Annotated in this window: 59 protein-coding genes and 1 riboswitch; of the genes, 24 read left to right on the top strand and 35 right to left on the bottom strand. The window is 42.8% G+C overall.

The genetic code is table 11. From position 1 onward, the window contains the following. The first annotated feature begins 247 nt into the window (after positions 1–247). Complete coding sequence (locus VIM89_RS08465) at positions 248–1,231, top strand: aldo/keto reductase (RefSeq protein WP_488155717.1); 984 nt, start codon at positions 248–250, stop codon at positions 1,229–1,231. Positions 1,232–1,332: 101 nt separating this feature from the next. Here the strand turns inward: VIM89_RS08465 and VIM89_RS08460 are convergent, their stop codons facing one another. The 6 genes from VIM89_RS08460 to VIM89_RS08435 form a co-directional block, all read right to left on the bottom strand. Next, entirely contained in the window at positions 1,333–4,086 is a 2,754-nt protein-coding gene (locus VIM89_RS08460; RefSeq protein WP_488155716.1) for a 3-keto-alpha-glucoside-1,2-lyase-like domain-containing protein, read from the bottom strand. A 21-nt stretch (positions 4,087–4,107) separates the two neighbouring features. Beyond that, positions 4,108–5,376, bottom strand: a complete 1,269-nt coding sequence (locus tag VIM89_RS08455) for a Gfo/Idh/MocA family oxidoreductase (RefSeq protein ID WP_488155715.1) — start codon at positions 5,374–5,376, stop codon at positions 4,108–4,110. 163 nt (positions 5,377–5,539) lie between these two features. Next, on the bottom strand, positions 5,540–6,256 hold the full coding sequence (locus VIM89_RS08450; RefSeq protein ID WP_488155714.1) for a 3-keto-disaccharide hydrolase: 717 nt from the start codon (positions 6,254–6,256) through the stop codon (positions 5,540–5,542). A gap of 92 nt (positions 6,257–6,348) precedes the next feature. Continuing rightward, the gene (locus VIM89_RS08445) at positions 6,349–8,538 is read right to left on the bottom strand and encodes a carbohydrate binding family 9 domain-containing protein (protein ID WP_488155713.1); all 2,190 of its coding nucleotides are present in this window, start codon (positions 8,536–8,538) and stop codon (positions 6,349–6,351) included. A gap of 293 nt (positions 8,539–8,831) precedes the next feature. Beyond that, positions 8,832–9,059: a PspC domain-containing protein gene (locus VIM89_RS08440; protein WP_488155712.1), complete on the bottom strand. Its 228-nt coding sequence runs from the start codon at positions 9,057–9,059 to the stop codon at positions 8,832–8,834. Position 9,060: 1 nt separating this feature from the next. Continuing rightward, complete coding sequence (locus VIM89_RS08435; protein WP_488155711.1) at positions 9,061–10,347, bottom strand: DUF2851 family protein; 1,287 nt, start codon at positions 10,345–10,347, stop codon at positions 9,061–9,063. A gap of 187 nt (positions 10,348–10,534) precedes the next feature. On the opposite strand from VIM89_RS08435, the gene VIM89_RS08430 reads away from it, so the two are divergent. After that, positions 10,535–11,818, top strand: coding sequence for an MFS transporter (locus VIM89_RS08430; RefSeq protein WP_488155710.1), 1,284 nt, complete (start codon positions 10,535–10,537; stop codon positions 11,816–11,818). A gap of 257 nt (positions 11,819–12,075) precedes the next feature. On the opposite strand, the gene VIM89_RS08425 is transcribed toward VIM89_RS08430, so the two are convergent. The 7 genes from VIM89_RS08425 to VIM89_RS08395 form a co-directional block, all read right to left on the bottom strand. After that, complete coding sequence (locus VIM89_RS08425; protein WP_488155709.1) at positions 12,076–12,765, bottom strand: DUF1345 domain-containing protein; 690 nt, start codon at positions 12,763–12,765, stop codon at positions 12,076–12,078. Positions 12,766–12,803: 38 nt separating this feature from the next. After that, positions 12,804–13,001, bottom strand: a complete 198-nt coding sequence (locus VIM89_RS08420; protein ID WP_488155708.1) for a YwbE family protein — start codon at positions 12,999–13,001, stop codon at positions 12,804–12,806. A gap of 40 nt (positions 13,002–13,041) precedes the next feature. Then, positions 13,042–14,376: an argininosuccinate lyase gene (gene argH / locus VIM89_RS08415; protein ID WP_488155707.1), complete on the bottom strand. Its 1,335-nt coding sequence runs from the start codon at positions 14,374–14,376 to the stop codon at positions 13,042–13,044. A 67-nt stretch (positions 14,377–14,443) separates the two neighbouring features. Then, positions 14,444–14,797, bottom strand: coding sequence for a four helix bundle protein (locus VIM89_RS08410; RefSeq protein ID WP_488155706.1), 354 nt, complete (start codon positions 14,795–14,797; stop codon positions 14,444–14,446). 51 nt (positions 14,798–14,848) lie between these two features. Continuing rightward, positions 14,849–15,367, bottom strand: coding sequence for a GNAT family N-acetyltransferase (locus VIM89_RS08405; RefSeq protein WP_488155705.1), 519 nt, complete (start codon positions 15,365–15,367; stop codon positions 14,849–14,851). After that, a complete protein-coding gene (locus VIM89_RS08400; protein ID WP_488155704.1) occupies positions 15,364–16,122 on the bottom strand; it encodes a GNAT family N-acetyltransferase in 759 nt (252 codons plus the stop codon). Before VIM89_RS08400 ends, VIM89_RS08405 begins: the two co-directional genes overlap by 4 nt. Positions 16,123–16,157: 35 nt before the next feature. Next, positions 16,158–17,222 carry a M20 family metallo-hydrolase gene (locus VIM89_RS08395; protein ID WP_488155703.1) on the bottom strand — a complete coding sequence of 355 codons (1,065 nt, stop codon included), beginning with the start codon at positions 17,220–17,222 and terminating at the stop codon, positions 16,158–16,160. A gap of 131 nt (positions 17,223–17,353) precedes the next feature. Here VIM89_RS08395 and VIM89_RS08390 point away from each other — a divergent pair, with 131 nt between their 5' ends. Further along, entirely contained in the window at positions 17,354–18,019 is a 666-nt protein-coding gene (locus tag VIM89_RS08390) for a basic secretory protein-like protein (RefSeq protein ID WP_488155702.1), read from the top strand. Between the two features lie 98 nt (positions 18,020–18,117). Continuing rightward, positions 18,118–19,737, top strand: coding sequence for an amidase (locus VIM89_RS08385; RefSeq protein ID WP_488155701.1), 1,620 nt, complete (start codon positions 18,118–18,120; stop codon positions 19,735–19,737). Positions 19,738–19,860: 123 nt separating this feature from the next. Here VIM89_RS08385 and VIM89_RS08380 read toward each other — a convergent pair whose 3' ends face one another. Both VIM89_RS08380 and VIM89_RS08375 read right to left on the bottom strand, forming a co-directional pair. Next, positions 19,861–20,073 carry a hypothetical protein gene (locus VIM89_RS08380; RefSeq protein ID WP_488155700.1) on the bottom strand — a complete coding sequence of 71 codons (213 nt, stop codon included), beginning with the start codon at positions 20,071–20,073 and terminating at the stop codon, positions 19,861–19,863. 82 nt (positions 20,074–20,155) lie between these two features. Next, on the bottom strand, positions 20,156–21,100 hold the full coding sequence (locus VIM89_RS08375; protein WP_488155699.1) for a bifunctional helix-turn-helix transcriptional regulator/GNAT family N-acetyltransferase: 945 nt from the start codon (positions 21,098–21,100) through the stop codon (positions 20,156–20,158). 121 nt (positions 21,101–21,221) lie between these two features. Between VIM89_RS08375 and VIM89_RS08370 the strand changes: the two genes are divergently transcribed. The 3 genes from VIM89_RS08370 (at position 21,222) to VIM89_RS08360 (ending at position 24,135) form a co-directional block, all read left to right on the top strand. Further along, entirely contained in the window at positions 21,222–22,139 is a 918-nt protein-coding gene (locus VIM89_RS08370; protein WP_488155698.1) for a DUF72 domain-containing protein, read from the top strand. Positions 22,140–22,316: 177 nt separating this feature from the next. Continuing rightward, positions 22,317–23,204: a class A beta-lactamase, subclass A2 gene (gene bla / locus VIM89_RS08365; RefSeq protein ID WP_488155697.1), complete on the top strand. Its 888-nt coding sequence runs from the start codon at positions 22,317–22,319 to the stop codon at positions 23,202–23,204. A gap of 103 nt (positions 23,205–23,307) precedes the next feature. Next, positions 23,308–24,135, top strand: a complete 828-nt coding sequence (locus tag VIM89_RS08360; RefSeq protein WP_488155696.1) for an MBL fold metallo-hydrolase — start codon at positions 23,308–23,310, stop codon at positions 24,133–24,135. A 61-nt stretch (positions 24,136–24,196) separates the two neighbouring features. Here the strand turns inward: VIM89_RS08360 and VIM89_RS08355 are convergent, their stop codons facing one another. From VIM89_RS08355 to VIM89_RS08340, 4 genes are all read right to left on the bottom strand, one after another. Then, the gene (locus VIM89_RS08355; RefSeq protein ID WP_488155695.1) at positions 24,197–24,895 is read right to left on the bottom strand and encodes a class I SAM-dependent methyltransferase; all 699 of its coding nucleotides are present in this window, start codon (positions 24,893–24,895) and stop codon (positions 24,197–24,199) included. Positions 24,896–25,025: 130 nt separating this feature from the next. Continuing rightward, positions 25,026–25,454, bottom strand: a complete 429-nt coding sequence (locus VIM89_RS08350) for a DoxX family membrane protein (protein WP_488155694.1) — start codon at positions 25,452–25,454, stop codon at positions 25,026–25,028. A 7-nt stretch (positions 25,455–25,461) separates the two neighbouring features. Continuing rightward, the gene (locus VIM89_RS08345; RefSeq protein WP_488155693.1) at positions 25,462–26,721 is read right to left on the bottom strand and encodes an alkaline phosphatase family protein; all 1,260 of its coding nucleotides are present in this window, start codon (positions 26,719–26,721) and stop codon (positions 25,462–25,464) included. A gap of 63 nt (positions 26,722–26,784) precedes the next feature. Next, positions 26,785–27,540, bottom strand: a complete 756-nt coding sequence (locus VIM89_RS08340) for an SGNH/GDSL hydrolase family protein (protein ID WP_488155692.1) — start codon at positions 27,538–27,540, stop codon at positions 26,785–26,787. Between the two features lie 296 nt (positions 27,541–27,836). Here VIM89_RS08340 and VIM89_RS08335 point away from each other — a divergent pair, with 296 nt between their 5' ends. Together VIM89_RS08335 and VIM89_RS08330 are read left to right on the top strand one after the other, a co-directional pair. Further along, positions 27,837–28,325, top strand: coding sequence for a hypothetical protein (locus VIM89_RS08335; protein ID WP_488155691.1), 489 nt, complete (start codon positions 27,837–27,839; stop codon positions 28,323–28,325). Between the two features lie 38 nt (positions 28,326–28,363). Continuing rightward, entirely contained in the window at positions 28,364–29,032 is a 669-nt protein-coding gene (locus tag VIM89_RS08330) for a hypothetical protein (RefSeq protein WP_488155690.1), read from the top strand. 1 nt (position 29,033) lies between these two features. Here the strand turns inward: VIM89_RS08330 and VIM89_RS08325 are convergent, their stop codons facing one another. From VIM89_RS08325 to VIM89_RS08315, 3 genes are all read right to left on the bottom strand, one after another. Then, entirely contained in the window at positions 29,034–29,795 is a 762-nt protein-coding gene (locus VIM89_RS08325) for an MBL fold metallo-hydrolase (protein ID WP_488155689.1), read from the bottom strand. Then, positions 29,795–30,067: a hypothetical protein gene (locus VIM89_RS08320; protein ID WP_488155688.1), complete on the bottom strand. Its 273-nt coding sequence runs from the start codon at positions 30,065–30,067 to the stop codon at positions 29,795–29,797. The genes VIM89_RS08325 and VIM89_RS08320 overlap by 1 nt, the downstream gene beginning before the upstream one ends. A gap of 107 nt (positions 30,068–30,174) precedes the next feature. Then, complete coding sequence (locus VIM89_RS08315; protein WP_488155687.1) at positions 30,175–30,996, bottom strand: SDR family NAD(P)-dependent oxidoreductase; 822 nt, start codon at positions 30,994–30,996, stop codon at positions 30,175–30,177. A 150-nt stretch (positions 30,997–31,146) separates the two neighbouring features. Between VIM89_RS08315 and VIM89_RS08310 the strand changes: the two genes are divergently transcribed. The 3 genes from VIM89_RS08310 (at position 31,147) to VIM89_RS08300 (ending at position 33,236) form a co-directional block, all read left to right on the top strand. Next, positions 31,147–32,208, top strand: coding sequence for a polysaccharide deacetylase family protein (locus VIM89_RS08310; RefSeq protein WP_488155686.1), 1,062 nt, complete (start codon positions 31,147–31,149; stop codon positions 32,206–32,208). Further along, on the top strand, positions 32,205–32,627 hold the full coding sequence (locus tag VIM89_RS08305; RefSeq protein ID WP_488155685.1) for a pyridoxamine 5'-phosphate oxidase family protein: 423 nt from the start codon (positions 32,205–32,207) through the stop codon (positions 32,625–32,627). The genes VIM89_RS08310 and VIM89_RS08305 overlap by 4 nt, the downstream gene beginning before the upstream one ends. A 123-nt stretch (positions 32,628–32,750) precedes the next feature. Then, the gene (locus VIM89_RS08300; RefSeq protein ID WP_488155684.1) at positions 32,751–33,236 is read left to right on the top strand and encodes a hypothetical protein; all 486 of its coding nucleotides are present in this window, start codon (positions 32,751–32,753) and stop codon (positions 33,234–33,236) included. An 8-nt stretch (positions 33,237–33,244) separates the two neighbouring features. Here the strand turns inward: VIM89_RS08300 and VIM89_RS08295 are convergent, their stop codons facing one another. Genes VIM89_RS08295 through VIM89_RS08285 form a run of 3 tightly spaced genes read right to left on the bottom strand, consistent with a single transcriptional unit; the run spans position 33,245 to position 36,845 of the window. Beyond that, positions 33,245–33,529, bottom strand: a complete 285-nt coding sequence (locus VIM89_RS08295; protein ID WP_488155683.1) for a DUF5076 domain-containing protein — start codon at positions 33,527–33,529, stop codon at positions 33,245–33,247. 36 nt (positions 33,530–33,565) lie between these two features. Beyond that, the gene (lolA1, locus tag VIM89_RS08290; protein ID WP_488155682.1) at positions 33,566–34,240 is read right to left on the bottom strand and encodes an outer membrane lipoprotein periplasmic chaperone LolA1; all 675 of its coding nucleotides are present in this window, start codon (positions 34,238–34,240) and stop codon (positions 33,566–33,568) included. A gap of 58 nt (positions 34,241–34,298) precedes the next feature. Then, a complete protein-coding gene (locus VIM89_RS08285) occupies positions 34,299–36,845 on the bottom strand; it encodes an FtsK/SpoIIIE family DNA translocase (RefSeq protein WP_488155681.1) in 2,547 nt (848 codons plus the stop codon). A gap of 182 nt (positions 36,846–37,027) precedes the next feature. Here VIM89_RS08285 and VIM89_RS08280 point away from each other — a divergent pair, with 182 nt between their 5' ends. Beyond that, positions 37,028–37,675 (top strand): ankyrin repeat domain-containing protein, encoded by a 648-nt coding sequence (locus tag VIM89_RS08280; protein ID WP_488155680.1) that lies wholly within the window; start codon positions 37,028–37,030, stop codon positions 37,673–37,675. 81 nt (positions 37,676–37,756) lie between these two features. Next, on the top strand, positions 37,757–38,431 hold the full coding sequence (locus tag VIM89_RS08275; protein ID WP_488155679.1) for a C40 family peptidase: 675 nt from the start codon (positions 37,757–37,759) through the stop codon (positions 38,429–38,431). A gap of 127 nt (positions 38,432–38,558) precedes the next feature. Here VIM89_RS08275 and VIM89_RS08270 read toward each other — a convergent pair whose 3' ends face one another. Then, positions 38,559–40,127: a M20/M25/M40 family metallo-hydrolase gene (locus tag VIM89_RS08270; protein WP_488155678.1), complete on the bottom strand. Its 1,569-nt coding sequence runs from the start codon at positions 40,125–40,127 to the stop codon at positions 38,559–38,561. Between the two features lie 98 nt (positions 40,128–40,225). On the opposite strand from VIM89_RS08270, the gene VIM89_RS08265 reads away from it, so the two are divergent. Both VIM89_RS08265 and VIM89_RS08260 read left to right on the top strand, forming a co-directional pair. Then, a complete protein-coding gene (locus VIM89_RS08265) occupies positions 40,226–40,804 on the top strand; it encodes a Crp/Fnr family transcriptional regulator (RefSeq protein WP_488155677.1) in 579 nt (192 codons plus the stop codon). A 135-nt stretch (positions 40,805–40,939) separates the two neighbouring features. Next, positions 40,940–41,368: a carboxymuconolactone decarboxylase family protein gene (locus VIM89_RS08260; RefSeq protein ID WP_488155676.1), complete on the top strand. Its 429-nt coding sequence runs from the start codon at positions 40,940–40,942 to the stop codon at positions 41,366–41,368. A gap of 68 nt (positions 41,369–41,436) precedes the next feature. Here VIM89_RS08260 and VIM89_RS08255 read toward each other — a convergent pair whose 3' ends face one another. The 4 genes from VIM89_RS08255 to VIM89_RS08240 form a co-directional block, all read right to left on the bottom strand. Next, positions 41,437–41,703, bottom strand: a complete 267-nt coding sequence (locus tag VIM89_RS08255; protein ID WP_488155675.1) for a DUF4342 domain-containing protein — start codon at positions 41,701–41,703, stop codon at positions 41,437–41,439. A gap of 103 nt (positions 41,704–41,806) precedes the next feature. After that, positions 41,807–42,199 (bottom strand): hypothetical protein, encoded by a 393-nt coding sequence (locus tag VIM89_RS08250; RefSeq protein ID WP_488155674.1) that lies wholly within the window; start codon positions 42,197–42,199, stop codon positions 41,807–41,809. Between the two features lie 8 nt (positions 42,200–42,207). Then, positions 42,208–42,657, bottom strand: a complete 450-nt coding sequence (locus tag VIM89_RS08245; RefSeq protein ID WP_488155673.1) for a hypothetical protein — start codon at positions 42,655–42,657, stop codon at positions 42,208–42,210. A gap of 77 nt (positions 42,658–42,734) precedes the next feature. Next, positions 42,735–43,505 carry a DoxX family protein gene (locus VIM89_RS08240; RefSeq protein ID WP_488155672.1) on the bottom strand — a complete coding sequence of 257 codons (771 nt, stop codon included), beginning with the start codon at positions 43,503–43,505 and terminating at the stop codon, positions 42,735–42,737. An 85-nt stretch (positions 43,506–43,590) separates the two neighbouring features. Continuing rightward, positions 43,591–43,664, top strand: a riboswitch (Fluoride riboswitch). A 27-nt stretch (positions 43,665–43,691) separates the two neighbouring features. Here VIM89_RS08240 and VIM89_RS08235 point away from each other — a divergent pair. The 3 genes from VIM89_RS08235 to VIM89_RS08225 all read left to right on the top strand — a co-directional run bounded on the left by VIM89_RS08235 (position 43,692) and on the right by VIM89_RS08225 (position 46,942). Then, positions 43,692–45,086, top strand: coding sequence for a voltage-gated chloride channel family protein (locus VIM89_RS08235; RefSeq protein WP_488155671.1), 1,395 nt, complete (start codon positions 43,692–43,694; stop codon positions 45,084–45,086). Between the two features lie 25 nt (positions 45,087–45,111). Next, positions 45,112–45,486, top strand: coding sequence for a fluoride efflux transporter CrcB (gene crcB / locus VIM89_RS08230; RefSeq protein ID WP_488155670.1), 375 nt, complete (start codon positions 45,112–45,114; stop codon positions 45,484–45,486). Between the two features lie 127 nt (positions 45,487–45,613). After that, positions 45,614–46,942: an alpha-amylase family glycosyl hydrolase gene (locus VIM89_RS08225; protein WP_488155669.1), complete on the top strand. Its 1,329-nt coding sequence runs from the start codon at positions 45,614–45,616 to the stop codon at positions 46,940–46,942. A gap of 88 nt (positions 46,943–47,030) precedes the next feature. On the opposite strand, the gene VIM89_RS08220 is transcribed toward VIM89_RS08225, so the two are convergent. Together VIM89_RS08220 and VIM89_RS08215 are read right to left on the bottom strand one after the other, a co-directional pair. Continuing rightward, a complete protein-coding gene (locus VIM89_RS08220; RefSeq protein ID WP_488155668.1) occupies positions 47,031–48,554 on the bottom strand; it encodes a Gfo/Idh/MocA family protein in 1,524 nt (507 codons plus the stop codon). A gap of 5 nt (positions 48,555–48,559) precedes the next feature. Beyond that, positions 48,560–49,258 carry a 3-keto-disaccharide hydrolase gene (locus tag VIM89_RS08215; RefSeq protein ID WP_488155667.1) on the bottom strand — a complete coding sequence of 233 codons (699 nt, stop codon included), beginning with the start codon at positions 49,256–49,258 and terminating at the stop codon, positions 48,560–48,562. 451 nt (positions 49,259–49,709) lie between these two features. Between VIM89_RS08215 and VIM89_RS08210 the strand changes: the two genes are divergently transcribed. Further along, positions 49,710–49,982 (top strand): hypothetical protein, encoded by a 273-nt coding sequence (locus VIM89_RS08210; RefSeq protein ID WP_488155666.1) that lies wholly within the window; start codon positions 49,710–49,712, stop codon positions 49,980–49,982. Positions 49,983–50,101: 119 nt separating this feature from the next. Here the strand turns inward: VIM89_RS08210 and VIM89_RS08205 are convergent, their stop codons facing one another. Next, positions 50,102–50,644 (bottom strand): lipocalin family protein, encoded by a 543-nt coding sequence (locus tag VIM89_RS08205; RefSeq protein WP_488155665.1) that lies wholly within the window; start codon positions 50,642–50,644, stop codon positions 50,102–50,104. Between the two features lie 189 nt (positions 50,645–50,833). On the opposite strand from VIM89_RS08205, the gene VIM89_RS08200 reads away from it, so the two are divergent. After that, positions 50,834–51,295 carry a ferritin-like domain-containing protein gene (locus VIM89_RS08200; protein WP_488155664.1) on the top strand — a complete coding sequence of 154 codons (462 nt, stop codon included), beginning with the start codon at positions 50,834–50,836 and terminating at the stop codon, positions 51,293–51,295. A 221-nt stretch (positions 51,296–51,516) separates the two neighbouring features. Here VIM89_RS08200 and VIM89_RS08195 read toward each other — a convergent pair whose 3' ends face one another. Next, entirely contained in the window at positions 51,517–53,388 is a 1,872-nt protein-coding gene (locus VIM89_RS08195) for a M1 family metallopeptidase (RefSeq protein WP_488155663.1), read from the bottom strand. A 256-nt stretch (positions 53,389–53,644) separates the two neighbouring features. On the opposite strand from VIM89_RS08195, the gene VIM89_RS08190 reads away from it, so the two are divergent. Together VIM89_RS08190 and VIM89_RS08185 are read left to right on the top strand one after the other, a co-directional pair. Beyond that, the gene (locus VIM89_RS08190) at positions 53,645–54,022 is read left to right on the top strand and encodes a YciI family protein (RefSeq protein WP_488155662.1); all 378 of its coding nucleotides are present in this window, start codon (positions 53,645–53,647) and stop codon (positions 54,020–54,022) included. Between the two features lie 326 nt (positions 54,023–54,348). Continuing rightward, positions 54,349–54,834: a hypothetical protein gene (locus VIM89_RS08185; RefSeq protein WP_488155661.1), complete on the top strand. Its 486-nt coding sequence runs from the start codon at positions 54,349–54,351 to the stop codon at positions 54,832–54,834. Positions 54,835–54,905: 71 nt separating this feature from the next. Here VIM89_RS08185 and VIM89_RS08180 read toward each other — a convergent pair whose 3' ends face one another. Continuing rightward, positions 54,906–55,892 (bottom strand): GlxA family transcriptional regulator, encoded by a 987-nt coding sequence (locus VIM89_RS08180; protein ID WP_488155660.1) that lies wholly within the window; start codon positions 55,890–55,892, stop codon positions 54,906–54,908. Positions 55,893–56,164: 272 nt separating this feature from the next. On the opposite strand from VIM89_RS08180, the gene VIM89_RS08175 reads away from it, so the two are divergent. Continuing rightward, the coding region (locus VIM89_RS08175) for a VOC family protein (RefSeq protein WP_488155719.1) at positions 56,165–56,444 on the top strand (280 nt) is incomplete at its 3' end.

Below are 56,444 nucleotides of genomic sequence, written 5' to 3'. Positions count from 1 at the left end.
ACAATACGACAAAAAACCGATGTCATCGAACGAACTTGAGGTGGAATTGAGTTGAGGCGTGAGAAGAAAACTTTTGCGATATGCAAAGTCCACTATGCATGATGTAAAGATTTCTCACCCGCACCCAAGGCATGTCCCATCAGCGGGTTCGAAATGACATTATTAAATAATATCTATTTTTTTACAAACCAATTAAACGCATCGATTCTTTTATCAGGATATTGCACAAAAATCACCCATCAACATTATGAAATACAGAATCTTCGCTCAAAGCGAACAATTATCGGCCATTGGTTTGGGCTGCATGAGCATGAGCCACGCCTATGGCACTCCGGACGATCCGGAATCACTGGAAACATTACATCTCGCACTCGACCTCGGCATCAACTTTTGGGATACCGCCGATGTATACGGTAACGGCAGAAACGAAGAGTTGATCTCGAATGTTCTCCGTTCCAATCGCGACAAAGTATTTATCGCTACTAAGTTTGGTTTCCGTGCACATCCTGACGGGAGATTGAATACTTTTGACGGTAGTCCTGAGTATGTGAAACAAGCTGTTGAAGCCAGTTTAAAACGATTGAAGATCGATACTATAGATTTATATTATGCTCATCGTATCGACCCAAATGTACCGGTTGAAGAAATGGTCGGTGCTATGGCGGAATTAGTAAAAGAGGGTAAAGTACGCTACCTGGGATTATCCGAAGCTTCTGCCAATTCTATTCGCAGGGCACACGCTGTGCATCCCATCAGTGCTTTGCAAAGTGAATACTCTTTATTGACAAGAGACGTAGAAACAGAAATACTACCTCTGTGCAAAGAGTTGGCTATCACATTCGTGCCATTTAGCCCGTTAGCTCGTGGACTAATGACCAATACGCTAAACTTAAACGAACTGGGCGATAATGATTTCCGTAAATCATTGCCGCGCTATCAGAAAGATCACCAGGAAAATAATCAGAATCTGGCCTCTGGCTTTGCTGAAATTGCTGAGCAAAAAGGATGCAGTCCGGCGCAGCTGGCATTGGCATGGGTATTGGCACAAGGGGATAACATTATTCCGATTCCAGGAACCAAAAAGCGTAAAAATTTAAAAGACAATGCTGGAAGTGTGGATGTCGATTTAACAGCTGAAGATATTCAACAAATAGAAGCCTTGCTGCTTAAATATCCGAATGTGGGTGACCGCTATAGCGAAGCGAACTGGAAGTTTGTGGATAAGAATTGACCTCTTAATAGGAGGGTGTCACCCTGAGCCCAGTCGAAGGGTGTGCGGAAAGGCCATTCCCGCATATGCTTCGACTGGGCTCAGCATGACAGCGCTCTTTCTCAATCCGGCAGCTCCCTCAAATAAATATCCCTATAATAAATGTGGTTGCCGTGGGCCTGTAATTCTATCTGCTCTTTAGGGAAGATAGGTAGTTTACGATCCCAGTAGTTGTCCAGAACGGTATTGTCTACCACCAATACGCCATTCAGATAAACGGTTACTTTATCGCCTTTCATGATGATGTGGAAGTTATTCCAATCGTTAATGGCATTGTCAGCCAGTTTAAGAGGTTTGCTTTCGTGTGCCTGGTTGTTGTATAGTCCACCCGAGCCTACCTGTGCGCCAACATCCACGCGTGAGGTATCCCAGATCTGTACCTGTGGTGACCCACGCAGATAAACGCCTGCATCACCTTTTGGTTCGATTTTCCAATCTACATACAGCTCGAAATTGCGGTATTGCTTGGTGGTACAAAGGTTTTCACCCTCGCCGCTAAAGTTCAGGATACCGTCTTTTACATACCAGCCTTTGTTCATGATAGAGTCAGCCTTGTGCTGCTCTTTGGCTAAAGTAGCTGCATCCATTTTGCTGCGGGTAATTGGGTTGCCAACCAGGCCTTTCCAGCCGGTCAGGTCTTTATTATTGAATAAGGCTACTAAACCGGCATCAGCAGGCATTTCGTTAATGAACTTGCGGATAGCAACTTTCTCGTAATCACTGTCGCCGCCTTTTTTGATCTGTATCGATTTGTTCAGCCATTCTTTTACATCGCTGCCATAGAAGTTTTTGTCAGATAATGCAATGTTCGATACCTCATTAGCTGCGTCTTCCTGCAACTGAGGGTCATCCAGATATTTGCTGATAAATACCAGCGCAGGGAAAGTCTTATTATTTGCTGTTTCTTCCAATATCAATTTCTTCTGCGGAACAGTCTGTGCTACTTCCATCGCATCGCGCAGATAGATCACTTTCTCGTCAGCAGGGTAGTTCGACTTACTGATGGCAGCTACAAAGCCACGCAATGCCTGATCTTTCAGCTTGGCATCAGTTGTTTCTTTGCTGATCAGGTATAACTCAGGAGCAGCGCTTACATCAACCCATTGAGAAAGTGCTGTAACTGCAGCTTGTTTGGTTGCGTCATCTCCCTTAGTGTAAGCTGAAGAAATAGCAGCCAGCGACTTTTTATCGCCTATACTTGCCAGAATATTAAAATATAATGGCTTTTTATCGGCGGGTGCCTGATCCATCTGCTCCAATGCTTGCGTGCTTTGGCTCGATTTATCTTTCATCTGGCCGATAACAGCAATAATAGCAGCCTGAACATCAGTCTCTTCAGTAGTTGAGGTTGGTGATTTCAGCATTGAGTATAAATGGCTCAGATTATCCGGTCCGGCCAGTTGCTTTAAGGATGCATAAGCCGCAGCGCGAACGTTGGCGTCTTTGCTATTCAGCAATGGTGTTACAATGTCGATTTTGCTATGCGCCTGACGTGCAGCCAGTACGTTGATCAAAGCTACCTTACCATCATCCGACATATCCGGCAATGCATTGGCTACTTTAGTTACCACATTCGGGCCTTTCATAATCAGTAAAGCATTTTGCACAGCTTCGATTCTATTGGCGTCACCTGTTCGAAGCACATTCAATAGGTCAGGAATCGCTTTATCATGGCCGATCTTTCCGGCTGCGTCAATTGCAGCGATCACTACCTCTGACTCCTGGCTATATATTTGTTTTTCAACAGCTGGAAAAGCAGAAGCCGGCCTGGTAATACCCAACATTTTGATAATCGCAACTTTTTGAGTCCACCCTGTCTTTAATAACTCGTTTGTCCACAAAATCGTTGTAGTAGGGGTGATATATGGTTCAGCAAATTTCAAAGCAGCATCCCGATATTGAGAATTATTGTTTCTTGTAGCTGCTATCAGCATTTGGGTGCTTTTGTTGCCTTGCAGATCGACCAATATTTTTAAAGCGGCTGTTTGTGTTTGCACCTGGTTAGCTAAGCTGGCTTTGGTCTGCAATGCTTTTGCCAGTTTGGTTGCGGTTACTGCATTTTTTGCACCGAGGTTGCGGATAAACATCAGGTAGGCAGAAGTCGCATCAGTAACATCATATGTATACTTAGCCTGGTCAGCAGCATTGGCCATCAGGTTGATAGACACCGGGCTGGCGATGTTAGCCAATGCATATAAAGCCACTTTATCGGTCATTTTATCTTTACCCATTTTGGCCGAGATACCATGGACAGCCAATGCATTCTTACTATCGCCCAAGGCCTCGATCAGGGTTATTGTACATTTTCCTTGTGAGCCGCTTAAAGCTGATAACAAAGCTGCTTTTGATGCCAGAGTGTTGATCTTCACTAAAGCACGCGCAGCAGGATCGCAAAGGCGTTCGTCGTTCAAATAGCTTTTTAAAGATGATACGGCATCATCCTTGCCGATCATTTGCAACTGGCTGATAATAAAAGCCTGATTATACTTGTCGTTTACTTTTGGTAAAGCTGAAGTGTAAGCTTTTACTGCAGTGGCGCGCCATGGCTCCTTTGTTCTTTGTGTGATATAAAACGTGAAGCCACTAATGGCGTCATAAATTTTTGTATTGTCTGCCTGACCGGGTGCCTGCAGCATTTCGAGCATTTTTACGATGCCCGGCTCGCCTAAAGCCATTGTCTTTTCGGCATTGGCGTTCAGGTCAGCTTCCTTAATGGCGGGCTCCTTGTCCAGTATGGCGGTGATGTTGCTGTCCTGTGCCTTTGCCAGCGTGGCGAACAGGGACAGGCAAGCTATTGATAAATATATTTTTTTCATGATTGTGATCTCAAACTTGAATTAAATGGTCCATGGTCCGCGAAGCGGCGGGAATATCAAACGGTTTGCACCTTCGTCATCAATAAACTCCTGTTTAACTGGGTCGAATTTTAACGAGCGTCCTAAACGAAGCGCCGCCAAACCCATATTGATGATGGTGCATGAACGGTAACCATTCTGCTCGTTCAGCGCGAACTTCTTCCGGTTCTTTACCGCGTCGATAAAGTCGACCACCTGCGGTTCAGGATCAGGGAAGGCAGCCAGTTTTTTCTCCAGGTCCGGTATGTCTGATTTAAAACCAGGATATAATTTGCCTTTTGGTCCTTCAATATAAGGTACGCCCTCTACGCTGCCTTCGCCGTCAAGAATGATCTTGCAACCATCTGCATAAGTGTAAGTGATCTTGCGCCAGGTGCCTACGGCATCCATGTTTTGTTGAGGTGCGTCCAATTCAACACTGATAGGATTAGTGTCATCCTTGCCCAGGAAATATTGAACGGGGTCAAGGTAATGCTGCCCCATATCACTCAAACCGCCGCCGTCGTAATCCCAATAACCACGGAAGGTTTGGTGAACACGGTGCGGGTTGTATGGTTTGTAAGGAGCAGGGCCTAGCCAGGTTTCGTAATCCAATTCAGGCGGAACAGGCATTTCCGGTAAATTGGTCTTGCCAACCCAATAAAACTTCCAGTCAAAGCCAGTATGACGGCCTACAGTAACCGTTAAAGGCCAACCAAGCAGACCGCTTTCCACCAGTTTCTTGATCGGTTTAACGGTAGTTCCCATTCCGTAGAAATTATCCGAGAAACGGAACCAGGTATTCAGCCTGAAAATTCGGCCATGTTGTTGTACAGCTTCCATTACGCGCTTGCCTTCGCCAATGGTGTGGGTCATCGGTTTTTCGCACCAAATGTCTTTGCCGGCTCGTGCTGCATCGGCAGCCATAATGCCGTGCCAGTGCGGTGGAGTGGCGATGTGGACGATGTCTACCTCGGGCAACTGGATCAGCTCGCGGTAATCGGATAATGTTTTTGCGCCATTGTTCAGCATTGCTGATACTTCCTGCAGGTGGTTTTTATCCACGTCACAAATGGCTACTACTTTGGTGTTGCCATAAGGGATATGGTTCCTGCCCATACCACCTACGCCGATGATGCCCTTAGTGAGCTGATCGCTCGGCGCGATGTATCCTTTACCCAAAACAAAACGGGGAACAATAGTAAAAGCCGCTGCTGCAATAGCCGACTTTTTAAGGAACTCCCGCCGGGTGTTTAGTTTCTTTTCTTCCATGTATGATTGACGGATTTATTGTTATAGACTGTCATTTCGATGAGTCGCAAAGGTGTGGTTTGGGGCGAAGAGAAATCTTGTACATCATGCACGGCGTATAAGTTTTCTCCGCGCTCCACTGCTCAAACCCTACCTGGCTTGTCGAAATGACATGTTTTTTTATTTACAACTCTCTAATAAATATATTCTTATAGTAAGCTTTATCGCCATGATCCTGCAAGGCGATCTCACCGGTTTTGGCTTTGCCGTAGTCAGGATAATCTTTCCATTTGCCTTCGGTGCGTTTCTTGTTCCAGTCGTCGCTCCACGCTTCAAACTCTACGATCTTTTTGCCGTTCAGCCAGTGCTCTACATGGCCCTTTCTGAAAACGATTCTGCTTGAGTTCCATTCGCCTACAGGTTTCAAAACTTTTTGATCATTGGCGGGATGCATTGCGTAATCGGCACCGGCCTGTTGCCAGGTTTCCAAATGCTCCGGGAATGTTACATCATCAATGATCTGATACTCGGGCCCCGTTTCGTATGAGCCATGCCATTTCGGGCCTTCCTGCACATGATACAAAACGCCGCTGTTGCTGCCCTTATCTACTTTCCAGTCCCACTTCAATTCAAAATCGGTGTATTTCTTGTCGGTTACAATATCACCACCGGATGCGTCTTTTGCTGTGCCGAGGCATACCAGCGCACCGTCTTCCACCTCCCAGCTTTTAACCGGGCCACTTTTGTTGTAATTATGCCAGCCCTTAAGACTTTTGCCATCAAAAATGCTGATCCAGCCGGTGGCTTTGCTTACGATAGGTTTGTTGTGTTTGGGAAGGGTGAAAGCTAATGAGGCTGCACCGATCAGGAATAGTACAGGTAGTTTGAATTGGGTCTTCATTTTGCGTTTTTTTAGGTTATAGCAGAAAAGACAGTTTTTTTAAAACTATCAGGGTAAATTTAAAATATTCGGGATAAATAGTCTCCCTTTTATTAAATATTTAGCCAATACGTCCACTTAATTACCAGCTGCCTGTTTTTAGGGGTATAAGGCGTTGGTATCGAATTCTCTCCATACACAATAAACAGGTCGGATGCCGGCTTGTACCGCCACTGGAACCTGGTATTGATATTCATGTTCCGCTGCTGATCGTCATACTGCACATAAGTGGTAAAATAGATGGTATTGGTAAATGTAATATCCACCTTTGGACCGATCAATGCAAACCTTGTATCGCCATAAGGAGCAGGCAGACGCAAGTCGGTGTAATTCCCGTTGATAGCGATGTTCACATAAGGCTGAATGCGGTAACCGATAGTACCGTTAAAGCTCAGGCGGTGACCATTATCATAGTATCCACCAAAAATAGTTTCCAACTGGTAAGTAAACACACTTTGTGGCTTGGATACTATTAAAATATCCAGCGAATTATATCGATGCTGTGTACCGATAGCCAGGCTATCCTTCCCTGTATTGGTTGGATCGAAAGGCTGCTGCAATTTCACATAATCGTTGATGCCCGAAATAGTGATAGTACTTCGATCGCGTAAGGTAGTGATGAATGAAAGCACACTTTCGTTATCCGTCCGGTTAAAGCTTTCATTGAAGAAATAATTTGAATTAGCCTGGATGCCGTAGCTCAATACCGGTGTCTTCTTCGGGAAGAAGTTGTGCAAAATCAGCGGATTTAATTTGATATAACCGACACGGGGCACATAGCCAACAGCTGCATTGTAATTCTTTCCGACGTATTCTTCCTGCATATACAATGTCCAGTATTTGCTTAGGTACTGAAAGTGGTCGGCCAGCACCAGGTCATGGCCATTCTCACCGGGTGTGAATGATTTTAATGCAAGTAATTTACCCGTCCACATGTTACTTGTTGAGGCAAGATTGAACTCGGCACCGATGTTCCGGTTATAATTGTTTGGACCGATAACACTGCCGTTTGGTGCTTGTGTTACTTCCTTGTTCACAAACATAAACCCGATGTTGGAACGATCGAGCACACGGCGCTGCATGGTAATAATGCCATAGTTTCCGGCATCCAGATCATTTGATTCAGAAGTTCCCGTCTGAATGTCCATTACACCAATGCGCCAATCTTTATCCAGTTTGCCGGTTAGTCTTGCACCAAAATCGATGGGTTGGTTCAACCCGATTCGCCTGGAAAAAAATGGGCGAATATCGGTGTAGCCGAAGTTGGCAAACAGGTCGCCATTTTCAAGGAAGAACTGCCTTTTCTCTGGAAAGAAAAGCTCATAACGGCTCAGATTGATCACCTGCTGATCGACGTCTACCTGCGAGAAATCCGGGTTGACGGTCATGTCAAGATTCAGGGATGGAGTTAAGGCCACCTTGGCATCGCCGCCAAATTCTTTTTTGAAAGCCGCTGAGGTATTCGCCTGGTAATCTTTGGTAACACCCGCTAATGCATATGGAATGATGGATACGTTGCTGCTCGAGGTGGGCGGCTCTTCGTCCCAAACCAAAACGCCTGTGTAGGCAAGAGAGGCAGTGGGAAATTGGCGTGGTATTGGTGTCCAGGACGATTTTTCAGTACTTTTCAGGTCATTACGACTGAAGTTAATGCCCCATTCTTTAATGCCTTTTTTGTAACGGATACTCTTGAAAGGAATAGCAGCCTCGAATATCCATTTGTCAGGATAGTTTTTTACTACCGATGTCCATTTATTATCCCAGTTCAAATCGACGCTGCCACCTTGGTACATACTGCCGTCCCATTGCCCGCCTGCGGCGTTTGCCCCGAAGGTAAAGCCATCCGTACGGGCATCAAATGGGTCGATAAAGAAAATGAAGTTGTCATTCTTCACAAAGCTGAAGTCACGCTTCATCGACTCCACCATGTACGGCCCGTGAACAGGCGTATAGCAAATAGCCAGGATATACAGGTTTTTGTCATCATAAGCCATCTTCACCGTTGTAGGTATTTTAGCCAGGCTTGTGTCCATAGGCAATACCATGTGAAAATTAGTTGCTGAGTCAGCGCGTTGCCAGGCAGGATCATCGGCAACCCCGTCAATAACGATATCAGACGTAGCGCGGCGGATGTGATATTTATAAGAAGCGTTTTTTTTCTGTGCGAAAGCACCGATAGTCAGCAGGCAGCTGAATAATAGAAGGGGTATTTTAAAACGGGCAGAGTTGTAAAAGCCTTTCAAAAGTACGTGTTATAAAGGTTGAAAAAATGGAATAATTGGGGCCTTTAAGATAAGAGCAAAAATCGTTTTTTTAAAAAGAAAGTGTATTTGATACAATTTATTTACAAAGTGGACACGATTAAATGGATTTATGAGATTTCCAGGATTATCGAATCGCATATAAATCATAATAATCCTTGAATCAAGAAAATCATGGTTCAGACAAATGCGCCAGGGATAGAAGTGGATACAGGCCTGTGGCTAATGCTTGTGTAGTATGAACGGATAGCCCGCCCGGGCGCCCTGATCAGAATTTACGGCAGCAGATCCGTTACCTTAGAATGCTTCCTCTTAAAATACCTCCGGAAATCGAGTACGATACCGGCAAAGAAGTACATTATTAATGGGAAGCCTACGGCAAGGAATGACGAGTAAATAAAAAACAGGCGTATTTTATTGATAGAAATGTTGAAGCGCTCGCCTATGTAGGTACAAACGCCGAAAGAGTATCGTTCAAAAAAAGTGATTATCCTTTGCAACATATCAAACCATTCTAAGTATTTTATTTCCAACGCCGCATTGCAGGCATTTCTTATGATCGCAATAATTATTTTTCAATTCCAATAGCGCCTGCGAATCAAAAGCGGTGTTAACCTTTATACCAACAGAATCAAAATTAGTTACGATTTTGTTTTGCTCGGAAGGCAATTTTTCCAACAATTTCAGACTTCTGTTGATAAAGTACTCCTGCTGCGTGTGTTTGCCATAACTAAACAGGAACAACACAAAGGTATTCAATAATAAAATATCAATGGAAGATTGTCCCAGACTTTTTCCTATCGGCTTCGACTCAGTATCAAAACGGTAATGGGTCTCCCAGTAAGGATTAACTTCCAAACTGGTGAATAGTTTTCGCAATGAGTCAATATCCTTAATGTCCAGCACTTTCGAGAACAGGTGATTTGATTTGACGATCAATGCTGCAAATTGCGCCAAGCGTATGGTCGGGAAGTTTTGTGGCCGCAAACGCATAAACTTCCACAAGTGTTTCTCGATGGGCCTCAGGCTGTATTTCTTTTGCAGGAAGGTGTATTCTTCTTTTAGTTTTTGCGGATACTCATCCTTAAAATCATCCTCCAAAAACCCAGCCTGACCGAAGATCAAAGCTTCTATTTGCAGTGGGTTATTTTTATGCTTTCCTAATGTAAGCTGTGGTAACGATTTAGCCATTAGCTCAAAAGGCACAGCATTAGTTTTGAAACCAAATTGTGCTGCCAGAAATTGGTAAAACGTTTCTTCCCAATCGCCTTTGTTAACTTCGAGGGCTTTCATTACAGCAACTGAACGTTTTTCCAGTCGCTCAACCAACACACGGGTGAGCCAATTGCGTAGGGTAATATCATCTACATGGCGGATGCTGCCCTCGCAGGGAATGATCTGCTGGTTGCCATAAATGAGATGGCGATAACGGTTATATAATTCAGGTGATATGCGGTTGTGCAATTCCAGTGTCGGCAGTTGTCGACCATCGGGCAGAGTGATCGGCTCATCATCGCGATAAACCACATGCAGTATTACATTAGCATAGGCTTTATCGTGGGTATGGTGATGTTTATGCCAATCGGACGAGTTGATGTGGATCTCTACATTCCCGGCCCAGGTGGTATCGCCAATGCGGATACGGGCATTATGAAAGTCAGGACCTGAATCTTTATTAGGCAGCCCGGCAGAAAATACTTCGATGCCTTCGCCTGTGGTAGTTTGCAGGTTGTCGCGGTCAAACAGGCGGAATTTCCAGATGTAAGTGATAAAGTCTTCGGTAAAAAACATTGAGACAAGATAGGGAAGATTCGTCTAAAATCAATTGGTTTTACAAAGGATTAATTTACTTTTATGAGCGAATAAAAAGAGGGGTGTCACACTGAGCTTAGTCGAAGTGCGACGCGTAGAGGCCTTTTGCCCATCATGCTTCGAGAGCCTCAGCATGACACCCGACTAAAAATATCGAGAAGCCCCAATGCCACAATCCGATCAAATCCAACTTCATCGCATCAAATCCATCATTGGGGGCTCGCTGGGCAACCTGGTGGAATGGTACGATTGGTATATCTACTCATTTTTCTCCCTGTATTTTGCAGCGACTTTCTTTCCGAAAGGAAACCAAACCGTGCAATTGCTAAGCACGGCAGCCATATTCGCCATCGGCTTTTTAATGCGCCCTATAGGTGGCTGGCTGATGGGAACATATGCCGACAGGAAAGGGCGTAAAGCAGCACTGACATTTTCTGTATTACTGATGAGTATTGGCTCACTGATTATCGCCGTTGTGCCGGGTTATAAGCAGATCGGCATAGCAGCGCCTATCATTTTATTGCTATCGCGAATAATACAAGGCCTGAGCGTAGGAGGTGAATACGGCACCAGCGCCACCTACCTGAGCGAAATGGCCACCAAAAAGCACAGAGGGTTTTATTCCAGCTTTCAGTACGTGACGCTCATTATGGGACAATTGATAGCCTCAGGTTTCGTGGTGTTACTGCAGAAAGTATTTTTAACTGAAAAAGAAATACATGAATGGGGCTGGCGCATTCCTTTTGTATTCGGGGCAATATTGGCTGTTACGGTAATGTATTTGCGCCGCAGTTTACAGGAATCGGCATCATTTAAAGAAGAGGATAAAAAGAATGAAAGAGGAACTATAAAAGCTTTATTAAAGCATCCTAAAGCAGTATTAACTGTGATTGGATTAACTATTGGTGGAACAGTGGCCTTTTATACTTTCACCACCTATATGCAAAAGTTTCTGGTGGATACGGCAAAGTTTAGCAACGCTGATGCCGCTTTGATATCAACCTTCAGCCTGGTTGTATTTATGCTGCTGCAACCGTTGTTTGGTTTGTTATCGGATAAGATTGGCCGCAAACCTTTATTGATCGGTTTCGGTATTGCAGGAGCATTAGCAACAGTACCTATCATGACGACTTTAGGAAGCACTAAAGAAGTTTGGCCCGCATTTCTATTAGTGATGTGCACCCTGATAATCACCAGCGGATACACCTCTATCAACGCAGTGGTTAAAGCTGAACTTTTTCCGGCGCAAATACGGGCATTAGGTGTAGGTTTCCCATATGCCATAGCGGTTTCGTTATTTGGCGGAACGGCAGAGACCTTGGCCCTCAGCTTTAAGCAGGATCATCACGCTGATTATTTCTACTGGTATGTGACGGGTTGCATCCTGATCTCGCTGATCGTTTACGTAGCGATGGGCGATACAAGAAAATATTCTAAAATAGAGAATTGAACATCAGGCTTGCCCACGTTGTCATAAGGTGGTATGCATAGGAAATGGATTCTTAATGATCTGTAGGGTCTACAGCTTTGTAGAAAAAATTAATAAAAAGCATTTTGCCTTGTAGAGGCTACCCTTCATCGACAATGCAAATGTAACGTGTGCTTTGCTTACGGTGGATTGCCCTTACAGGGCAAAAAATATTGCTTTTTGGGAATGCTACAAAGCGGTAGACCCTATGGGTCAAACCATCTCATGATGAAATGTGATTACTGCGCTACCATTCCCGATATCACATTGATACTTAAGGCAAGAATTGCGGTATTGTAACCAAAGGATAGGAGGCCATGCATCGTAGCCAACCGCCGTATGCTTTTTGATGTGATAACAACGTCCGACACCTGAAAGGTCATACCCAACACAAAGGAGAAGTAGACAAAATCAAGATAATCAGGTTCTTCATTTCCCGGGAATTCCAAACCACCGCCTTTTCTTGGTGTGCCGTCATCTTTGGTTAGGTCGTAATACAGGTGGGCGTAACGAAGCGTAAAAATGGTGTGCAAAAGCCACCACGAGATGATTACCCCTGTGATAGCCAGCAAAATATGCGAACCAACATCGGCGCTATGCCCTTTTGACGATTTTAATAGAAAGATAATGGCGCCAAAACTGGCTATAGATGCTCCTATGATCAGCAGGAATAAAAACGTGCGACTGGAGTCCTGCAATTTGGCAATTTTGCGCACCTCGAGCGGATGAGATGAAAGGATGGTAACCCAATCCAGCAGGATAACAACAGCGCAGAATATGATCCATGCAAAAAGGATAACGGAAGGCAAGCCGTGTGAACCACGGAAGATGAAAAAGCCAATTACGGCCGCTGCCAGTGCAATAAGCAGACGATAATGGGCATCCAGCCGAAATAAGACGAGTTTGGTGTGGGGTATTTTTTTAGCCATTTTCGGGGTTTAAGAAGGACTAAATTACTATTTCCCGGCTATTCTTCAATAATTTCGATAACACGGCCAATTTGTCCGTCTTCCAACCGAACTTTTATGCCACGCGAATGATAGGCCGAACTGGTCAGAAGATCTTTTACAATTCCCCGTGTTCTCTTTCCGCTGCGCTGATCTTTTTTCAGGATAATATCAACCTCTAGTCCGGGATAAATATCGCTTCTGTTTTGGCCGTTCATGTTATTGCGATTGCACCGATTTTGAAATAGATTACACCGATTATGCAACAAGGTTGTCAATAGCCTTCTGCACTTTATCAAAATTGAAATTTGCCAGTAACTTATCCATTGATGCAGTGATCTCGGTATTGTTTAAATTACCGATACTTCCCTCATGGGTATGGTTTACTTTTTTATCAGGATTGAAATTGCCTTGCTCAATAGCCAAACCAACTTGTTTATACGCATCACGGAACGGCGTACCGTCCAATACCATACGGTTAACTTCTTCTACGCTGAACAGGTATGCATATTTTGGATCGTTCAGAATATCAGTTTTTACTTCGATGTGCTGCAGCATAAACGTAGCCATGTGCAGACAATTCTTCAGATCAGCAAATGCAGGGAAAAGTAGTTCTTTTAGCAACTGCAGTTCACGGTGATAGCCAGATGGTAGGTTCGTAGTCATCATAGCCACATCATTTGGCAATGCCTGTAAACGGTTGCATTTGCCGCGCATGATTTCCCATACATCCGGGTTCTTTTTATGCGGCATGATGCTGCTGCCGGTGGTCAATGTATCAGGATAACTTACAAAAGAAAAATTCTGGTTCAGGTATAGCGCCTGGTCCATCGCCATTTTTGCCAGTGTAGCAGCAATGTTGGCAATAGCTTGAGCTATGATGCGCTCGGTTTTACCACGACCCATTTGGGCATAAACTACGTTGTAGTTCAGGTTGTCGAAACCAAGTAATTCGGTAGTCATGGTACGGTTCAGAGGGAATGATGAGCCATAACCCGCAGCCGAACCTAATGGGTTTTTATTAGTAATGCGATAAGCTGCTAAAACAGTTTCCAGATCATCAGCCAAACTTTCGGCATAAGCACCAAACCAAAGCCCGAAAGATGATGGCATGGCAACCTGCAAATGCGTATAGCCTGGTAGCAAGACATCCTTATGCTTTTCGCTTAGATCAATAAGCAGTTTGAATAAAGTATGCATTTCTTCCACCACTTCCTGCAATTGGCTGCGAAAGAAGAGCTTCAAATCCACCAGCACCTGGTCATTACGCGAGCGGCCGCTATGGATTTTTTTACCGGCATCGCCGATACGTTGGGTAAGCAATAATTCAACCTGCGAATGTACATCTTCCACACCCTCGCCAATGTTGAAATTACCGCCTTGAATGTCTTTGTAAATAGCTTTTAGTTCTTTCTGAACAAGGGCCAGATCAGCCTCATCCATCAATCCGATGCTTTGCAGCATTCGGGTATGAGCAAGTGATCCCAGTACGTCAAAAGCGGCCATTTGCTCATCAAATTCCCGGTCGCGGCCAACGGTGAAGTTTTCTACCAGTTCATTAACATTGGTGGTTTTTTGCCAGAGCTTACTCATTTTGATTTACGATTTACGATTTACGATTTTAGATTTGCTGCTTTTTGAGCCTACTTAAAACATAAATCTATTTGTTCGCACGCAGTGTGTTGATTGCTGCGACAATTATAGAAAGAAGTTCGTTTCCTTCCTTGTAAATTGGAGTGATTTTTTCTTTTATTTCGGAATTTAATTCAGTAAGCAATTCCATAAAGAATAAAGTCTCATCCAATTCTTCCTCCACAATCTTTAATTTATTGATGAAATCTGCTTTTGATTTAGCACGACAAGCAGCCCGGTAATTTGCTCCTGTTGAACTTGCGCTTCGATTCAGTTGATCCGCATAATTGCGATTTACGATGTTGTTTGGAAGAGTTAAGACTAATTTTGCGTTTGCAATCGCGTATTTTTTTGTCCTTAAAAGCATTTCCTCTTTTTTCATACTATTCGTTGATAAAGTTTAGGTAGCTAAAATAAATCGTAATTCGTAACTCTAAAATCGTAAATCGCGAAGTTCATAGATCAAATATCCACCCTCCACAAGCCCCGTCTGCTCAAACCCGCATTTGTACAACGCATTCACTGATCTTAGATTATCTGCCCTTGTTTCGGCGACAATAGTTTTCAATTGCATAGTTTCAAATCCAAAGCGGATCACTTCCATTAAAGCTTCACGCATAATGCCTTGACCAAAGTACTCTGGCAGCATTTCATACCCGATTTCGGCTTTATCTTTTTCTTTAACAATATGCCAATAAACCACAGTGCCGATTAGTTGAGGCTCATTTTTCAGGGTAATGGCCCACATTATTGCGTTCTGTTTTTCATGATTTTTTAGAATATTATTAATAAACTTCAAACTATCATCAACCGATTTGGTAGGCTCGCGATCGAGAAACTGATTCACTCTGGGGTCGGTACGAATCTTGAAAATCTGTTCGGCATCACCGGCTTTTAGTTCGCGAAGAAGCAGGCGGTCGGTAAATAAATTGGTGAAAGGCGGGAAGATCATAAATATTCGGATTTGACGTCACCAACAAGCATATTACCGGCAATCTTTAGTCCGCCCTTCATTAAAGTAGCTTTCGATGCTTTATTAGTGATGTTGCATCGGGCCGCGGGTACGCGTCCGGCATCAAAACAGGCTTTTCGCAATTCCTGTATCGTCAGGCTTCCATAGCCTTTTTTGCGCTGATCTTCCCGCACTTCCATATACAAATCAGCAAACGGGACATTATAATGCAGTAGAAATCCCCCTGTAGCCACTATCTCGCCATCAACTTCTATCACATAATCGCCGTCAGGTTCACTTTTATGGTCGAATGATTGATCGCCAATTTCTTTCTTTCGGAAAGTAGCCCCGGGAATGGTAAGAAATGAAAACTGATCATCTTCAAAAAGTATCACCTCCGAAGAGATATGATCTGCAAATTCATACATCATCGTGGATAATAACAGATCGTTGCTTTGGCATTCAATGTTTTTTACACCCGATACTTTGATCAATTCCGCAAAAGCGGCAGAGGCGTTTCTCCGCTCTTTGAGCAGGATATAGAATTCAAAAATAGCATCTCTTAACGACAGATCGTCTAAGCCTTTTACAGAGCCATATCCTACAATGGCATCGTCTATAGTGATGAGGTAAGAGTCGGTCCAACCGCGTTCGTGGCAGGCATTGTAGCGAACCTGCATGTTGTTTTCATACAGGTAGAGCTTTCTTAATTCAAGAATATCGTCAAGGTCGACCTTGCTAATCTTTAGTTCCATAGATTGCTATGAGCCTTAAAGATAGCAATTTTGGCTTACAGAATACTTTCGAGCATTTTGATATACAGGTCGATCCCTTCCCTGATCTCATCAACATAAATAAACTCATCAGCAGTATGTGACCGCGCAGAGTCGCCCGGACCTACTTTCAGTGATGGAATATCCAGTAAAGACTGATCAGACGTAGTAGGGGAACCATAAGTAGTTCTGCCCAAAGCAATACCAGCCTGAACAATAGGATGATCTTTGTCGATTTTGGATGGTTTAAGACGGATCGATCTCGGCGTTACATCACTGCTTACGTGTTGACGGATGATCTCTAATACCTCTTCGTTGCGGTAAGCATCGGTTACCCGAACATCCACGGTGTAAGTGCAGCTTGCGGGTACCACGTTATGTTGAGAACCGGCATTGATGATAGTTACAGACATTTTAACCGGTCCAAACTCTTCGGATTCTTTAGGAAAACGGAAAGTACGGAACCATTCAATATCTTTTATTGCTTTGTAAATAGCGTTTTCGCCTTCTTCGCGTGCAGCGTGACCGGCTTTGCCATGAGCAACACAGTCCAATACCATCAAACCACGTTCGGCAACAGCTAATTGCATCAATGTAGGTTCGCCTACAATGCCAAAGTCAAGATGACCGAGTTCAGGAATGATTAATTCAAGTCCGTTAACACCGGATATTTCTTCCTCGGCAGTTGTCGCGAGGCAGAAGTTATATTTCATGCCTTCTTTATCGTGGAAATAAAGGAACACATGGATCAGAGACACCAAACAACCACCGGCATCATTACTGCCAAGGCCATAAAGTTTGCCGTCCTCAATTTTAGCATCAAACGGATCGCGGGTATAGCCGGAGTTGGGCTTTACCGTATCATGATGCGAATTGAGCAGAATAGTCGGTTTTGAGGCATCAAAATGTTTGTTCCACGCCCAGATGTTGTTCATTTTCCGGTGCGTTTGAATCCCTTTGTCTTTCAGATATTTTTCGATCACATCAGCGGTCAGGTTTTCTTCACGGCTGAATGATGGTATAGCGATAAGCTGTTGCAGCAATTGTACAGCCTGGGTATGCAGTTCGTTTATTTGCGTCATAGATACTGGGAAAAATCCCGCAGCAAAAGTAAGGCTTTTTCATTAAGTCAGAGTATAGCGCCGACTGTCGATAGCAATTTTACAATCTGATTTGAACGGAGAATTTATATTTGCCGCAAATTATTTTCAATATGCGTTACTGTTTTTTCGCTCTACTGGTTTGTTTGGCAACTTTGACTGTTTCGGCACAGCAAACCCAGGTTATTAAAAAGAAAGGTTACACCCTTACATTTACCAATTATGATGCCACTTTGGATACTGCCGAGCAGCAACGGTTAATCAATACATTTTTTACGGCTTACCCCGAACTGGCAAAAACCTATAACCGCAAAACTTTAAAAGAAGTGAAAATGGTGATAGACACCACTTATAAAGGCGTTGCCGAAACTGACAATGGAAAGGTAACCATCAGCTCAGCCTGGCTGCATAAACGCCCAGAGGATATTGATGTAGTGACCCATGAAGTAATGCACATCGTTCAGGACTACGGCGAAAGCGTTGGCCCCGGATGGCTGACCGAAGGTATTGCCGATTACGCCCGTTACAAATTTGGTATAAATAATTCTGCAGCCAAGTGGGAACTGCCTGATTTTAAATCAACGCAGAATTATGATAATGCTTATCGCATAACTGCGCGTTTCCTGGTTTGGATAGAAGAAAAAGTAAAACCGGGATTAGTAAAAGACCTGAACAGTCAACTCCGCAAACATACTTATACTGATGATAGCTGGAAGAAAGCGACCGGTAAAACTGTAGATGAGTTGTGGAAGGAGTATGCAACAAATCCGGCGATATAAACTTCTTTTGATTACTGATCACTGATTAACCGGTCACTGATCCCCCTTGCTTCTTTCTTCAAAAATCCGTTACTTGTAGCTGCTTATCTACACTTATCATGCATAGGAGAAATTTCTTAAAAACAACTTCGGTAGCGGGGGTAACCGCACTGGTGGCAGGTGCCTGCAATACGGTGTCAACCGATAAAAAAGAAGTCCAAAAGGACGAGACCTTTCACGATGATTTTGAGTTGAACGAGGTCACCATTGATACCCTTCAGCAAAAAATGCAGAACAAGGAGCATACTTCACGTTCTATCACAGAGCTTTATCTGAAACGTATTGATGCGATTGATAAAGCAGGGCCAAAGTTGAATGCGGTAATTGAGGTGAATCCGGATGCTTTGAGCATTGCTGACGCTATGGACAAAGAGCGCGTCAACGGTAAAGTTCGCGGACCTTTACACGGTATCCCTGTGCTGGTAAAAGATAATATCGATACCGGCGATAAGATGATGACCACCGCCGGGGCAATGGCATTAGAAGGTAATATTGCCAAAGAAGATGCTTTTATCATCAAAAAATTACGTGAAGCTGGCGCAGTACTTTTAGGTAAAACCAACCTGAGCGAATGGGCCAACTTTCGGTCGACGCACTCAACCAGCGCATGGAGCAGCAGGGGAGGGCAAACCAAATGCCCTTATGTCCTTGACAGGAATCCAAGCGGATCAAGTGCTGGCTCAGGGTCAGCAGCATCGGCTAATTTATGTGCCATTGCTATTGGAACAGAGACTGATGGTTCCATTGTTTCACCATCATCAGTAAACGGATTAGTCGGTATAAAACCAACCGTAGGTTTATGGAGTCGGTCAGGCATCATCCCAATTTCTAAAACACAGGACACAGCCGGACCGATGGCAAGGACTGTAAAAGATGCAGTTATATTGCTCGGTGCCTTAGCCGGGGAAGATTCTCAGGATAGCTATACTGCTATGAGCAAAGGGAAAATTCAGCCTGATTACACCAAATTCCTGGACGCTAATGCTTTGCATGGTAAACGGATCGGCGTAGAAAAGGATGGGCTAAAGGTAAATCCTGCAATGGATAAGATATTTCAGGAAGCGATAGATCTTCTAAAAAGCAAAGGCGCGACAATTGTTGAAGTGGAAGTATACAAAGCTATAAAACCCGCCGGGCACGATCAGTTTACGGTTTTGCTTTATGAGTTTAAAGATGGGGTTAATAATTACCTGAAAAATTCAAACGCAAAAGTTAAAAACCTGGCTGATGTGATCGAGTTCAACAAGAAGAATGAGGCTAAAGCAATGCCTTACTTTAAGCAGGAAACCCTGGAACTGGCAGATAAAAAAGGCAACCTGAATACAAAAGAATACCTCGATGCAGTAAAAAATACCACCACAACTACCCGCACTGCTATCGATAAAATTTTGAAAGACAATAAACTGGATGCAATTGCAGCGCCAACCAATGGTTTTGCCTGCTGTATCGACCTGGTTAACGGCGATTATGATAATGGCTTCGGGTTCTCTGGTCCGGCTGCGATGGCTGGGTTCCCGCACATAACGGTACCGATGGGTTATTGGAATGATTTGCCTTTAGGCTTATCCTTTATCAGTACCGCTTACGATGAAGCGGGAATTATCAAATTAGGTTATGCCTTTGAGCAGGCAACGAAAAAGCGGGTACCGCCGAAGTTTAAAAAGGATATTCTGTCATGATTTGTACAGGCGCAATACATTGCGCCTGTATCAATATAAAATCATTCTCTCTTTTGTGGTTAGTGATAAAATAACAAATGCTCCAATGTGTTGTACATTGGAGCATTTTGTAATAAGTGGGTCCTATTTACTTTTCTTTTTCTTATTGTCTTTATACCTCATATCAGCGGTGCCGTCTTTCTTGACATGTTTAGGTTGCTTGTTTTCTTTGTAACGTTTGTCGGCGGTGCCGTCTTTCTTTGCATGTTTGGGTTGCTGTTGGGGTAATGCATAAGTTGATGTAATGATACCGAAACTCATTGCGGTAACCATTACCATTGCTAAGAATTTTTTCATAATTATGGGTTTTGACTTTTACTAATCTAATTAATCCCCGCAACCTTTCCTAATTATTTACATGTAATTTTGAATGCGCACGCTATAACTTCAATTCCATCTGAATATTCGCCCTCTCATAGGGTGATGGTGGTCCGGTAATCTTTTCAAAACCTAATTTTCTATATAGGCTGATTGCTGGTTTTAGCTTGGTATTGCTTTCCAGAAATACAGTATCAGCGCCCAGTTCTCTTGCCTTATCAATACAAGCCTGTCCCAATAAAGTACCTATGCTTTTTCCCTGCGCTTTTGGTGATACTGCCATTTTTGCCAGCTCGAATTTTTTATCGGGCATTTTTATCAATGCACAGGCGCCAACAGGTTCGCCTTCATATAAAGCAATACAGATGTAGCCGCCATTATCAAGAATATATTCTTCAGGATGATCAAGCGCTTTATGATCTGATTCTTCCATCTTGAAATATTGGGTTATCCATTCCTCATTCAGATCTTTAAAAGCTTTTCGGTACTCCGATTTGTAATCAACAATCTGCACATTGCCGCTTTCGCGCTTTTTCTTTTCCTCTTCCACACGACGCAGCAGGCTTTTTTGTTCGAGCAGATATTCCCATTCTTCAATGGCTTTCCACAGATCGTACTGGCTTTCGCTGAACATCCTGTCGATGGCAGACGAAACATCATCGTGTTGTTTCTCCAGTTTCATAGCGGCGCTCCTTCCTTTTTCTGTTAATGATACAAAGTTTTTGCGCTGGTCGTTCTTATTCCGGCGTTCAGTTACAAAACCCTTTTTTACCATTTCACGAACGATCTGACTCACTGAGGCATGTGTCTGACCGATCTCGTTAGCTATGGCCGTGATGGAGTTTTCCTCGCTTTCCGTCAGGATATAAAATACAGGCCACCAGCGCGGCTGTATGTCTACTCCATATATCTCATATAATCTGGCGGCATCAGTGGTAATCATATCACTCAATCCTCTTAGCCTTGAACCGATTCCCTTCTTTCCAACCCTGTTATAAAAATCCATTTTATTATTTACGTAAGTACTTACGCAAGTTTAAATATTTATTGAATTCATTCAAAATTTATCTGAAAATAAATTGCTAATTACTTTAGTCTGTACTAACTTGCCTCAAAAAACTCAACCTATGGAATTTGGACGCGTTGAAACCCACGAACTTCATTCAATCGATTTTACCTTACCGCCAGACCCGCAGCTAACCATAAAAACCTTAAAAGCCGCCAAAGGCAAAGGTGACCTGCAGGTACATGTTGGCTGCGCCAAATGGGGGCGTAAAGAATGGCTCGGGAAGATATATCCGCCCAAAACCAAAGACGCTAATTTCCTGGACGAGTATGTCAAGCATTTTGATTGCATTGAACTGAATGCAACCTTTTACCAGGTTTATGGTCCCGAGACAATTGGCAAATGGCGCGAAAAGGCGGCTATCAATCCCAATTTTAAATTCTGCCCAAAGTTTTCACAACCGATCACACACCTTCGCCGCCTGAAAAATGTGGAAGAGCTAACCACACAATATTACAAAGGGATCATGGCTTTTGGCGATCAGCTTGGTCCGCTGTTTTTGCAGGTAGGGGATAATTACACACCTAAAAGCTTTCCTGATATGAAGGCATACCTGCAGCATCTGCCAACGGATGTGCAGGTTTTTGTCGAAGTTCGTCATAAGGATTGGTTTGCTGTAAAGGAAAATCGCGATAACCTGTTCAATATGCTCCATGAACTGAACATTGGCGCTGTAATTACCGACGCTGCCGGTCGACGGGATTGCGTGCATATGGAGTTACCTACACCGCATGCTTTTATCCGCTTTGTTGGAAACAGCCTGGACAAAACCGATTATAAACGAGTTGACGATTGGGTGGCGCGTATAAAAGATTGGAAAGAACAGGGCCTGCAATCGGTATGGTTTTTTATGCACCAGCATGATGAACGGTATTCGCCTGAGCTATGCGATTATGTGGTGGAGGAATTAAATAAAGCACTCGGATTAAATTTATTGCGGCCTCAGTTTATTGAGAAAGAGAAGGGACTGTTTGAATAGAATACGATTATAGGATTTTAAAGATTTAATTGATTTTTTGTAGACGCGATGCATCGCGTCTTTCGTTTTTATGGTCATCATTCAATCAAAAATTGATGAAATAAGTATGATCAGAAGCTCTAAGGTAATTTTTGTGTTAAGTTAAAATTCATACCAAATAATTGCGTTATTAGCGTTATGAAAAAGCTTTATTTACCCCTGTTTCTATTCGCAATTTTATTATTTCCCCGGTTTACAAAGGCGCAGGATTCATTAAAAAATCAGATTATCCAAATCGCTAAACAATCCAAAGGGATAGTTGGCGTATCCATATTAGGTATCGAAACCCGAGACACGCTGAACTACAATGGCAATTCACGCCTGGTAATGCAGAGTGTCATGAAGTTCCCGATAGCTATGACTGTGCTGAACCTCGTGGATAAAGGCAAATACAAACTAGACCAGAAAATGAAAGTGGGTAAGGGAGATATGTTCACCAATACCTGGAGCCCTTTGCGTGATAAATATCCCGATGGAACAGAAATTACTTTAGGCGAGCTACTAAGCTACATGGTTTCGCAAAGCGACAATAATGCCTGCGATTTCTTTTTGAAGAAACTGGGAGGCACGCAAACAGTTATGGATTATCTTCAGGGTTTGGGTATAAAAGGAATTAATATTGTTGCTTCGGAGACCGATATGCGCAAAGCCTGGGAAGTACAATACACCGATTGGTGTAAACCAGCAGAGGTTGTCCACTTGCTCGATCTGCTTTATTCCGGTAAAGTACTTTCAAAAAGCAGCAATGATTTCCTGCTTAAGATAATGACGGAAACAACTACCGGCCCGAAACGCCTGAAAGGATTATTGCCGACTGATGCTATTGTAGCTCACAAAACGGGAAGCTCTGGAACAAATGATGATGGTTTGACTCCTGCCTCAAATGATGTCGGTATCATCACCCTGCCAAATGGCAAACACCTGGCAATAGCGGTTTTTGTATGTAACTCCAAAGCTGATGAAGCTGCCCGCGATTTGGTTATTGCACAGATCGCTAAGGCGTCGTGGGATTTTTATGGTCATTAGTTGCTAGTCATTAGTCACTGGTCATTAGTCCATGTTGAATAATTTTCCGGGTTTATTAGTTTGATTTGACATGATATCTTGTCGGAGATAATAGATTTGTTTTATGAATATCGATATAAGACCTATTGTTCCAAATAAGGAATTCAAAAATATCTGCAATACCTGCGGTACCCGCTATGCTGAAGAATCGCCTAAAGTATGCCCGGTATGCGATGATTATCGTCAATATGTCCCTGCAAGCGGACAAAAGTGGACGAGCTACTTAGAGTTAAGTCAAACCCATACTATTCGTTTTGGAAACCCGCTACCTGGTGTGTATAATTTAAGTGTTAGCCCGGGTTTTGGTATTGCCCAGAGAGCGCATCTGATACTTTCTCCGGGAGGGAATATTTTATGGGACTGCCTGCCATTTTTCGATGAGGCTACTGTTGCTTTTATCAAATCAAAAGGCGGATTAAAGGCTATCGCCATTTCGCATCCCCATTATTATGGACTGATGGCAGCCTGGGCCGAAACTTTTGACTGTCCGATCTATCTGCATAAAGCGGATAGTCAATGGGTAATGGATGAAACGGATCGAATTGTATTTTTTGAAGAAGAAAGAAAAGCTTTATGGGATGGCATTGAGATCATACATACGGGTGGTCATTTTGATGGCAGTACCATTTTATATGCTCCGAATATTGGAGATAAGGGTAGTGTTTTCGTAGGTGATACTTTGCAGATAGCGTTAAGCCGCAAGTTTATCAGCATCATGTATAGTTACCCCAATCACATTCCTTTGCCACTAAAAGAACTCAATCGCATTAATGATATTGTGATGCAATTAAACTTTGACAGCATGTATGGCGCTTTCGAGTGGCAGAATGTTGAATCGGGTGCGAAGGAATTATTTGAGAAATCTATCAGGAAATATAATGGTGAATGGTGAGTAGTCAATAGCTAATATCTTGTCTATAATTAAACATTCACTACTCACCATTCACCACTCACTAAATCACTGCCGTTTCCACATTCTCATCCTTAAATCCGCCGAAAACAGCGAAGTTCATGTTCTTGTAAATGCAGTCTGCTTCATTAAATCCAGCTTTCTCGAGCATTTTCAATTGCGTTTCAAGCGGGGCGAGTTTGTCCAGTTTGGTGCGTTCAAAGGCTTGTATTAAGGCTTCGCGATCTAAACCTGAGTTTGATACGGTCTCGCGCCAGTAGTATTTATACAGGCTGTCAAACAGCATATTCTTCCCGGCAACCTGGTCGGCGTTGATAAAGAGACCGCCATCATTCAGAGCTTGGTAAATGTTTTTGTAAAGCTTTGATTTATCAGCATCCTCCAAATGATGAATAGCTAATCCTGAAATGATCAGATCATATTTTCCAGGCAAAGCATCTTTTGAGAAATCGAGCTCGATATATTCAAAATTTTCTTCGCCTTCAAAGCGTTCACGAGCTACGTTCAGCATTTGGCCTGACAGGTCAACCAGTGTAAAATGCAGACTGGGGTTAAGGTCATAAATAAACTGGGAAAACAAACCGGTACCAGCGCCAATGTCGAGCACGCGTTTGGCGTGAGTGAGGCTTTTTACCAATGGCAGGCATGCCGAATAAAAGTCGTTAAAGCAGGGGATAAGGTATTTCCTTTGCGAATCGTACTTTTTTGAAACATTGCTGAATTGTTCTTTTACGTCGTTCATAGCCTCATCATTTAATAGGTGATTTTTTTAGGTTTAAGGTAATAAAGGGTTAAACAGCGCTTTTGTTTGTAACAACAAGGCTGTTATAAATTTAACTTTTTAGAACGGGAAATAAAAGACTTTACACTTATTAAAGTACGTGTTGTTTGGCGTTAGGTATCCGGCCCATCAATCTATCGAACGAATAGCGATTGTAAAACGCATAGTAATAAAGCATTACAAAATACAGGCTATAAAGCATCTGGGATAACACATTGTCCCATTGTTCTATCAGGCATGATCCAAAGATCAGTGCCAGCATGGTGATCACCCCAACAACACATGCAAAACGGGTAAACAGGCCCAATATTAATAATATCCCTAAGCCCAGCTCAACAAATGGTAGTGTCATGCTAAATGGGCCTACCAGCTTTACTGGCAAAATTGATTTGCTAAATTGGCTGATCAGGTGATCGCTAAAAACTTGCAATTTGGGTATCCTGTCGAGGCCGTGCCCAAGCAAACTCACAGCTATGGGCAGGCGTGCCATTAAATAGGTGCGCCCGGGGTTTTTCTTCATTGTTCGGTTACTTTTTCAGAACCACATTGGCTAAGTGCTTGGTTCCGTCCACCTTAAAGGTATACTTTAATCCTAAAATCTCCGCCACTAAAGGGAAAATATCTACATTAGGAAACGAACCGATCTGCGTATTTGTTTTAAATGCCGGTCCCCAGGCATAAAATGTGGCATGCATATCCTTTACTACATCAGGGTCAAAACCATGCCATCCCGGGTCTAACTTGTAATTATGGATATTGAAAACCTTTGGAAAATCTGATATCAGGATAATATCACCAATACGTCCATAGCGGTCATCAGACTTTGAATAATGATAATGACGTGGGATATTCACTCTTAAATAAACCTGATAATCTTTTGCTTCTTTTTTCAGCTGTTCATAGGTTTTCTGAATGTCGTCTGGATTTTTAGCATACAGGTCGATCATCAAGCCATGATCGCCGATGATATATTTTGAGGTATCAATAGCTGCAGGTAGCTTTAAAGTATTGACAATATCAGGAGTGGTCATGCCATGGTCTGACACAAAGATATAGTTTACCTTAAGCCTGGTTTTATCCACTGCTTTGGTCAGCTCATAAACTGCAGAATCGACAAAATGAACCGCCTGCTCAACTTCCGGCGAGTTCGGCCCATGTTTATGAGCTTCATGATCCACCTGCGGGAAATAGAAAGTGATCAGGTGCGGACGTTTTTCTGCCGGTAGTTTCAGCCAGTCGACTACCGTGGCAATACGTTTATCAATCGGCGTTACCTGGTTATATTTATAATAATAAGTAGGATAAGTGTTTTTTATATCAGCTTCCGATCCTACCCAGAAATAACTGGCGGTTACCATTTTCTGCTGCTCGGCAAGTACCCACAGCGGTGTGCCGCCATACCAGATACCTTCGCTTGCAGTTTTACCTTTATAGCTATAAAAGCGTTTTAAACTACGATCATAAAAGCTATTATCAACCAATCCGTGATGCGAAGGATATAAACCTGTTACGATGGTATAATGATTCGGAAAGGTAACTGAAGGAAAACTCGGAACCATTGATTCGGCCTTTACGCCGCCATTGGCCAAAGCCAGCAGGTGCTCGGCTTTATACTTTTCAGCATAATCATACCTAAAGCCGTCTGCCGAGATGAGGATCACGTAGGGTTTATCCTGCTGTTCCGTACTATTGCTGCGGTCGGCGACTATTTGTTGCGCCGTGTCCACCTGGGCTAATACGGTTAATGAACAAAAAGCAAAAAGTAAAAAGCTGAGAATACGTTTCATCGGGGTAAATTATTTGCAATAATTACACTCTAAAGTTACCGTAACAATAGCTTAATGTAAAACTTAATGCCTGCGCTTTAAAGCTTCGGCAATTGCTTTGTCGGCTAATGGTTCCATTATTTTATAACCTGCCAGATTTGGGTGTACACCGTCGCCTGACAGGGTTGATGGTAAACCTTTCTGATCGTCAACCATAGCCGAATAATAATCCAGGTAAACAATATGGTTGGCATCAGCATAATCTTTAAGCATTTTATTGATGGCGATCACTTTTTCGGTAGGGTCAATAGCTGGTCTCCATGGAAAATGGTTGGCCGGAAGTATGGACGATATCACCACCTTAATGTGTTCTGCCCTTGCCAGTTCCGCCATCGAAACAATATTGCCAAAAGTCTCTTCCGGTTTTATCGGACCGGTATTTTGCGCAATGTCATTAATGCCTGCCAAAATAACTACAAGAGCAGGTTTCAGGTTGATGACGTCCTCGCGGAAACGTACCAACATTTGCGGTGTAGTTTGTCCGCTGATCCCACGGTTGATACGGGGGCTGTTAAAATAGCTCGAATCATTAACTTTCCAGAACTCGGTTATCGAATTCCCCATAAATACTATCCGGTTTTCGCCCGGTGCTGGTGGCGGCAGTTTGCTGTTCTCATCCTGGTATTTTCTGATGTTGGGCCAGTCGTGATGATAGCTGTATTCAGGATCCTGCCATTTTTGAGCATCATCGGGTGTCATATTGGTAGTGGTGGTTTGTTGTGCCTGCGCAGCAAATACAGTAAATATCAGCGCAGCGGCGGTAACTAGTTTTTTATTCATGACAGATAGAAGCATAAGATGCAATAATAACTCTTTTGAGATTTAACGACCGACTTTTTTGTAACAAGTTTGTGCAGGAATTAAACCATTTATTTTGTATTTTGTCTGATGGGTGAGTTTCCTGTTATGCTAAGTATATGACATAAGAGCGTTGTCAGTCTGAGCTTGTCGAAGACTATGCGGGTGGGCCTTTACGCACCGCACTTCGACAGGCTCAGCGTGACACCCAACACCAAACATATTCTGGACGCACTTGTATACAGGAAATTATTGTTTAATCTGAAATACTTATTGTTATGGCCTTACCCCACCAAAAACAATCCCTCCAACGCCTGAATAAACCTTTGGGTTTACTGGCCTTGCTTGCTCTGATGACTTTGCAATCTTGCAAACACGAAAAAAAGATATACAAAAGTGAATGTGACATTGGCAAAGATTTCAAAACGATCAGCTTTAAACAGCTGATGGACAGTTTGGACGATTACGATCAGCAATACATAGAAATTTCCGGGAAATATAAAGAGGATAAGGGTGTATCGGCCCTGGTATGCGACAGCCTTTTTGCCGATGCTTCAGACGGCAATGCATTATGGGTTGATTTCAGCCAGGACTGCCCGCTTTACTTATCCGGCACCCACCAGGGATTGTTTGAATACAATGATGGCGGATTTACCCAGATAAATGACAAGAAAATAACTCTTAGAGGTATAATCGTCTTACGCAATAAAGGGAAAAAGGACCCATATAAAGCTACGATAAAGCGGGTGAGCCTTGTTAAACTTTGATTGGAAGTTTTGAATAAAGATTTTCTTATATTTATGTTATGAAAACCTTATTCGTTGCTGTATTAGCATTTCTAATTGTTTGTTTGTGCAATGTTAAGTCCGAAGCACAACTGCCCAAAAATTACCAGTCAGGTTGTTATTATGATACTTCGGGTGTGAAACATACCGGTTTAATTGACTTCAACGTGTCGTATGGCAATTTCTATGACAAGATTAATTTTAAGACTTCCGATTCTGCAAAAAATCAAAAAATCCCTGTTGCCGCGGTGAAGTCAGTCCTGATTGATTCCAATCCCGATACCATCCATGTTTATACCGAATGGGACACAGCTACGTATGCAAGAACCCAATATTTCGGACAGTTTTGCGTATCTACACCCAGTACACGGATTTACTCCAGGGTCCATTTGAAATATAAAGCTAATGGATATGACGTTTCTTCTATGAGCGGATCAGGACGAATTTCCTGGACACACGAGGGCGGATATGGGAGTACCGCATCTGCGGATATACAATACCTGTATGAAATTGATGGCAGTTTAACTCTCCCGCTATACCGGTCTAACTATAAAGAGGTTTTAACCAAAGCATTTGCTGATGACCCTGAGCTGGTCGCAAAAATTAAAAATAAGACCTTAAAGTTTCCGGATCTGAAGCAAATAATTGAAGAGTATCAAAGCCATAAAACGCAGGCCAAAAGTAAATAGATCATACTTCTAAGACCAGGCCGTCATAAGCAAGGGTGATGTTTTTTGGAAGCAGACCCAATATAGATTCATGCCTGCCCAGGCGGTGGCTGATGTGCGTAAAGTAAGTCCTTTCAGCTCCGATCTCTTTGGCAAAGGCAATGGCTTCTACAAAAGTAAAATGCGAAATGTGCTTTTCTATCTGCAGCGCATTAATCACCAGGGTTTTGGTACCTTTTATTTTTTGCTTTTCGTGATCAGAGATTGTTTTGGCATCAGTGATGTAAGTGAAATCGCCTATGCGGAAACCTAGTATCGGCAACTTGTAGTGCATCACCTCGATGGGAATAAATTTCACATCGTGCACTAAAAAAGGTTTCAGGTTGATAGTGTGCAGGTTGATCTCCGGTATGCCCGGATATTTCATTTCGTGAAAAATATAGGAAAATTCTCTCCTCAAAGCCTCTTGCACGCGCTCAGTAGCGTACACATCAATGGCTGCTTCCTGACGGTAATTAAACGCACGGATATCGTCCATGCCGGCAATATGGTCCTTATGCTCATGAGTAAACACAATGGCATCCAGATGCTTTACCTTGGCTCGCAGCATCTGGTAACGAAAATCAGGACCCGAGTCGATCACGATCACTTTACCTTCAGTTTCAATAAGGATAGACGAGCGGAGGCGTTTATCACGCGGATCGGGCGAGGTGCATACCTCGCAGTTACAGGCTATAACAGGTACACCCTGTGAAGTTCCGGTTCCTAAAAAAGTAATGGTCATCACAGTTGCAGCCTGGTTTGTTTTATTTGTTGTAATAATGCGGTTTGCTTGTCATCCAGCAGGTTGTAATCGATGTCGAGCTCGCGCAGCAACTCGGTTAACGCATGGATCTTGCTTTCAAGGTTCGAGAATTTGTTTACCACCACAACCCTGCTGCTGAGCAGCATACAGGCACCGGTTTTAAAATTCCCTTTCTCATACCGTACCTTATACCCGGCCGATTTAAGCAGCAATTCCAGTTTTTCAAGGGTATGGGTAGTAAGCGTTAGCATCAGTCCCAAAAATAACAAGAATAGATGTGAGATGTGAGATTTGAGACGTGAGATTTTAAATTTTTACAAAGAATTTATTTGCGGCTTTAAGATTTAGGGTTTAGAATTTAGAGCTTGGAATCTCGATCAGCCGCTTTTATCAGCGATTTTTCATACACCTTGCCCATCTTTCCCATGATGAATCGTTTCGGTAAAAATTTCAGGAAAAAGTTACCTACACGGTTTATTACGCCGGGTACGTAAACCAGCTTACGATTACGAAAAGCATCGATGCCTTCTTTAGCAGCTTGTTTTACCGGCATCAACCAGCCTTGCAAGTCGTGGAAATTGTCGCCTGCCGTCATTTCAGTCACGATACCGCCTGGAGCATAGACAGACAGCGAAAAACCTGGATTTTTAAGCTCATTATCTAATGCTGTGGCAAAGCTTAAAATAAATGACTTGGTGCCCGAATACGCTGCCTGGAAAGGCACCGGAAACAAGGCCGCCATGCTCGAAACGATCAATAAGCCTCCTTCTTTGCCTGTCGATTCAAAATGGGATACCAGCCTGTTCGTAAAGCGAACGACACTCACTACATTGGTTTGTAACATGGTTTGAAACTGTTCCCAAGTCAATTCAGAATGCTTGCCGAAGTAAGTAACTCCTGCATTTAAAATAGCGGCGTATAATTGTCCGTCAGCTAATAATTGGTCTATCGCATGATCAACATCGTGCAGGTTTGACAGATCTGCAATTATGATCTTTACGCTTACTTTGGCATCCTTTTCTAATTCTACTTTCAACTGTTCGAGCTTCTCTTTTCTCCTCGCCAGTAAAATCAAATTGGCACCGTGCTGAAAAGCCAGTTGCCGTGCCATTTCTTCGCCTAAACCTGACGACGCACCTGTAACCAGCACCCACTTGTTTTTAAATTGCAGTTTACTCATGATATGGGGTAAAGCTAAATATTTTCATCAGAATCAGAATTTCCTGAATTAATGAATTTGCAGAATGAATTCTCTAAATTCGTCAAGACCGATTTATAAACTGTTAATTCTGATAATTCTAAAATTCTGTAAATCCTGATTCAGACAATCATGAAAAGAATCTTTTTCACTGCATTACTTGCAGGCTTTGCCATTTATTCTTTTGCTCAAACTAAAACCTATGCTGAAAAACTGGGCTGGCCCAAAGGCGCCAAAGTATTGATACTGCATGTGGACGATGCAGGTATGTCGCATGATTCAGATGAAGGTGTTGAAAAAGCAACCGGGCAGGGCGTAGCTACTTCAACCAGTGTAATGATGCCTTGCCCGTGGGTACCGGAGATCGTGAAATATATTAAGGAGCATCCTGACCTGGACGCAGGTTTGCATTTGACTTTAACATCGGAATGGAATGTTTACAGATGGGGACCGCTGTCTGACAGGAGCAAAGTACCAGGATTGATAGATAAACAAGGCTATTTTTACCCGGCTGTAGGCGCGGTTTATTTTAGCGCAAAGCCGGATGAAATAGATATGGAGATACGTGCACAATTGGATAGAGCTTTGGCTATGGGTTTTAAGCCAACACATCTTGATTCGCATATGGGGACACTGTTTGCCAAGCCAGCTTTTCTGGAGAAATATTTACAGTTGGGTATAGAGAAGCAAATACCGGTGATGTTCCCCGGAGGCGATGATCTTTTCTACCGTGCTGAAGCAAAGGCGGCGATTATTGCCGGTATGAAAAAGGCAGGAACTTATACCGAAGGTATGACAATCCCTGATCCTGCTGAGTTAGGCAAAGCCAAAGATATAGGTGCGATGCTTTGGAAAAACGGTTTGCCTGTGTTGGACGATCTGCACAACTCCAGCTATGACTGGCAGATGCCCGATATTGAGCATAAAACCGATGCAGAGATACAAAAATGGTACACCGATCATTATATTGAAAGTATCGGCAGATTGAGTCCCGGCCTGACAATGGTGATCATGCATTGTACCGATCCGACAACGGCATTTCAATATATCTGTAATGAAGGCCAAAAACGCAAAGGCGACCTGATGGCAATGCTTGATCCGCGTCTGAAAGAGTTTTTAATAAAGAATGGCTATATCCTCACAACCTGGAGAGAGGTAATGGAAAGACGGAAAAAGGTGGGTAATGCAGAATGATTACGAAGGAGCTTATATATCAATTTATTGCAAAGCAAAAGCTTGGTGTAGTATCTACTGTTAACCCGGATAACAAACCTGAGGCGGCAGTAGTTGGTATTGCAGTTTCAGAAAACAATGAGATTATTTTTGATACGGTGAAGGCATCAAGAAAGTATCAAAATATATTGCTTAACCGTGATGTAGCCCTTGTTATTGGCTGGGATGAGGAAATTACTATTCAATATGAAGGTATAGCAGAGGTTTTGGATAATGATGCTGAAGCTGATAGATTAAGAGAAACTTATTATAGGGTTTATCCTGATGGCAGAGAGCGAGCGGCAACATGGGATGGTCTGATTCACATAAAGGTGATTCCTAAATGGATACGCTATAGTAATTTTAATGAGCCTATGATGATTGAAGAAGTAACTTTTTAAAGTAGCTCAAAATTTATCTTCCGTTGTAGCGTTTTATATGCAGGTGTCGTATTAACTTTTGTGAGGTTAATTAATTATCTTGTGCACCAGAATAAACCAATTAAAGTATCTTAAATTTTAATTATGAAGATTATTTACAAAATATCATTTATTGCTGCAATTAGCGGGGTGTTGTTTTCGTGCAGCAAAACCAAAGTTACGCCTAATACAATTACCAGGGTAGATACCAGCAAAACTAAAATAAGCGATTTACGACTGGTTGGTAATTGGTCAATTGTAACAGATACCATCTCCATCGGAAACAATAATGTTATGTTTCATGGCACTGCTGGTGATTACTATAAATTTACCGAATATGGTAACCTGTATATTTCAGAAACCTACGGAAACCTTGTAGATACAGCTATCTATGCTATTTCATCAGTTAGTAACCAGGTGGGCTGGGTTAATCTTTACACCAGGATAAATGGAGTTGCTACTAATATTGAATCAACTACACCCGCATACACCATATTGACTTCGGATACTGCAAACCTGGTACTAATGCAGAATGCACAGACAAGCCAGGGTGTGCGTTACGAAAAGATTACTTTTAAGAAGATGAAATGAGTTATGGTTTAGCCTATACTGCCAGTAGGGTTGCCGGATTCTTTTATTATTTCAGCGTTAAAACCGTCGAGAACATCCTTAAGTGTTTCTACCTCCGGTAAGTTTAACCGCTGAGCATATAATTTAGATGCATGAAGAGCTAACTCTGCTAATAAGAAACCGAAGTCTTTGGCATCACCATTTAGTCCTGAATGAATTGTGACGTGCTGTTCTTTGAAAGCAGCCCAAACTCTGAGGATTTCAAAAGCCTCTTTGTCCTCGATAGCGGCAGGAGGGATTTGTAGTTCTTTCATTTTATGTCTCAAATCTCATATCTATTATCTCAAATCTCATCTCAGATCCACTAATTCCGCTCCGGGATAATTCTTTTTATCATAGGTGAAGGTGCTTTCGGGCACCTTTACATTTGGTGTAAAAGTGCGGATCACATAATTGTAGCGGCTGCCATTCTTATCAAATATCATTGCGCTGGATATTTGTTTCTTCACTTTATCTATCGACAGGCGTATTTTAAAGAAAGGCTTCTTTTCATCCTCCGGCGTCAGGTCGATCACCTGGCATAGCTTGCCATCAACCTTTGCATCACCGTTGTAAATGTATTTATAGCCTTTTTCGTAAATGGTGAATATTTGTGCCGGATTTAAACTTTCGCTGCTGTTGTCAACGTCAGTCAATTCTACTTCTTTGTTCTTTTTTACATAGGTCCACTGGCTTTTGCCATCGCTGATGATCTCTTCATCTACAGCTGACTTATCCTCAGGATTGAAAATGGTTACCTTGTATTTATTGGCTTTTGATTTAGATATCATAGTACCCATCTGGCTGTCCTTTGTACCCGCCTGCTGATTCTCATAAGTAAAGGTGAAATCCGTTTTTATCACATCATATGAGCGGTATTTTTTGCTCACCTGGTTTAATATCTTACGGGCATCGGCATCTTTTTGGGCGAATGTATAATTAAAGGTTAGTCCGGTTAGCAGCAGGTATAACAGTATTTTTTTCATAGATATTTTATCCTTATTCCATGCAATTAAGATGGTGGAATAAGCAACAGGTTTAATATTAAATAGTTTTTGATAAAGTTTCCAAATGTCTTTCAAGGCTATATTCATCGCTGAAAAGCACATCACGGGCCTTGCTCCCTTCAAACGGGCCTACAATTCCTGCGGCCTCTAGCTGATCGATAATGCGTCCAGCGCGGTTATAACCAAGCTTTAGTTTACGTTGGATCAATGAAGTAGAACCTTGCTGATGCATCACGATCAGGCGCGCTGCTTCTTCAAACATTGGGTCACGGTCGTCAGGGTCAAATTCTTTAGCACTGCTGCCGCTTTCACCTTCGCCAAAGTATTCAGGCAGGAGCAAGGCAGTTGGATAGCCTTTTTGGTTGCCGATATAATCGGATATCTTTTCTACTTCCGGTGTGTCCACAAAAGCGCATTGCAGGCGTATCAAATCACTGCCGGTTGAAAGAAGCATATCCCCGCGACCGATCAGCTGATCTGCACCACCTGCATCCAGGATAGTACGTGAGTCGATCTTAGATAATACACGGAAAGCCAATCGTGATGGGAAGTTAGCTTTGATAGTACCCGTAATAATATTCACCGAAGGCCTTTGTGTAGCGATCACCAAATGGATACCTACCGCACGGGCCAGCTGTGCCAAACGGGCAATCGGCATTTCTACTTCTTTGCCTGCGGTCATCATCAGGTCGGCAAACTCATCGACTACCAGCACGATGAATGGCAGGTAACGGTGTTTCTCCGGGTCGCTTATTTTACGGTTAATGAACTTCTGGTTGTATTCTTTCAGGTTACGCACTCCGGCATCTTTTAGCAGGTCGTAACGCTGGTCCATCTCGATACAAAGTGAGTTGAGGGTGTTTACCACTTTCTTCGTGTCGGTAATGATCGCATCCGATTCATCAGGTAGCTTTGCCAGGAAGTGTCTTTCTATTTTTCGGAACAACGTCAACTCCACCTTTTTCGGATCGACCAAAACAAATTTTAATTCCGCCGGGTGACGTTTATAAAGCAATGAAACTAAAATAGCATTGATACCCACTGATTTACCCTGACCTGTAGCACCTGCAACCAGCAAGTGCGGCATCTTAGCAAGGTCAGCGATAAATACTTCGTTGGAGATAGTTTTACCAAGAGCAATCGGCAAATCCATCGTTGTATTCTGGAACTTTTCGGTGGATAATATAGACCGCATCGAAACCATTTCAGGGTTCTGATTCGGTACCTCGATACCGATAGTACCCTTACCCGGCATTGGTGCTATAATACGGATACCCAATGCAGCTAAGCTCAAAGCGATATCATCCTCCAGGTTCTTGATCTTGGAGATACGCACACCCGGCGCAGGGATAATCTCATACAAAGTAACTGTCGGGCCAATGGTCGCTTTTATCTTGTCGATCTCGATATTGTAATGGTTCAGCGTCTCTACGATCTTGTTCTTATTGGCTTCCAATTCTTCTGAGTTAACGGTGATTTTGTTTGAACCGTAATTTTCAAGCAGATCGAGCGTAGGTAGTTTGTAAGATGCCAATTCCAGTTTATGATCGTAAACGCCGAACTGGGCTACCAGGTCTTTTGCTTTATCATCGTCAGCCTGCTCAATGTTCAATACATTGGTCGGGCGGGTTGTATCGATGGTTAATGGTATCTCATCCTCAAACTCCGGCTCGTGACTAGCCGATGGTTCAGGTTTCAATACCATTGGCTCGTGAAATACCGGGGTTTCTAAGACTGGTTCATTAACTTTTTTCTCATTGTCTTTTACACGGTTGCCATTTTTGGGCCATTCAACAGGGCGGGATAGGTAATCTTCTTCACGTTCGTATGCTTCAGGCACTACTTCATCGACCACATCCGGGTTAAGTTCTTTCCTTTTGCGTGACGGGATCTTAAAATCAATGTTATAGGCGATGATCAATACGGTTAAACCGGCAAATATCAATAAGCCCGCTGTACCGACTTCACCTATTTGGGCCCTGAGAAAAATATTGTTCCAATGACCAAACCCGCCTTCAAGAAATTCATAATCAGTCGTATCGTTTACAAACGAATGAAAAAAACCGATAGCGACTGAAAAAAAAACGATACAGAAAAGGCAATAAGCCAGCGTTCTTCTTAAAGGATATAACCTGACCTTAAATAGTAAACGATACCCGATGATAAAGAATAAGAATACAAAAATAAATGAAGCTACGCCAAACCATTCGTATATGAACTGATTGGAAAGTAATGCGCCAAATTTACCAAGCCAGTTTTGTACAGGTGTTTTGTCAGGGTTGTCTGCTATCTCTTTAACAGTTTTACCTATTGATAAATTATACCAGCCGCCATTTGTTGTAGATAAATAGCTTTGATCCTCCTTCCAGGTGAACAGGTAGGAAGTAAAAGCGATCAGGAAAAACACCGAAAGTATAAGAAGAAACAGGCCTGCTATTTTTGCATAGCGGCCATCATTCAGCTTAAAAGGAGGGGTTCTTTCCTGCTTTTGTTTGGCTGATTTTTCACTCTTTTGCGAAGACCGGTCCGATTTATTATCGTCCCGTGTGGTATTTGTTTTAAACTGGTTCCCTTTAGTCGGCATCCTTACATTGCACGTTAAAACGCAAAGGTAAAGTTAATAGATTTAACCAATATCAGATATGGTTTTTAAATTTTATCGCCGCTTTAACGGTCTTTTATGGCACATTGATACTAAAAGTTGTTAACTTTTATCAAGTTATTAACAACGGTTGCTTTTGCTTAGATTTTTAGTAATATTGAGACATGAGCATTGAGAAACTGGAGGAATACATTGCAGCAGGCGACCTTGCAGGCGTTAATGACATATTGACGCAAGACCCCTCGCTGGCGACAAAAAACACTTCAGCCAATGTTTCTCCCCTCATGCTTTCCTGCTATTATAAAAAACCTGCCGTGACCGAATTGCTGCTTAGGCATGTCAGCGAAATCAATCTTTTCGAGGCATCAGCAGCAGGTAAGTTTGATGTGGTTGCTCACATACTTTATACTCATCCCGATGCAGTAAACGACTATGCTCCTGATGGTTTTACGCCACTTGGCTTAGCCTGTTACTTCGGCCAGTTTGAAGTTGCACGGTACCTGGTACTTAAAGGCGCTGATGTGAACCTACCGTCTAATAACGGCTTTCAAGTTTGCCCAATACATTCAGCCGCAGCAGGAGACTATACCGATATTGCGCGTATGCTGGTTGAAAACGGTGCAAAGATAAATGTAAAGCAACAAGCAGGCGCTACGCCATTACACTCAGCCGCACAAAACGGCAATCTTGAACTATTGATCTTATTCCTCGAAAATGGCGCCGAAACCCAGGTGCGTATGACAGGCGGCAAGCTCCCCGCTGATCTGGCACGAGAGAAAGGCTTTGCTGAGATATCAGAGATTTTGAGCTAAGACCACCTTTATTTTCTGTCATCCTATTGTCATCGCAAAATTTACTAATATTGCGTACTTTTATTAGTAATTAAAGTCACAATGACCGGCGAGGATATTGTTAGTTTAGGCGATAAGCATGTAGGCGAGCCTTATGTTTTGGGTGCTTTGGTACCCAAAAATGATGCTGATTATAAAGGCCCCTGGGATAATGCTGATTTTGTGTCGTGGGTTTATTACCAGGCTACAGGTATCTTGTATGGCTGTGATGCGGTGGATGAGCACTGTGATTTCTGGGATCGCGATGCCAACAAAAAAGGCCAGATCATTACGATAGACGAAGCAAAATCAACCCCGGGAGCGGTCATATTGCGTTTTGCAGGAAATGGTACGGTAGGACATATTGTTATTTCTGATGGCAATGGAGGTACCGTCGAGGCGCACGGGCGTGAGGATGGCATCATCAATTCAGTAGTAGATGGCCGTCGCTGGGACATGGGTATACTCGTACCGGGTGTAACGTATAATGCGAATCCGATATCACCGTACAGGCCACCATCTGTTACCATCTACAGGCTAACCAGCCCGAACATGGTATCCACAGAAATAGGGAAAATACAGGCCGAATTAATGCGCCGTGGGTTTGATACCGGCGGAGTCGACAATGTTTTTGGCGAGATGACTTATAATGCGGTGAAGCTTTTCCAAAATTCGGTAGGATTAAATCCAGATGGCGAGGTGAGTGCTTTTACAGCGGCAGTGCTGGATGCACAGTAATGTCTGAATCAGAATAGATTAAAAAGGGGGGCATGCTGAGGCACTCGAAGCATGGTGGGCAAGGCCTTTACGCGCCGCACTTCGAGTGCCTCAGTGTGACACCCCTTTATCTTATTTATTACTCCTTTTAATTATCCAATCCCCCTTTTCTTATCGGCTTCACCGGATCGGGCCATTTTGTTGGCTCGCCTGTTTTGGCATTCGGTGGCAATACACTTTTCTCGCGTGAGGTTGTAGTTGGATCTTCGCTTGCCTCGTAAGCCATAATAGCAGCCAGGATAGCATTATTACGCAGGTCGTCAAATACAATCTTATCATAAGTATCGCGATTGGTGTGCCAGGTGTAAATGCCGTACGACCAGCTAGTTGAGCTTAGTGAAAATGCCGGAGCTCCTGCTGCTACAAATGAAGCAAAGTCAGACCCGCCACGACCGGGAGCGCCTGGGAAATTGGTTTTGATCTGGTCTTTAATATCAGCCGGTACTTTTGATAACCAGCGGGTGAGGTACTCATAAGAATTCAGGAAACCTTGTCCTGATAGGTCAACCACACGGCCCGTACCATTATCCTGGTTAAATACTGCCTGTATACTCTTTACGATTTCCGGGTGATCTTCCACAAATGCCCTTGAACCATTCAACCCTTCTTCTTCGCTTCCCCAATGACCTACAATGATGGTCCGTTTTGGATGAGGATAAACCTTTTTCAGGATGCGCATTGCTTCCATCATGGTTAAAGTGCCGGTGCCGTTATCGGTTGCTCCGGTACCGCCGTCCCAACTGTCAAAGTGGGCTGATAGGATCACATATTCATCAGGTTTCTCAGTGCCCTTTATTTCTGCAATAGTATTGAAAGTTGGTACTACACCCAGCTCCTTTGATTCGGTATGAACACTGATCTTTGGTTTATCACCTGATTCCGTCAGACGATACAGCATGCCGTAATCCTCTAAAGCGATATCGATGGTGGGCACCTTTTTGGTGTACGCACCGAATATTTTATCTACCCCAAAACCATTCGACCAGTTACAAGTAACAATGCCCACCGCTCCGGCATTTTCTAAAGCTACAGGCAGGGTTTTGTTAGTGTACCCTGTTTTTTTCAGCCGCTCGCGCCAGGCAGCTACCTGTGCTTCGCGGTCTTTTTTCATTTTCTCAAATGACTCTTTTGTAGCAAACTCCTGCCAGTTATAATCCGGGCGACCGGTAGGCTGATTCATGCTGATCATTACAAACTTGCCTTTCACATTGGGCAGCCAGGCTTTGAATGCATTGGAATCAGCCAGATCAGGAATGATGATCAATTCTGCTGTTTCGGTTTTTTTACCCATGCCCGGGCTCCATGCTAACTGAGTACCTTCCAGGCTTTTTACACGCGGATAAACCATGTCGATATGGGATATGCCGCGTTCCCAGCCGCGCCATTCGCCCCACTTTTCGTTATGTGCCGGTATGCCCCAACCGGTGTATTTGGCTACTGCCCAGTCGTGCGCTTTCATCATTTGAGGTGTGCCCACCAGTCGCGGACCGATGCCATCAAACAGCTCATGCGCCAACTGTTGTAATTGTGAATTGTCATTTTCTTCCTTCACTATCTGGTCGACCACCGATGATGAAGTTTGTGCAAACAGGCTGGAGCTGCAAAGGGTAACAGCTAAAGCACAGCCTATGGTAAGGTGTTTTGTAAAAATGTTCATATGCCAAATTATAAAATATCTGCTGCGATTTATGAGTCGTATTATTTTTGTTACAGTGGGCTTACTCAATAGCCTTATATTTGAACAACGCCACTAAAATGAAAGACAACCTGATCACCCATATCAATAAATTCATTAAACTTGATGAGCATGAAGCAGCGCTTGTTTGCGAGAGCATAGGCCAGGTCGGGGTGAAGAAAAAGAAGTTCATTTTAAAGGCCGACGAGATATGCAAGGCTAATTACTTTGTGAGCAAAGGCTGTATGCGCCTGTATTTTATCAACCGAAACGGGCAGGAACAGATCACTCAATTTGGATTAGAAAACTGGTGGATAACCGATTACAGCAGTCTCGAAACAGGTCAACCGTCCATCTATTATATCCAGGCGATAGAGGACTCTGAACTCATCAGTCTGAGCAAAAAAACGATGGAAGAGCTGTTGCTGAAAGTCCCCAATTTAGAGCGTTATTTCAGGATCATCTTTCAAAAAGTACATACTGCCTCCATGCGCCGTTTTGAATACCAGCGTGACCAAACCGATGAAGAACGATATCGTCATTTCGTTTCTCTGTTCCCGGAATTTGTTCAGCGCATTCCCCAATATATGCTGGCATCCTACCTGGGATTTACGCCTCAGTTTTTGAGTAAGATTAGAGGGAAGAGGATTAAATCCTAATCTCTAAATCCTAATCTCTAAATCCTAATCTCTAATCACTAATCAACTAATCTCTAACCCCCATTTCTTAATCACGATTAACTTTTTTCCGCTGTCGCCAGGGGAACTTTGTGTCATAATCAAATCGAAAACATCATGAGCAAAAAATTCAGCATTGAGCCAACAACATACCAGGCTATGGAGGCTCTGGAAAACGTTCTGCATAACAGTGGTTTGGATGAAAAACATTATCTGTTGATCAAGATACGTGCATCACAAATAAACGGCTGTGCTTATTGTATAAACATGCACACCAAAGATGCCCGCGAATTAGGCGAAACTGAACAACGTATTTATGCGCTGAATGCCTGGAGAGAAACCCCGTTCTTCTCACCCGAAGAAAGAGCTATACTGGCAATTACCGAAAATATTACCAACATCCAGCAAGGTATGAACGAAAAGACTCTTGAAGAGGCAGAAAAAGTACTGGACAGGCATACGATCTCAAAAGTGATCATGGCTGCTGTTGGTATTAACGCATGGAACAGGATCGGGATCGGTATGGGGATGCAGCCTTCTTTGTAATTGGAAGTGAGAAGTAAGATAAGACTTACGAAGTTTTTAAAACTTCGTAAGTCTGTTTAGCTAAGTAATTATTCTTTTTCTTCTTTTACAGGCTCTGCGGTTTCTTCGCGCTCAACCGTTATGGTGCATTCAGTTACCAGAGCGGCAATAGCGCCAATGGCTGCCAGCATAGGCAATAACAGTGCGCCTACAACGCCTACAGTTAATGGGAAACTGGCCAGTTCCTTGCCCGATTTATCGGTAATGGTGATCTTTCTTACATTACCTTCTTCTATCAGCTCTTTCACCTTTTGCAAAAGGTTGATGCCGTGTATGGAGAATGATTCTTTTGTCATGATGCGTTTTTATGATGAGACTAAATGAATAGCGTTTTGTTACTGTATACTCATAGATAACCTCCGAACGGTCATCGAGAAGAGAAGAAGTATAACAGAATGATTAGTCTTTATGCAGATCAATCACCCTGTAAAGTATATTTTCAACGGTCAGCGTCCCATGCATCGTATTGCCTTTTAAAACAAAATGCCACAGCCCTTTGCCTTTTGGGCTGGTCGTAACGCCGTCCAAAGTTTCATTGTTTTTATCATAAATGAACATTGTTTCGCCCATTTCCACCTCTTTGCCGTTTGCTATTTTGTTCATCTGGAAACGGTACGTATTACCTTCGGCCTTTACTGCATGGTATATCGCTGTTTCATCATGGCAGGGCGAATCTTTTACCTGGCATATGGATGTTCCCTGCCATGTGCCGGTAATATTGTCCTGTTGAACTTTATAACTGACCAGCAATAAATTCAGCAGAAAAACCACTATAAAACAATATGTTTTCATTATCAACCCTATTGTGAGGATTGTGAGTTTAGTTTATCAATCTTCCCCTGCGTTTTCTGTATGTCTTTTGTCAGGCTTTTGATCTTCTTTTTGTCCTTATCAAATTGCTTTTTGGCGTCATTCGCATCATCTGTCGCATCTGATGCCTTTTTTGCCTGTTTTTCGGCTTTTTTGGCTGCACTTACATCGCCGCCAACGGCGTCCTTTGCGTAGTCTTTACTTTTTTTTTGTTCATCGAGTGACCTAGACAACAGGTCCTGGTATTTTGCAGAGTCAGTCGGTAACTGATTTTGGATTTTAGTTAACTGGGTCTTCAGGTCTGTCATTTTTGAATTAAGGTCATTCAGTTTTTTACTTACTCCGGCTGAATCTGATTTTATTGATGTGTGATGACCTGTTGAGGCATTGGAGTACAGCGCATAGCTAATGATTGCTAAAATTAGAATGATCTTTTTCATGATAATTGGATTTAGATGAACGGCTTAAAATCACAGGGAAGTCTACTACTAACTTACAAGAAAAAATCGGCAATAAGCTAGCCTTTAACTTTTTTTCTTCCGATTAAAAATGCGATCCCGCTAAACGAAAGCGCCTCGAAAACGCTGGTGAGCTCGTTGCCATTCAAGCTATGTGGGTCAGCCACTGCACGAGGTATGTGTAAGATGATGAACCAGATAAATATCATTATACCTAATAAATTAGCAGCAAGATGCCTTTGTATGTTGATGATAATGGCCAAACCACCGGCCATTAAAGCTACGCCAGCAAAATAGGTCCAGAATAAATGAAATGGTATCCAGTTAGGAATCAGTGTTACCACGAAATCTTTATAAAGAAAATGCGTGTAACCAAACACCACCATGGTAATAGCGAAAAAGTATTTTCCTGCAGGAATCAGTTTTTCTAAAAAGTTCTCAAGTGATGACACTTTGTTCTCTCTCATTAAAGAACCTGCGGCTAAAAACGCACCGCCGCTTAGGGTTAACTCTTTTAATGGGTTTACCCAAAAGGCGAGTACCATGGGCGTATGCTGCCCAGGAACTTGAAATAGAATCACCAAAAGCAGCAACACACTTCCAATGATAAGCGATATAGGGCGGGCTTTGATCTCAAGTATGATGCAGATGCAGGCAATTGCCAGCGGGAGGCTAAATATCCAATCCCATATCAAACGGTTTGTCAGCCATTCAGGAAAACCTGCCGGCAGCATCACCAATACAAAATCTTTGTTAATAATTTCCTGGATAGCAATAGCAAATAGTCCGACGGCAAAGAACAGGCGCCATACCCTGGTGGTGTTTTCCATAAAAGGTTAATTGGTTCTTAAAGATAGGTTGAATAAGTTGCCTTTTTAATGGATTTTGAAAAAAAGTGGGCTTTGCGTATTATTGCATCATTAAGGTGATGGTGTTCCACCTATTTGAACCGTCCTGCTGAATGCGGGTCTGATGGCGCCTACGAAATAAGTTTTTTATATTTTTATTTCATAGGCATGAAACGACTACGCTATTTATTTAAATCTCCCTACTTTTTAATATTCAATCATCTCATCCGCTGGACTTTACTGACCATTCCTGTAGCTATTGCAATTGGTTCTGTTGTAGCTTTATTTTTATGGCTGCTTAGCTGGGCTATACATTTCCGGTTTGCGCATACCTGGCTCTTGTACCTGCTGCCTGTTGCCGGTATTGTTATCCATTTTGTATATAAACGGTACGGAAAATCGTCTGAAAAAGGCAACAACCTGATCATGGACGAGATACATGAGCCTGGCGGAGGCGTTCCTAAACGAATGGCACCATTAGTGTTAGGCGCCACAGTATTTACTCACCTATTTGGTGGCTCGGCAGGGCGCGAAGGTACGGCAGTGCAAATAGGGGGGAGCATTGCCGATTTTTTTGGACGATTGTTTGGCTTGAATGAGCAGGACTCGCGCACCGTTTTAATGGCAGGTGTAGCGGCAGGTTTTGGAGCAGTATTCGGTACGCCACTGGCGGGAACGATATTCGCTATTGAGGTATTAGCTGTAGGCAGGCTGCAATACGACGCCATTATCCCTTGCCTGATCGCTAGTATTTTTGCCGATCAAACCGTGGCGATGATTGGCATTCATCATACTGCTTACCATATCGATCCGTTTGTTAGTCAGCATAATTTTGGATTGAGCTTTATCCATTTTGATTACTTGTTGCTGGCAAAAATCATCTTGTCATCCGTATTGTTTGGGTTGACAAGTTACCTGTTTGCCGAAATGGCTCATGGGGTTAAGAATGTATCACAACGACTTATAAAAACTAAATGGCTCATCCCCGTTGTCGGTGGATCGATCATCATTGGCCTGACGCTGCTTTTAGGCCGGCAGGATTACCTGAGTTTGGGTGTTGATGCGCAATTTGCTGACTCAGTGACTATTCCGTCTGCCTTTCACCAGGGAGGCGCTGATACCTGGAGCTGGCTATGGAAAACTATTTATACCACTATTACGCTTGGTACAGGTTTTAAAGGCGGCGAGGTAACTCCGTTGTTTTATATTGGCGCTACGTTGGGTAATACTTTGTCGCAATTACTTAATGCCCCGGTTGGGCTATTTGCTGCACTGGGTTTTATCGCTGTGTTTGCCGGTGCTACCAATACCCCGTTAGCCTGTACCTTTATGGGAATCGAACTATTTGGCGGAGAATATGCTCTGTATTTTGCAATAGCCTGCTTTACAGCTTATTTCTTTAGCGGGCATTCAGGTATTTACAGCTCACAGCGTATTGCCATACCCAAAATATTCGACCCGCATTATAGCAAGGAGACTTCGATAGGGCAATCTATACAACGGCGCAGGAAATTCCTTAGTCACAGTTTATCGCGGTATAAGGATAAGTTAAATAAAAGGTAGATCAACGGATATAAAACTTCGGTTTATGAAAAATATGTTCCTGGTATTTGTTGGCGGCGGTTTGGGCAGTATGATGCGTTATGCGCTGAGTCATGTTATCAATAAATCAACCACTTCACCGTTTCCTTTTGGAACGTTTGTGGTGAACGTTATCGGCTGCTTTTTAATCGGCTTTATTATATTTTATTCTGCACGATTCGGCGACCGAGCAGAACAATGGCGCTTCTTTCTGGCTACCGGACTTTGTGGTGGCTTCACCACATTTTCCGCCTTCTCATTAGAAAATATCTCACTCCTCACCGAGCAGCGCATACTCGTATTTTTAACTTATATCATTGGCAGCATAGCAACCGGAATAATAGCTACCTACGGAGGTTTATTACTCGCAAAAAATATTTAATTTCCGGATCATATCTATTTGATTATCAATACATATTTAGTTTTAAATAAATAATTTTATTGAAAGCTAAAATATTTGGTTTCCATATATTTATATTTACGGGTAATAACCAACAACTCTCTGATTAATGAAAAAAATCTTTGTGTTTTTGCTCGCATTATTGTGGGCATCTTCCTCCGTTTTTTCCCAAACTATTGATGGTCACCCGGCTTGGGCAATGCAGGGTAATATTTATGAAGTGAATGTTCGCCAATACACCAAACAGGGGACATTTAAGGCATTTGCAAAAAATCTTGACCGCCTGAACGAAATGGGCGTCCAAACCCTATGGTTTATGCCGATAACACCGATAAGCAAGGTGGACAGAAAGGGTTCCCTGGGCAGCTATTACGCTGTATCAAATTATACTGCTGTTAATCCTGAATTTGGTTCATTAAAGGATTTTAAAAAGTTAGTTGCCGAAGCGCATAAACTGGGTATGAAAGTCATCATCGACTGGGTGCCCAACCATACCGGCGCTGATAACGTTTGGATAAAACGTCACCCCGATTTTTATGTAAAAGATAAAACAGGCAAGCCTGCGGTAGCATTCGACTGGGCCGATACCCGTCAGCTGAATTACAAAAATGTAGCCATGCAGGACAGCATGATCAACGCGATGAAATACTGGGTAAGGGCTACAGATATCGACGGCTTCCGCTGTGATGTGGCATGGAATGTTCCGTATACTTTCTGGAAAAAATGTATATCTCAGTTAAACTCGATGAAAGAATTGTTCTGGCTGGCTGAAGGTGATAAAACTTACTTGCACCCGGGCGGTTTTGATGCTACTTATCCGTGGGACATGTTCCACGCAATGATAGGCGTGGCAAAAGGCGCGCGTCCGGCAACAGCATTGGATTCAATCAAAGCCAAATACGATAAGATCTATCCGCGTAATGCGCTGGAGTTATACTTTACCAGCAACCATGATGAGAACAGCTGGAATAAGGCTGATTATGGTACGTTCCCCGGCGCATCGCACGCTCCGTTTGCTGTGTTTACCCAAACTATGCCGCATAGCATTCCATTGATCTATAGCGGACAGGAAGAGCCTGTATTGCGTGCCATCAAGTTCTTTGATAAGGACAACATGAAGATGGGTAAATATGACCGCGAGAAGTTCTATAAAACGCTGCTGTTCCTTCGCAAACAAACGCCAGCTTTATCTGCCGACGCTTCTTTCCGCAAGGTAAATGTTGGCGATAATAAAGCGGTATATGCTTATGTAAGAGAAAAAGATGGCAAAAAGATATTTGTGATCCTTAACTTATCCAATAAAGAGCAAAATATTACTGTTGAGGACGAAAGCCTGATAGGCAAACCCTTAAATGTTTTCAGACACCAGGAAGAGCCGGTAACCGGCAAACCATGGAAAATGGATCCATGGGGGTATGTGGTATTTAGGTATAATTGATATTGTCTGAATCAGAATTTACAGAATTCAAGAATGATCAGAATTCTGAAAATTTACTAATTCTGTAAATTCTGATTCAGACAGACTTCTACAACTTCATCTCACCCCATCCTTTGCGGTATTCTCTGCGGATGAACTGATTTGCAGGCTCATAGTTGGTCACTTTCATATTCGCGCCATCCCATAGCAATGCACGGTAACGGCCGCTGAATTTCATGCCTTCCATTTGTCCGTAAACAGGGTCGCTGCGTTTGATCCTCTCCTGGATGTCGAAGGTTCTCAATAGCAGGTTGCCCATGAGTACGGTTTCGGTTAATGGTCCGGCGTAGCCAACAAATGGCGAGTCGACTTCCATTTTGCCTTTGCCAGCGATGCTGGCGTCTATCCATTGCCACCAATGCCCGTCCATATCACCTTCTACACGTGGGTATTTCTTTGGAACGTTCACATCCGTGTTAAGCGATAACGGCAACAATCTTGGGTGACTACCGCCCCAACCACAACTTACTTTGCCTTTGGTGCCTATGAATAATGTGCATCCCTCAAAGTCATTTTCGCTTGGGATATCGCCTAAAGCTTCGTTCTGATTTACATCAGGATCAAGCTCATTCAGGCGCTCAGGAGTGATTCCTCCGTCCATCCAGTACAGATCAAGCGGTTTACCATTTTGCTGGGTGAATTTAAATTTGATGGAACTGCTTACCGGGCCGCTTTTCGGATATATGCCTTCTTTGAAAATACCGCTGTAGGTAGTGCTTGCACTGCCTGATACCTCAGTAGGGTACCCTAAGCCTAACAGTTTGAAAGGAGGGCCCATAATGTGGCAGCCCATATCGCCTAATGCCCCTGTGCCAAATTCCCACCAGCCACGCCAGTTAAAGGGTACCAGGTTCTCGATATAATTGGTTTCCTGAGCTGTTCCTAACCATAAATCCCAGTTTAATTCTTTCGGGATAGGCGGTTTTGACGTTGGCCAGTTAATACCTTGCGGCCATACAGGGCGGTCGGTCCAGCAATAAACTTTTTCAATATCGCCAACCAATCCAGCTTCAAACCACTCGCGCATGGTACGCATACCTTCGCAGGATGCGCCCTGGTCGCCCATTTGGGTAACGACATTATATTTTTTAGCAGCCTCTGTTAATACACGGGCCTCGTAAATGTCATGTGTTAATGGTTTTTGCAGGTACAGGTGCTTGTTCAATTGCATAGCACTCAAACCTACAATAGCGTGATTATGATCGGGTATAGCTACAGTAACGGCGTCAAAGTTCTTATGTTCTTTGTCAAACATTTCACGCCAGTCGTGATAGAAGCCTGCCTTAGGGAATTCTTTGCGCCGTGGGGCAGCGCCACGATCATCCACATCGCATAAAAACGCTATTACGCCATTCTTTTTTGGAGAAGTGGCATGGTGTTTAATGTCATTTTCCGCTTCGCCGCTGCAACCCACTGCGGCAATGTAAAGCTTATCGCTTGGCGCTACATGGCCCGGCCCGCCTAAAACATAGCGTGGCACAATGTAAAAGCCTGCTGTAGCTACTGCTGCTTTCTTAATAAAATCTTTCCGGCTGATGGTTTTATCGGTTGTTTGTTTTTCCTCAGTTTTCATGGCCATTATTTCTTTTTAAGCGGTTTTATAGCAACTTCCTTAAAATATACAATGTCATCATCGCCATGATTTTGCAAACCAAACCAACCAGCATTCGGCCTTAAACCACGATAAGGTTCAAAATCAAATTTGCGTGCAGGTGTTGGCTGGCCCTCTGTATAGTCGGTTACTTTTTCGCCGTTTACATACACGATGGTTCGGGGACCGTCAAGTGTGATTTCCATCGTGTTCCACTCAGGGCCTGGTTTGCCTGGTTTAGCCAAAGGCTTGGTTAGTGAGTACAGAGTACCTGTAACGTGGTATTCATCCTCGTTTGAGGTCTCAGGGTGATTGTCTATCTGCACCTCGTAGCCATAAAATACAGGCATCCACGGTTCGCGCGGCTCTATAGGTATTCGTATAAATACACCGGAATTACTATTACTCTTTTGCATCTGGTATACCACCTTGATGGTGCAATTGCTTAACTTGCCACCTTTCCAGTACAGCAGACCCATACCGCCATGACTGCGTATAGTGCCGTCCTCTACATAATGGGTGCCGGGGCCAACCTGTTGGAAGTTATTGATATCCTTGCCGTTAAAAAGCTGGGTCCAGCCTTTGTCAACCACCTGGGCCGATGCATGGTTTAAGCCTGAAAGGAGCATCAGTCCAAGACCCATGCCTAAGCCTTTCAACATTGATTTTTTGATCGTGCTATTCATTTTGAGTGAGAAAAATTTAAAGTACACCGCAAGGCGAGTGCCCGCAGTGATGTTGGTTTATATACAAAGCAAATTACCTATTTTCTGAAATATTAATACTGGCAAATACTCATCAGATTGTCTGCTATTTTATCCGGGTGGATAGCTTAAAGCGAAAAGCAGAAAGGCCAAAGCCATATCGAAAGTGCTTTTTCTCTAATGTATTAATAGGCAAAATGTTAATAAATACGCAACTTAATTAACAGTGTATCAACAAAATAAGTTTAGGTAATAATTGTAATGTATTGATAGTCAATTAATTAATTTAATGAAAATAATTTGCTTTATTCAATGTGGAATATTAAATTTGATTTACGCGAAATCAACAGAAGTTATTAACATTTGTTATTTAGCTAACTCAAAGGACATCTACCTGTCATAATTTATTTAAAACCAATTATTTAACCTTGTGATGGAAGAGTTAGAAAATTATCTGATACTGAATAACTGGCTGCGTAATAATGATAATTCCTACTGGTTAACGCTGGGCAATTATTATTTTATCGAGGTGGTGCTGCATAAGGACAGATTTACCGCAGTGCGTAATGTTTACGATCCACATTACTGCCGGATATCCAATAGTGAAGAGTGGCAACCGTCGATGATGCATAAAGCGCTCATCAGGTTTATAGAGAACTATAACCGGTTGTATGCTGAAAAGCCTAAGCAGAAGAGATTTGCATAATGGCTTACGGAGTGATGCATTATATTCTTCAAACAAGATTACTAAGCTTATCCGGCGTGGAATATCCCTCGCTACGCAATTGGGATGACAAATAGTTTAAGACCTTTCTGGTTTCATCTTTAACCTTTCAGCTCAAGGGCTTCTCCCTGTACCGTCTTTACCAGCTTACGAATATCAAATCCTCTGCTTGCAGCAACCAGCACCAGGTGATTGTAGGTCATGCTGTCCATTAAAGGCTTACGGTTCAGTATCCATAAATATTTACGGTTGGGGTGGCCTACTACGGCGTAGCTGTAATCGGGAGCGAGGGCTATTATCCAATATTTACCGCTGAACGGCCATTGAAACTGCACTTCGAGTTTAGCATTGCTTTCCTTGTCATCAACAGAGGCTATGCCTTCGGTTGTTTTAGGCTGACCGTCTTTGGTACAGCTGTTTAAAACACTTATCTTTCCATCATCACGTAGACTATATTCGGCGGTGACATCGGTGCATCCATTCTCAAAGCTCTGAGGAAATTTGGCTATCTCGTACCATTTGCCAAGATATTTTTCCAGCTCGACATGACCGACGGTTTTCAGGGGTTTATTTCTTGTGGCTAAAGCATAGGCGGCTATACCTATTCCGGCCAATGCGGTACCTGCTATGATCTCTTTTTTCATTCCTCAATAACAAGTTGGTTATATAAAAGTTCGGTATTTGCCCTTGTAACTGCAAACAAAAGGTTAAATCGTTGATAGTTATTTCGTTTGAGTTTAAAAATATTATGTTGTTGAAAATTAATTTTTAATTACTATAAACAATCACCCTAAGCATGGGTTGATTACTAATACAGCAAAACCTATAAAGACATGGAAAATACTTCAAAAACGATCGAGATATTAGGCGACCTGATACTGATCAATAATGACCGTATAGAGGGCTACGAAAGAGCGCTGAAAGAGATTGAAAACGACCCGGCAAATGCCGACCTTATACCTATGTTTTTACGATTTATAGACGATAGCCGCAGATATAAAGTAGAACTGGGCACTGAGATTGCCGCGCTGGGCAGCGAGATCAACACTGGTACAACTATTCCCGGCAAATTACACCGCGCCTGGTTGTCGATAAAGGAAGCGTTTACCGGGCACGACCGTCATAGTATTTTGGAAGAATGCGAATTTGGCGAAGACGCAATCAAAAAAACTTACCAGGAAGCACTGAACGAAGAGGTACTGGCTGCCTACATCCGCGAAATGCTGATGGAGCAGGAAGAAGAACTGATAGAAGCCCATGATGAAATAAAAGAACTTCGCGACAGCGTTTCTTAAATCAAACAACAATCAACTTACACTAATTGGGAAGCCGCTTCAATAACTCATGAGGCGGCTTTTTTGTGGAAATCTGACACCTTCAGTGGTAGCGCCGGGTGGTATTCAGAGCTGGGCGATAGCTTTGAAGAGGTAAATAGTGTCTGAATCAGAATTTACAGAATTTTAAAATTTGCTGAATTCTGTAAATTCTTTATTCTGTAAATTCTGATTCAGACAACTCACTTCCCTTCCCACACATTATTCTCCTTATTTGTATCAGGATCATAAGTAGTACCCAGCTCCATTTTACTGATGCGCTTATGCGATAGGTGGTTAATGGTAAAAGTTTTATTGCCACCTTTCCATGCATTAATGCTTTCGTGCACCAGTTGCGTAGTGCCGTCGTCGTAATAGATGGTCAGATCAATCGGAATAGGTTTTCCGCCCACATTGGTGATAATTACCGTGTAAGTACCTCGTTGCAACGTGACTTTTGATATGGCCAGATCAGGTGCACCATGATCAAAGAACCAGCTTTTCCAAAACCAGTTCAGATTTTGCCCTGATCCAACATTAATACAGTTAAAGAAATCGTAAGGCATGGGATGTTTACCGTGCCATTGCTGAATGTAGTAGTGCAGGGCTTTGGTAAATAGCTCATCACCAAGTAAATCGCGAACATAATAATAGCCCAGGCCGGGTTTGCCGTAGGAATCTGGTTCAAATGATGATGTGCCTAGTTGGTTGGTCAGCGTAATGATAGGCTGATCGCCTTCTTTCCCACCAATATTTTCATATTGAGGAACTCCGAAGTTATCTGTGATCGTAGGATCAATCAGCGGACTGATCATCCATTCGCCAATAGTGGCCCAGCCTTCGTCCATCCAGCCATACTTGGTTTCATTAACACCCATATAGAACGGGAACATGGTATGAAATATCTCATGATCAGTTAGTGTGATGGCATCAAATACTTTTTCTTCCGGGTTGTCATTCACCATCATTGGGTATTCCATTTGGTCCAGACCGTCAAAAACCGTTTCGTGAGGGTAGGGGTATGGCCATTTTGGGAAAATATAGCTCATGCTTTCTACCGTTTTACGAGCATAATCAATTACTGCAAAGTAATCTTTATGGTTCTCATTAAACACAGCATCTACACGTGAGCGTCGGTTGGTTTTTGGATCGACAACCAGGCTGGACGATTTCCATAGGTAATGATCGCTGATAGCAAAAGCCAGGTCAGTAACACTATCCGCCTCAAATTGCCAGGTATTGGTTGGGTTATGTGGTGAAATGTTGCCGTTTTTCAAATCGTCTTCGGTAATAATATCGGTCACCTTATCGCTTTGTTCGGCATCCTGTATTCTTTTTATGTACCGATCGGTATAAACCTGACTTGCATTGGTCAGATTGCCCGTTGCCCACACTTGGTAATTTCCCGGTACAGTTATCGCCGCTTTGAAATTGCAGAAATCATTATAGAACTCTTCGGTACCGCGATAGGGATTTGTATTCCAGCCATCTATATCATCATAAACTGCAATACGCGGGAAGAAATAGGCAATAAAAAACGTTCCTGTATCCACCTGACCGGTACGGATGTGCGAGGTTCTGTTCAGCGTGTATGAGTAATATATCTTAAGATGGATCTTTTGCTTCGGCAACGTAACTTGGTTAGGTATGATCATGTTGGTGCCGTTTATGATCATTTTGCTGGTATCATAAGACGTTTGGTTGATCTCGATCTTTTCTATCGTGACCCCATCAGTAATATCCTCAGGTTTGATGGGCATAGCCCGGATGTTGCCTTTTTGATACAGGTTTGGATAAAGCTTAAACCATATCTGTTTTAAAGTATCGGGGCTATTGTTGGTATAATCAATCTCATCAACACCCGTCAAAACACGCGTGTTAGGAGTGAAGTTGATTGTAAGGTTATAGTCAGCGCGATTTTGCCAGTAATTTTTACCGGGAGCGCCGTTTATGGTGCGGGTTCCTTTGTTATAAGTCGCCTGTATATTGGTTGGCACAGGCAGCGTAGTTTGTGAGAATGCTGCTGTCGCACAAAATATTATAATAATGAATGAAATCTTTTTAAGTAAACGCATTAAACAAGAATAGGAAAAATTGGTGAATGTTTGAGCTTTTTAGATTGGAACGAATCAAAGAGCGGACGGTGTCATGTTGAGGTCCTCGAAACATGGTGCGATAGCCTTCGCACCGCACTTCGACTGGCTCAGTGTGACCCGCCTATATCCACAACGCCTGTTCAAAAATCCAATAGGTTTTCTAAAAAATTTAAACGAATTTTAATTTGTTATCTAAGCCCTCTTTATTCATCAATTTTATTAAAGAATTAAAGTTATGAAAGAGTTTATGCTGCTGATACATAATGATGCTGATAGTAAACTGGCCTTTACACCAGATCGGGAAAAAGAATTTCTCAATGCCTGCAAAGTTTATATTGAAACTTTGAAGAAAAATGATCACCTGATCAGTGCACAGCCCTTGGTGCGCGAAGGCATTATGTTGTCGAGGCATGACGGCAACTGGGAGAAAGCGCCCTATCGTGAAAATAAAGAGGTAATAGTTGGCTATTACCACATCATGGCCAACGATCTGGACCAGGCAATTGCGATAGCTAAGGATAACCCTGAATTTGAATATACCCGCATGGCACGAATTGAGGTAAGGCCGATAAAAATGAAGGAAGAGGCTACCGCGTACGTTTATCCTAAATAATGACTCTTATTGTTAGGCAAACGTATTTAGATTAAAGGCTAAAGGTAAAAGGTTCGGCATCCTTCCCCAAAGGTTATATTTCATTTTTCAGTAGCTGTTAAAGTATACTCCCGCTAAACTCAGTTGTTTACGGCAGCAACTCCTATAAACTTTCCTCTCCAATATTTTTTCCACTCAGGCAACCCGCCAGATTTTTACTACGTAACTACAGAAACGCATTTTTTTTACGTAAGCCTTTCACTGCCAATACCTAAGTCTTTTGTTTTTATTGTTTTTTCAGATCCTATATATCAATACGTGACCCCAGTTATGAAAATCTTTAAAACATGAAAACTATATTTAATCTGGCATTGGTAGGCATCATTCTGCTTGCCGGCTGCAACAAATCAGGAGTTGCCCCAACTGCAACAAATTCTAAGGCAAACATGAACCTGAACACAACAACCGCACTGAGTTCAACAAATGGTTCGGCCGGAATAATAAATATTTATTACGACGCGCAGTTATTTATGATGAACTTAAAACCTTTTACAGATCAGCCAGCATCGAGCTTGTTGGCGCATAATAAATCAATAAATATTCTTTATGAATCAGATGGGTTTGTTACAGTAACTAATGCCATTCAGGGCGATGGGTATAATGTTTTATGGCAGGAAGTAGACATTGTATTTAACGGTACAAACACACCCCACCAGTTCTTCCGCGACGATGACATTGTAGCTGCAGCATCTGGAACTAATCCCGAAATCACCCTGGTGCCAACCAATGAAATATATCGCTGTGCTATTCTTCAGCACACAAAACCTCAATGAGTTTTATTTTAGGTAATAGGTAGATTTATTTAAGCCCTTTCCTATTGGAGAGGGCCTTTTTATATACTCAGTCAGACCGCAACAGCCATTTCACGGTTGTATTTATTGCGATATTCTAACGGAGAAAGCCCGGTTATCTTTTTAAATATGTTGCGGAAAGCTTTATGATCGGAATAGCCAACGGAATACATCACCTCGTTCACATTTTCACGACCGGATTCAAGACTTTTCTTAGCGGCCTCTATTTTTACCCGCTGCAGGTATTCAACAGGCGTATTGGAAGTTGCCTTTTTAAAGCGGCGCTCAAAATTTCGCCTGCTGATGGAAAACATCTCAGATAACTGGTCGACGGATATTTTGGTGCCCACATTACGTTCAATATAAATCTGTGCTTTTTTGATCGGCTCGTCCTGATGTTCCTTTTGACCACTGAAAATTACAAACGGTGATTGGCTTTCACGGTCGATCTCTATCTCCATCACTTTAGAAACATGTACAGCAACATCGCGCCCGCAATATTTCTCAACCAGGTAAACAACCAGGTTAAGGAACGAATAAGCGCCGCCGCTTGAATAGATGCCTAGTTCATCAATAATTAGTTTCTCAGGCATTAGTTTGATATTCGGGAATGCTTGTCTGAAGATATCCGCAGCCATCCAGTGTGTGGTGCAGGTTTTGCCTTTAAGCAGGTTGGTAGATGCCAGCAGGAAAGCCCCCGTACACAAACTGGCAACTTCAGCGCCATGTTTATATTGTTCCACTATCCATGGCACAAAGTCGATATTCCGTTCTATACCTTCCATTGGGTTGCCGTAAAAGGCCGGAATCATGATCAGATCGGTTTTTTTGATTTCACTTACCAGTGAATCTGGTCGGACAGCAAATAGGCCGCCATACAGATCGGTTTCTTTACTCAAACCAACCAGGTGAATATCAAAAGCAGGCTTTTTGCCCTTCATCTCCATAAAGCTGTTTACAAAGGAGAATACTTTATAGGTGCCTATCACACTGCTGAGTATAATGGGTCCCTGTGGTATAATAATGGATACGTGTTTCATAATGCTGGTTTGAATAATTGATTAAACAAAGTTATGTCAGCAGATTGGCGCAATCAACCCCTAATGTTGTCGTATTTACCCACCATCCGCTTTGCAAAATCAGGGTAGGTTTGTTGTAGAAAATGCATTTCCAGTACTTTATACAGATTAAATATTGACTTAATAAGTGCTTTATAATTTTAACCAGATTCACCAACAAAACTTAAAAAACTAAAATCATTATGGACGCTTCAGCAAACATTCTTAACTAGTTTGAGGTATCGGTTAGCGATATCGCAAGAGCTAAAAAATTTTATGAAACCATCTTTTCAATCACCATGGAAGAGATGGAAATGGGAGGTATGAAAATGGCTATGTTCCCATACGATCCTATGAGTGGCAAATTATCCGGCGGGTTAGCTCAAAGCGATATGCATGTACCAAGCGCCAGTGGTGTAAAGATCTATTTTAATGGCGGTCCTGACCTGGATCAGGCTTTATCAAAAGTAGAAGCTGCAGGCGGCCAGGTAACCATGCCAAAAACCAAAATCAGCGATGAGATAGGATATATGG

Origin of the sequence: Mucilaginibacter sp. (assembly GCF_036568825.1) — a bacterium.
In the GTDB taxonomy this organism is placed as follows: Bacteria; Bacteroidota; Bacteroidia; order Sphingobacteriales; family Sphingobacteriaceae; genus Mucilaginibacter.
Note: the sequence above shows the minus strand (reverse complement) of the source record. Positions and strands in the feature narration are given on the sequence as shown.

What these genes read in the sequence shown, in the direction of transcription:
- VIM89_RS08250 (WP_488155674.1), bottom strand. Translation starts at nt 42,199, where the DNA reads ATGAAAACATATTGTTTTATAGTGGTTTTTCTGCTGAATTTATTGCTG.
- VIM89_RS08310 (WP_488155686.1), top strand. Translation starts at nt 31,147, where the DNA reads ATGAAAAGAATCTTTTTCACTGCATTACTTGCAGGCTTTGCCATTTAT.
- VIM89_RS08260 (WP_488155676.1), top strand. Translation starts at nt 40,940, where the DNA reads ATGAGCAAAAAATTCAGCATTGAGCCAACAACATACCAGGCTATGGAG.
- VIM89_RS08410 (WP_488155706.1), bottom strand. Translation starts at nt 14,797, where the DNA reads ATGAAAAAAGAGGAAATGCTTTTAAGGACAAAAAAATACGCGATTGCA.
- VIM89_RS08370 (WP_488155698.1), top strand. Translation starts at nt 21,222, where the DNA reads ATGGAATTTGGACGCGTTGAAACCCACGAACTTCATTCAATCGATTTT.
- VIM89_RS08180 (WP_488155660.1), bottom strand. Translation starts at nt 55,892, where the DNA reads ATGAAACACGTATCCATTATTATACCACAGGGACCCATTATACTCAGC.
- VIM89_RS08280 (WP_488155680.1), top strand. Translation starts at nt 37,028, where the DNA reads ATGAGCATTGAGAAACTGGAGGAATACATTGCAGCAGGCGACCTTGCA.
- lolA1 (WP_488155682.1), bottom strand. Translation starts at nt 34,240, where the DNA reads ATGAAAAAAATACTGTTATACCTGCTGCTAACCGGACTAACCTTTAAT.
- VIM89_RS08350 (WP_488155694.1), bottom strand. Translation starts at nt 25,454, where the DNA reads ATGAAGAAAAACCCCGGGCGCACCTATTTAATGGCACGCCTGCCCATA.
- VIM89_RS08270 (WP_488155678.1), bottom strand. Translation starts at nt 40,127, where the DNA reads ATGAACATTTTTACAAAACACCTTACCATAGGCTGTGCTTTAGCTGTT.
- VIM89_RS08395 (WP_488155703.1), bottom strand. Translation starts at nt 17,222, where the DNA reads ATGACGCAAATAAACGAACTGCATACCCAGGCTGTACAATTGCTGCAA.
- VIM89_RS08315 (WP_488155687.1), bottom strand. Translation starts at nt 30,996, where the DNA reads ATGAGTAAACTGCAATTTAAAAACAAGTGGGTGCTGGTTACAGGTGCG.
- VIM89_RS08340 (WP_488155692.1), bottom strand. Translation starts at nt 27,540, where the DNA reads ATGAATAAAAAACTAGTTACCGCCGCTGCGCTGATATTTACTGTATTT.
- VIM89_RS08195 (WP_488155663.1), bottom strand. Translation starts at nt 53,388, where the DNA reads ATGCGTTTACTTAAAAAGATTTCATTCATTATTATAATATTTTGTGCG.
- VIM89_RS08330 (WP_488155690.1), top strand. Translation starts at nt 28,364, where the DNA reads ATGAAAACCTTATTCGTTGCTGTATTAGCATTTCTAATTGTTTGTTTG.
- VIM89_RS08300 (WP_488155684.1), top strand. Translation starts at nt 32,751, where the DNA reads ATGAAGATTATTTACAAAATATCATTTATTGCTGCAATTAGCGGGGTG.
- VIM89_RS08345 (WP_488155693.1), bottom strand. Translation starts at nt 26,721, where the DNA reads ATGAAACGTATTCTCAGCTTTTTACTTTTTGCTTTTTGTTCATTAACC.
- VIM89_RS08355 (WP_488155695.1), bottom strand. Translation starts at nt 24,895, where the DNA reads ATGAACGACGTAAAAGAACAATTCAGCAATGTTTCAAAAAAGTACGAT.
- VIM89_RS08320 (WP_488155688.1), bottom strand. Translation starts at nt 30,067, where the DNA reads ATGCTAACGCTTACTACCCATACCCTTGAAAAACTGGAATTGCTGCTT.
- VIM89_RS08455 (WP_488155715.1), bottom strand. Translation starts at nt 5,376, where the DNA reads ATGGAAGAAAAGAAACTAAACACCCGGCGGGAGTTCCTTAAAAAGTCG.
- VIM89_RS08435 (WP_488155711.1), bottom strand. Translation starts at nt 10,347, where the DNA reads ATGTTTTTTACCGAAGACTTTATCACTTACATCTGGAAATTCCGCCTG.
- VIM89_RS08225 (WP_488155669.1), top strand. Translation starts at nt 45,614, where the DNA reads ATGAAAAAAATCTTTGTGTTTTTGCTCGCATTATTGTGGGCATCTTCC.
- VIM89_RS08465 (WP_488155717.1), top strand. Translation starts at nt 248, where the DNA reads ATGAAATACAGAATCTTCGCTCAAAGCGAACAATTATCGGCCATTGGT.
- VIM89_RS08200 (WP_488155664.1), top strand. Translation starts at nt 50,834, where the DNA reads ATGGAAAATACTTCAAAAACGATCGAGATATTAGGCGACCTGATACTG.
- VIM89_RS08390 (WP_488155702.1), top strand. Translation starts at nt 17,354, where the DNA reads ATGCGTTACTGTTTTTTCGCTCTACTGGTTTGTTTGGCAACTTTGACT.
- VIM89_RS08360 (WP_488155696.1), top strand. Translation starts at nt 23,308, where the DNA reads ATGAATATCGATATAAGACCTATTGTTCCAAATAAGGAATTCAAAAAT.
- VIM89_RS08335 (WP_488155691.1), top strand. Translation starts at nt 27,837, where the DNA reads ATGGCCTTACCCCACCAAAAACAATCCCTCCAACGCCTGAATAAACCT.
- VIM89_RS08190 (WP_488155662.1), top strand. Translation starts at nt 53,645, where the DNA reads ATGAAAGAGTTTATGCTGCTGATACATAATGATGCTGATAGTAAACTG.
- VIM89_RS08215 (WP_488155667.1), bottom strand. Translation starts at nt 49,258, where the DNA reads ATGAATAGCACGATCAAAAAATCAATGTTGAAAGGCTTAGGCATGGGT.
- VIM89_RS08440 (WP_488155712.1), bottom strand. Translation starts at nt 9,059, where the DNA reads ATGTTGCAAAGGATAATCACTTTTTTTGAACGATACTCTTTCGGCGTT.
- VIM89_RS08185 (WP_488155661.1), top strand. Translation starts at nt 54,349, where the DNA reads ATGAAAACTATATTTAATCTGGCATTGGTAGGCATCATTCTGCTTGCC.
- VIM89_RS08235 (WP_488155671.1), top strand. Translation starts at nt 43,692, where the DNA reads ATGAAACGACTACGCTATTTATTTAAATCTCCCTACTTTTTAATATTC.
- VIM89_RS08295 (WP_488155683.1), bottom strand. Translation starts at nt 33,529, where the DNA reads ATGAAAGAACTACAAATCCCTCCTGCCGCTATCGAGGACAAAGAGGCT.
- VIM89_RS08325 (WP_488155689.1), bottom strand. Translation starts at nt 29,795, where the DNA reads ATGACCATTACTTTTTTAGGAACCGGAACTTCACAGGGTGTACCTGTT.
- VIM89_RS08305 (WP_488155685.1), top strand. Translation starts at nt 32,205, where the DNA reads ATGATTACGAAGGAGCTTATATATCAATTTATTGCAAAGCAAAAGCTT.
- VIM89_RS08285 (WP_488155681.1), bottom strand. Translation starts at nt 36,845, where the DNA reads ATGCCGACTAAAGGGAACCAGTTTAAAACAAATACCACACGGGACGAT.
- VIM89_RS08385 (WP_488155701.1), top strand. Translation starts at nt 18,118, where the DNA reads ATGCATAGGAGAAATTTCTTAAAAACAACTTCGGTAGCGGGGGTAACC.
- VIM89_RS08460 (WP_488155716.1), bottom strand. Translation starts at nt 4,086, where the DNA reads ATGAAAAAAATATATTTATCAATAGCTTGCCTGTCCCTGTTCGCCACG.
- VIM89_RS08420 (WP_488155708.1), bottom strand. Translation starts at nt 13,001, where the DNA reads ATGAACGGCCAAAACAGAAGCGATATTTATCCCGGACTAGAGGTTGAT.
- VIM89_RS08240 (WP_488155672.1), bottom strand. Translation starts at nt 43,505, where the DNA reads ATGGAAAACACCACCAGGGTATGGCGCCTGTTCTTTGCCGTCGGACTA.
- VIM89_RS08450 (WP_488155714.1), bottom strand. Translation starts at nt 6,256, where the DNA reads ATGAAGACCCAATTCAAACTACCTGTACTATTCCTGATCGGTGCAGCC.
- VIM89_RS08380 (WP_488155700.1), bottom strand. Translation starts at nt 20,073, where the DNA reads ATGAAAAAATTCTTAGCAATGGTAATGGTTACCGCAATGAGTTTCGGT.
- VIM89_RS08255 (WP_488155675.1), bottom strand. Translation starts at nt 41,703, where the DNA reads ATGACAAAAGAATCATTCTCCATACACGGCATCAACCTTTTGCAAAAG.
- VIM89_RS08375 (WP_488155699.1), bottom strand. Translation starts at nt 21,100, where the DNA reads ATGGATTTTTATAACAGGGTTGGAAAGAAGGGAATCGGTTCAAGGCTA.
- VIM89_RS08430 (WP_488155710.1), top strand. Translation starts at nt 10,535, where the DNA reads ATGCCACAATCCGATCAAATCCAACTTCATCGCATCAAATCCATCATT.
- VIM89_RS08210 (WP_488155666.1), top strand. Translation starts at nt 49,710, where the DNA reads ATGGAAGAGTTAGAAAATTATCTGATACTGAATAACTGGCTGCGTAAT.
- VIM89_RS08265 (WP_488155677.1), top strand. Translation starts at nt 40,226, where the DNA reads ATGAAAGACAACCTGATCACCCATATCAATAAATTCATTAAACTTGAT.
- VIM89_RS08425 (WP_488155709.1), bottom strand. Translation starts at nt 12,765, where the DNA reads ATGGCTAAAAAAATACCCCACACCAAACTCGTCTTATTTCGGCTGGAT.
- argH (WP_488155707.1), bottom strand. Translation starts at nt 14,376, where the DNA reads ATGAGTAAGCTCTGGCAAAAAACCACCAATGTTAATGAACTGGTAGAA.
- VIM89_RS08405 (WP_488155705.1), bottom strand. Translation starts at nt 15,367, where the DNA reads ATGATCTTCCCGCCTTTCACCAATTTATTTACCGACCGCCTGCTTCTT.
- VIM89_RS08220 (WP_488155668.1), bottom strand. Translation starts at nt 48,554, where the DNA reads ATGAAAACTGAGGAAAAACAAACAACCGATAAAACCATCAGCCGGAAA.
- VIM89_RS08205 (WP_488155665.1), bottom strand. Translation starts at nt 50,644, where the DNA reads ATGAAAAAAGAGATCATAGCAGGTACCGCATTGGCCGGAATAGGTATA.
- crcB (WP_488155670.1), top strand. Translation starts at nt 45,112, where the DNA reads ATGAAAAATATGTTCCTGGTATTTGTTGGCGGCGGTTTGGGCAGTATG.
- VIM89_RS08275 (WP_488155679.1), top strand. Translation starts at nt 37,757, where the DNA reads ATGACCGGCGAGGATATTGTTAGTTTAGGCGATAAGCATGTAGGCGAG.
- bla (WP_488155697.1), top strand. Translation starts at nt 22,317, where the DNA reads ATGAAAAAGCTTTATTTACCCCTGTTTCTATTCGCAATTTTATTATTT.
- VIM89_RS08245 (WP_488155673.1), bottom strand. Translation starts at nt 42,657, where the DNA reads ATGAAAAAGATCATTCTAATTTTAGCAATCATTAGCTATGCGCTGTAC.
- VIM89_RS08400 (WP_488155704.1), bottom strand. Translation starts at nt 16,122, where the DNA reads ATGGAACTAAAGATTAGCAAGGTCGACCTTGACGATATTCTTGAATTA.